Source organism: Flavonifractor sp. An92 (assembly GCF_002159175.1).
Lineage (GTDB): Bacteria > Bacillota > Clostridia > Oscillospirales > Oscillospiraceae > Pseudoflavonifractor_A.
Genome location: NZ_NFGZ01000001.1, coordinates 1 through 55,759 on the forward strand (window position 1 = coordinate 1; position 55,759 = coordinate 55,759).

The 55,759-nt window shown below is 50.2% G+C and carries 61 protein-coding genes and 5 pseudogenes (1 of these 66 cut by a window edge); 51 read left to right on the forward strand and 15 right to left on the reverse strand.

Annotated features, from left to right (window positions below; all coding sequences use genetic code 11):
• Both B5G43_RS00005 and B5G43_RS00010 read left to right on the forward strand, forming a co-directional pair.
• On the forward strand, positions 1-1,886 hold a 1,886-nt coding region (locus B5G43_RS00005), incomplete at its 5' end, for a hypothetical protein (RefSeq protein ID WP_087257598.1).
• The gene (locus B5G43_RS00010) at positions 1,876-2,748 is read left to right on the forward strand and encodes a hypothetical protein (RefSeq protein WP_087257601.1); all 873 of its coding nucleotides are present in this window, start codon (positions 1,876-1,878) and stop codon (positions 2,746-2,748) included. The genes B5G43_RS00005 and B5G43_RS00010, both read left to right, overlap by 11 nt.
• A gap of 5 nt (positions 2,749-2,753) precedes the next feature.
• Here B5G43_RS00010 and B5G43_RS00015 read toward each other — a convergent pair whose 3' ends face one another.
• From B5G43_RS00015 to B5G43_RS00030, 4 genes are all read right to left on the reverse strand, one after another.
• A complete protein-coding gene (locus tag B5G43_RS00015) occupies positions 2,754-3,044 on the reverse strand; it encodes a DUF6809 family protein (protein WP_006572273.1) in 291 nt (96 codons plus the stop codon).
• A 198-nt stretch (positions 3,045-3,242) separates the two neighbouring features.
• Complete coding sequence (locus B5G43_RS00020) at positions 3,243-5,243, reverse strand: heavy metal translocating P-type ATPase (protein ID WP_087257605.1); 2,001 nt, start codon at positions 5,241-5,243, stop codon at positions 3,243-3,245.
• A gap of 27 nt (positions 5,244-5,270) precedes the next feature.
• Positions 5,271-5,489, reverse strand: coding sequence for a cation transporter (locus B5G43_RS00025; protein WP_087257609.1), 219 nt, complete (start codon positions 5,487-5,489; stop codon positions 5,271-5,273).
• Between the two features lie 226 nt (positions 5,490-5,715).
• Positions 5,716-6,063: a helix-turn-helix domain-containing protein gene (locus tag B5G43_RS00030; RefSeq protein ID WP_006572276.1), complete on the reverse strand. Its 348-nt coding sequence runs from the start codon at positions 6,061-6,063 to the stop codon at positions 5,716-5,718.
• Between the two features lie 143 nt (positions 6,064-6,206).
• Here B5G43_RS00030 and B5G43_RS00035 point away from each other — a divergent pair, with 143 nt between their 5' ends.
• Positions 6,207-6,752 carry a flavodoxin family protein gene (locus B5G43_RS00035; protein ID WP_006572277.1) on the forward strand — a complete coding sequence of 182 codons (546 nt, stop codon included), beginning with the start codon at positions 6,207-6,209 and terminating at the stop codon, positions 6,750-6,752.
• A gap of 14 nt (positions 6,753-6,766) precedes the next feature.
• Positions 6,767-7,315 (forward strand): flavodoxin family protein, encoded by a 549-nt coding sequence (locus tag B5G43_RS00040; protein WP_006572278.1) that lies wholly within the window; start codon positions 6,767-6,769, stop codon positions 7,313-7,315.
• An 86-nt stretch (positions 7,316-7,401) separates the two neighbouring features.
• Here B5G43_RS00040 and B5G43_RS00045 read toward each other — a convergent pair whose 3' ends face one another.
• From B5G43_RS00045 to B5G43_RS00055, 3 genes are read right to left on the reverse strand one after another with little or no spacing between them, the layout of a single operon-like run.
• Complete coding sequence (locus B5G43_RS00045; protein ID WP_040646643.1) at positions 7,402-8,316, reverse strand: radical SAM mobile pair protein B; 915 nt, start codon at positions 8,314-8,316, stop codon at positions 7,402-7,404.
• The gene (locus B5G43_RS00050) at positions 8,304-8,993 is read right to left on the reverse strand and encodes a radical SAM mobile pair protein A (protein WP_006572280.1); all 690 of its coding nucleotides are present in this window, start codon (positions 8,991-8,993) and stop codon (positions 8,304-8,306) included. Before B5G43_RS00050 ends, B5G43_RS00045 begins: the two co-directional genes overlap by 13 nt.
• Before the next feature lie 26 nt (positions 8,994-9,019).
• A complete protein-coding gene (locus B5G43_RS00055; protein ID WP_006572281.1) occupies positions 9,020-9,523 on the reverse strand; it encodes a flavin reductase family protein in 504 nt (167 codons plus the stop codon).
• Between the two features lie 150 nt (positions 9,524-9,673).
• Here B5G43_RS00055 and B5G43_RS00060 point away from each other — a divergent pair, with 150 nt between their 5' ends.
• On the forward strand, positions 9,674-10,039 hold the full coding sequence (locus B5G43_RS00060) for a helix-turn-helix domain-containing protein (protein WP_006572282.1): 366 nt from the start codon (positions 9,674-9,676) through the stop codon (positions 10,037-10,039).
• Between the two features lie 82 nt (positions 10,040-10,121).
• Here the strand turns inward: B5G43_RS00060 and B5G43_RS00065 are convergent, their stop codons facing one another.
• From B5G43_RS00065 to B5G43_RS00075, 3 genes are read right to left on the reverse strand one after another with little or no spacing between them, the layout of a single operon-like run.
• The gene (locus B5G43_RS00065) at positions 10,122-10,715 is read right to left on the reverse strand and encodes a sugar O-acetyltransferase (protein WP_006572284.1); all 594 of its coding nucleotides are present in this window, start codon (positions 10,713-10,715) and stop codon (positions 10,122-10,124) included.
• A gap of 43 nt (positions 10,716-10,758) precedes the next feature.
• Entirely contained in the window at positions 10,759-11,634 is an 876-nt protein-coding gene (locus B5G43_RS00070) for a patatin family protein (RefSeq protein WP_006572285.1), read from the reverse strand.
• Positions 11,635-11,638: 4 nt separating this feature from the next.
• Complete coding sequence (locus tag B5G43_RS00075) at positions 11,639-12,097, reverse strand: Rrf2 family transcriptional regulator (RefSeq protein WP_006572286.1); 459 nt, start codon at positions 12,095-12,097, stop codon at positions 11,639-11,641.
• 108 nt (positions 12,098-12,205) lie between these two features.
• Between B5G43_RS00075 and B5G43_RS00080 the strand changes: the two genes are divergently transcribed.
• The 5 genes from B5G43_RS00080 to B5G43_RS00100 are packed head-to-tail and all read left to right on the forward strand — an operon-like array spanning position 12,206 to position 15,758.
• Positions 12,206-13,117: a hypothetical protein gene (locus B5G43_RS00080; RefSeq protein WP_006572287.1), complete on the forward strand. Its 912-nt coding sequence runs from the start codon at positions 12,206-12,208 to the stop codon at positions 13,115-13,117.
• Complete coding sequence (locus B5G43_RS00085; RefSeq protein ID WP_242960393.1) at positions 13,105-13,941, forward strand: NAD-dependent protein deacetylase, SIR2 family; 837 nt, start codon at positions 13,105-13,107, stop codon at positions 13,939-13,941. Before B5G43_RS00080 ends, B5G43_RS00085 begins: the two co-directional genes overlap by 13 nt.
• Positions 13,942-13,967: 26 nt before the next feature.
• Positions 13,968-14,318, forward strand: a complete 351-nt coding sequence (locus tag B5G43_RS00090; RefSeq protein ID WP_087257612.1) for a CGGC domain-containing protein — start codon at positions 13,968-13,970, stop codon at positions 14,316-14,318.
• Between the two features lie 53 nt (positions 14,319-14,371).
• Complete coding sequence (locus B5G43_RS00095; RefSeq protein WP_040646649.1) at positions 14,372-14,743, forward strand: metalloregulator ArsR/SmtB family transcription factor; 372 nt, start codon at positions 14,372-14,374, stop codon at positions 14,741-14,743.
• 10 nt (positions 14,744-14,753) lie between these two features.
• Positions 14,754-15,758 carry an AraC family transcriptional regulator gene (locus tag B5G43_RS00100; RefSeq protein WP_087257615.1) on the forward strand — a complete coding sequence of 335 codons (1,005 nt, stop codon included), beginning with the start codon at positions 14,754-14,756 and terminating at the stop codon, positions 15,756-15,758.
• Positions 15,759-15,850: 92 nt separating this feature from the next.
• Here B5G43_RS00100 and B5G43_RS00105 read toward each other — a convergent pair whose 3' ends face one another.
• Positions 15,851-16,888 (reverse strand): aldo/keto reductase, encoded by a 1,038-nt coding sequence (locus B5G43_RS00105; RefSeq protein WP_040646651.1) that lies wholly within the window; start codon positions 16,886-16,888, stop codon positions 15,851-15,853.
• A gap of 11 nt (positions 16,889-16,899) precedes the next feature.
• Positions 16,900-17,376 (reverse strand): flavodoxin, encoded by a 477-nt coding sequence (locus B5G43_RS00110; protein WP_006572293.1) that lies wholly within the window; start codon positions 17,374-17,376, stop codon positions 16,900-16,902.
• Positions 17,377-17,521: 145 nt separating this feature from the next.
• On the opposite strand from B5G43_RS00110, the gene B5G43_RS00115 reads away from it, so the two are divergent.
• The 9 genes and pseudogenes from B5G43_RS00115 to B5G43_RS00160 all read left to right on the forward strand — a co-directional run bounded on the left by B5G43_RS00115 (position 17,522) and on the right by B5G43_RS00160 (position 25,637).
• Positions 17,522-18,229 (forward strand): LysR family transcriptional regulator, encoded by a 708-nt coding sequence (locus B5G43_RS00115; RefSeq protein WP_087257618.1) that lies wholly within the window; start codon positions 17,522-17,524, stop codon positions 18,227-18,229.
• Positions 18,230-18,879: 650 nt separating this feature from the next.
• Positions 18,880-19,770, forward strand: coding sequence for a DUF6017 domain-containing protein (locus B5G43_RS00120; RefSeq protein WP_343214364.1), 891 nt, complete (start codon positions 18,880-18,882; stop codon positions 19,768-19,770).
• A gap of 15 nt (positions 19,771-19,785) precedes the next feature.
• Positions 19,786-19,998, forward strand: a complete 213-nt coding sequence (locus tag B5G43_RS00125) for a DUF5348 domain-containing protein (protein ID WP_007047432.1) — start codon at positions 19,786-19,788, stop codon at positions 19,996-19,998.
• A gap of 105 nt (positions 19,999-20,103) precedes the next feature.
• A complete protein-coding gene (locus B5G43_RS00130) occupies positions 20,104-20,580 on the forward strand; it encodes a PcfB family protein (protein ID WP_087257624.1) in 477 nt (158 codons plus the stop codon).
• Positions 20,577-21,317: pseudogene (locus tag B5G43_RS00135) on the forward strand (type IV secretory system conjugative DNA transfer family protein); the annotation flags it as partial. The gene B5G43_RS00130 and the pseudogene B5G43_RS00135, both read left to right, overlap by 4 nt.
• 702 nt (positions 21,318-22,019) lie before the next feature.
• The gene (gene ltrA / locus B5G43_RS00145) at positions 22,020-23,927 is read left to right on the forward strand and encodes a group II intron reverse transcriptase/maturase (protein WP_087257629.1); all 1,908 of its coding nucleotides are present in this window, start codon (positions 22,020-22,022) and stop codon (positions 23,925-23,927) included.
• Positions 23,928-24,041: 114 nt separating this feature from the next.
• Positions 24,042-24,857: pseudogene (locus B5G43_RS00150) on the forward strand (type IV secretory system conjugative DNA transfer family protein); the annotation flags it as partial.
• A 101-nt stretch (positions 24,858-24,958) separates the two neighbouring features.
• Positions 24,959-25,351, forward strand: coding sequence for a TnpV protein (locus B5G43_RS00155; protein ID WP_087257632.1), 393 nt, complete (start codon positions 24,959-24,961; stop codon positions 25,349-25,351).
• A 1-nt stretch (position 25,352) separates the two neighbouring features.
• A complete protein-coding gene (locus tag B5G43_RS00160; RefSeq protein ID WP_087232577.1) occupies positions 25,353-25,637 on the forward strand; it encodes a DUF6809 family protein in 285 nt (94 codons plus the stop codon).
• A 258-nt stretch (positions 25,638-25,895) separates the two neighbouring features.
• On the opposite strand, the gene B5G43_RS00165 is transcribed toward B5G43_RS00160, so the two are convergent.
• Positions 25,896-26,948 carry a HindVP family restriction endonuclease gene (locus B5G43_RS00165; protein ID WP_087257635.1) on the reverse strand — a complete coding sequence of 351 codons (1,053 nt, stop codon included), beginning with the start codon at positions 26,946-26,948 and terminating at the stop codon, positions 25,896-25,898.
• Between the two features lie 143 nt (positions 26,949-27,091).
• On the opposite strand from B5G43_RS00165, the gene B5G43_RS00170 reads away from it, so the two are divergent.
• Genes B5G43_RS00170 through B5G43_RS00180 form a run of 4 tightly spaced genes read left to right on the forward strand, consistent with a single transcriptional unit; the run spans position 27,092 to position 31,113 of the window.
• Complete coding sequence (locus B5G43_RS00170) at positions 27,092-27,994, forward strand: DNA cytosine methyltransferase (protein WP_242956976.1); 903 nt, start codon at positions 27,092-27,094, stop codon at positions 27,992-27,994.
• Positions 27,987-28,235 carry a hypothetical protein gene (locus B5G43_RS17585; protein WP_242956977.1) on the forward strand — a complete coding sequence of 83 codons (249 nt, stop codon included), beginning with the start codon at positions 27,987-27,989 and terminating at the stop codon, positions 28,233-28,235. Before B5G43_RS00170 ends, B5G43_RS17585 begins: the two co-directional genes overlap by 8 nt.
• A gap of 55 nt (positions 28,236-28,290) precedes the next feature.
• Positions 28,291-30,447: an ATP-binding domain-containing protein gene (locus tag B5G43_RS00175; RefSeq protein WP_087257638.1), complete on the forward strand. Its 2,157-nt coding sequence runs from the start codon at positions 28,291-28,293 to the stop codon at positions 30,445-30,447.
• Between the two features lie 3 nt (positions 30,448-30,450).
• Positions 30,451-31,113 (forward strand): DUF2290 domain-containing protein, encoded by a 663-nt coding sequence (locus B5G43_RS00180; protein WP_164488722.1) that lies wholly within the window; start codon positions 30,451-30,453, stop codon positions 31,111-31,113.
• 95 nt (positions 31,114-31,208) lie between these two features.
• Here the strand turns inward: B5G43_RS00180 and B5G43_RS00185 are convergent, their stop codons facing one another.
• Positions 31,209-32,057 (reverse strand): helix-turn-helix transcriptional regulator, encoded by an 849-nt coding sequence (locus B5G43_RS00185; RefSeq protein ID WP_087257641.1) that lies wholly within the window; start codon positions 32,055-32,057, stop codon positions 31,209-31,211.
• A gap of 331 nt (positions 32,058-32,388) precedes the next feature.
• Here B5G43_RS00185 and B5G43_RS00190 point away from each other — a divergent pair, with 331 nt between their 5' ends.
• From B5G43_RS00190 to B5G43_RS00255, 16 genes and pseudogenes are all read left to right on the forward strand, one after another.
• Complete coding sequence (locus B5G43_RS00190; protein WP_087257644.1) at positions 32,389-32,682, forward strand: hypothetical protein; 294 nt, start codon at positions 32,389-32,391, stop codon at positions 32,680-32,682.
• The gene (locus B5G43_RS00195) at positions 32,666-32,971 is read left to right on the forward strand and encodes a molecular chaperone (protein ID WP_087257647.1); all 306 of its coding nucleotides are present in this window, start codon (positions 32,666-32,668) and stop codon (positions 32,969-32,971) included. The genes B5G43_RS00190 and B5G43_RS00195 overlap by 17 nt, the downstream gene beginning before the upstream one ends.
• Before the next feature lie 426 nt (positions 32,972-33,397).
• Positions 33,398-34,624 (forward strand): serine/arginine repetitive matrix protein 2, encoded by a 1,227-nt coding sequence (locus tag B5G43_RS00200; RefSeq protein WP_087257650.1) that lies wholly within the window; start codon positions 33,398-33,400, stop codon positions 34,622-34,624.
• A 106-nt stretch (positions 34,625-34,730) separates the two neighbouring features.
• The gene (locus B5G43_RS00205) at positions 34,731-36,065 is read left to right on the forward strand and encodes a virulence-associated E family protein (RefSeq protein ID WP_087258346.1); all 1,335 of its coding nucleotides are present in this window, start codon (positions 34,731-34,733) and stop codon (positions 36,063-36,065) included.
• 267 nt (positions 36,066-36,332) lie between these two features.
• Complete coding sequence (locus B5G43_RS17470; RefSeq protein WP_164488723.1) at positions 36,333-36,497, forward strand: hypothetical protein; 165 nt, start codon at positions 36,333-36,335, stop codon at positions 36,495-36,497.
• A gap of 75 nt (positions 36,498-36,572) precedes the next feature.
• Positions 36,573-38,216, forward strand: a complete 1,644-nt coding sequence (locus B5G43_RS00210) for a recombinase family protein (RefSeq protein WP_087257652.1) — start codon at positions 36,573-36,575, stop codon at positions 38,214-38,216.
• Positions 38,217-38,264: 48 nt separating this feature from the next.
• Complete coding sequence (locus tag B5G43_RS16885) at positions 38,265-39,116, forward strand: hypothetical protein (protein ID WP_143287912.1); 852 nt, start codon at positions 38,265-38,267, stop codon at positions 39,114-39,116.
• 158 nt (positions 39,117-39,274) lie between these two features.
• A pseudogene (locus B5G43_RS00215) lies at positions 39,275-39,556 on the forward strand (type IV secretory system conjugative DNA transfer family protein); the annotation flags it as partial.
• A 27-nt stretch (positions 39,557-39,583) separates the two neighbouring features.
• The gene (locus B5G43_RS00220) at positions 39,584-39,811 is read left to right on the forward strand and encodes a hypothetical protein (RefSeq protein WP_007047429.1); all 228 of its coding nucleotides are present in this window, start codon (positions 39,584-39,586) and stop codon (positions 39,809-39,811) included.
• Positions 39,812-39,904: 93 nt separating this feature from the next.
• A pseudogene (locus B5G43_RS00225) lies at positions 39,905-40,033 on the forward strand (Maff2 family protein); the annotation flags it as partial.
• Between the two features lie 199 nt (positions 40,034-40,232).
• Entirely contained in the window at positions 40,233-40,904 is a 672-nt protein-coding gene (locus B5G43_RS00230) for a response regulator transcription factor (protein WP_072853762.1), read from the forward strand.
• Positions 40,888-42,306: an ATP-binding protein gene (locus B5G43_RS00235; RefSeq protein ID WP_072853764.1), complete on the forward strand. Its 1,419-nt coding sequence runs from the start codon at positions 40,888-40,890 to the stop codon at positions 42,304-42,306. Before B5G43_RS00230 ends, B5G43_RS00235 begins: the two co-directional genes overlap by 17 nt.
• A 128-nt stretch (positions 42,307-42,434) precedes the next feature.
• Positions 42,435-43,247, forward strand: coding sequence for a hypothetical protein (locus tag B5G43_RS00240; protein WP_072853766.1), 813 nt, complete (start codon positions 42,435-42,437; stop codon positions 43,245-43,247).
• 160 nt (positions 43,248-43,407) lie between these two features.
• On the forward strand, positions 43,408-43,830 hold the full coding sequence (locus B5G43_RS00245) for a sigma-70 family RNA polymerase sigma factor (protein WP_079697805.1): 423 nt from the start codon (positions 43,408-43,410) through the stop codon (positions 43,828-43,830).
• On the forward strand, positions 43,823-44,020 hold the full coding sequence (locus B5G43_RS00250) for a helix-turn-helix domain-containing protein (protein ID WP_079697806.1): 198 nt from the start codon (positions 43,823-43,825) through the stop codon (positions 44,018-44,020). The genes B5G43_RS00245 and B5G43_RS00250 overlap by 8 nt, the downstream gene beginning before the upstream one ends.
• Positions 44,021-44,149: 129 nt before the next feature.
• Positions 44,150-44,563 carry a DUF3788 domain-containing protein gene (locus B5G43_RS00255; protein WP_079697807.1) on the forward strand — a complete coding sequence of 138 codons (414 nt, stop codon included), beginning with the start codon at positions 44,150-44,152 and terminating at the stop codon, positions 44,561-44,563.
• A 37-nt stretch (positions 44,564-44,600) separates the two neighbouring features.
• Here B5G43_RS00255 and B5G43_RS17205 read toward each other — a convergent pair whose 3' ends face one another.
• Positions 44,601-45,227 carry a hypothetical protein gene (locus tag B5G43_RS17205; RefSeq protein ID WP_158097313.1) on the reverse strand — a complete coding sequence of 209 codons (627 nt, stop codon included), beginning with the start codon at positions 45,225-45,227 and terminating at the stop codon, positions 44,601-44,603.
• Between B5G43_RS17205 and mobC the strand changes: the two genes are divergently transcribed.
• The 12 genes and pseudogenes from mobC to B5G43_RS00315 form a co-directional block, all read left to right on the forward strand.
• Positions 45,211-45,609, forward strand: coding sequence for a plasmid mobilization relaxosome protein MobC (gene mobC, locus B5G43_RS00260; protein WP_087257661.1), 399 nt, complete (start codon positions 45,211-45,213; stop codon positions 45,607-45,609). The genes B5G43_RS17205 and mobC overlap by 17 nt on opposite strands.
• On the forward strand, positions 45,581-47,206 hold the full coding sequence (locus B5G43_RS00265; RefSeq protein ID WP_087257665.1) for a relaxase/mobilization nuclease domain-containing protein: 1,626 nt from the start codon (positions 45,581-45,583) through the stop codon (positions 47,204-47,206). The genes mobC and B5G43_RS00265 overlap by 29 nt, the downstream gene beginning before the upstream one ends.
• On the forward strand, positions 47,196-47,582 hold the full coding sequence (locus tag B5G43_RS00270) for a cysteine-rich VLP domain-containing protein (RefSeq protein ID WP_087257668.1): 387 nt from the start codon (positions 47,196-47,198) through the stop codon (positions 47,580-47,582). The genes B5G43_RS00265 and B5G43_RS00270 overlap by 11 nt, the downstream gene beginning before the upstream one ends.
• A gap of 135 nt (positions 47,583-47,717) precedes the next feature.
• Positions 47,718-48,449: a replication initiator protein A gene (locus B5G43_RS00275; RefSeq protein ID WP_242960395.1), complete on the forward strand. Its 732-nt coding sequence runs from the start codon at positions 47,718-47,720 to the stop codon at positions 48,447-48,449.
• On the forward strand, positions 48,446-49,288 hold the full coding sequence (locus tag B5G43_RS00280) for an ATP-binding protein (protein WP_087257671.1): 843 nt from the start codon (positions 48,446-48,448) through the stop codon (positions 49,286-49,288). Before B5G43_RS00275 ends, B5G43_RS00280 begins: the two co-directional genes overlap by 4 nt.
• Before the next feature lie 14 nt (positions 49,289-49,302).
• Positions 49,303-49,491, forward strand: coding sequence for a transposon-encoded TnpW family protein (locus tag B5G43_RS00285; protein WP_087257674.1), 189 nt, complete (start codon positions 49,303-49,305; stop codon positions 49,489-49,491).
• 111 nt (positions 49,492-49,602) lie between these two features.
• Positions 49,603-51,222 (forward strand): recombinase family protein, encoded by a 1,620-nt coding sequence (locus B5G43_RS00290; RefSeq protein WP_087257677.1) that lies wholly within the window; start codon positions 49,603-49,605, stop codon positions 51,220-51,222.
• An 86-nt stretch (positions 51,223-51,308) separates the two neighbouring features.
• Positions 51,309-51,404 (forward strand): annotated as a pseudogene (locus B5G43_RS17590) (Maff2 family protein); the annotation flags it as partial.
• 118 nt (positions 51,405-51,522) lie between these two features.
• A complete protein-coding gene (locus tag B5G43_RS00300) occupies positions 51,523-52,386 on the forward strand; it encodes a CD0415/CD1112 family protein (RefSeq protein ID WP_087171101.1) in 864 nt (287 codons plus the stop codon).
• Positions 52,387-52,455: 69 nt separating this feature from the next.
• Positions 52,456-53,319 (forward strand): radical SAM protein, encoded by an 864-nt coding sequence (locus B5G43_RS00305; RefSeq protein ID WP_087258352.1) that lies wholly within the window; start codon positions 52,456-52,458, stop codon positions 53,317-53,319.
• A 5-nt stretch (positions 53,320-53,324) separates the two neighbouring features.
• Entirely contained in the window at positions 53,325-53,762 is a 438-nt protein-coding gene (locus B5G43_RS00310) for a PrgI family protein (RefSeq protein ID WP_087171146.1), read from the forward strand.
• A protein-coding gene (locus B5G43_RS00315; RefSeq protein ID WP_206404992.1) for a PrgI family protein crosses the window boundary here: on the forward strand, positions 53,671-55,759 show its 5' portion. 311 nt of this gene lie beyond the right edge of the window; the window shows 2,089 of its 2,400 coding nt (coding positions 1-2,089); it begins with the start codon at positions 53,671-53,673; its stop codon lies off the right edge, out of view. The genes B5G43_RS00310 and B5G43_RS00315 overlap by 92 nt, the downstream gene beginning before the upstream one ends.

The window sequence follows — 55,759 nt, forward strand, 5'->3', positions numbered from 1 at the left end:
CGGAGGACGATCCCCGGCAGTGGCTGACCAAGGCCACCGAGACGGCCTACTATAACTTCCGTGCCGATGAAACATACCAGCAGGAATACTTTCGCCGGGGCCTGAGCCAGCCAAAAGGAAGCCGGGCGAACATCATGGCCCGGGTGCTGGAGAAGAACCCGAGGTTTATCCACGAGCCTATCTACACGGAGCAATTGGATGGGCAGGCCCGGAATATCCTAAAGGGATATGCTGTTGGGCGTCTGCTGGTGCCAGGGGACAACCGTTTTCTCTCCGGTGATCTGCTGGAGCTGCTGCGGCAGTTAATTGCGCCTCGTGTGTTCCAGTTGCCCGGTGAGCGGGACTTCTGCAACCAAGTGCTGGGAGACCTCTTCGCGGAGGACTGTTTCTTTGCTCCCGGCGCAGCCTATGACCATGAGGACAGCTGTACTCTGCTCCGTAATCCCCACATTGCCCGGAACGAGGAATTGCAGCTGTCGGTGTATCCAGAGGGCGACAAACTGCGCCAGCACTACCTGGGCCACCTCACCGATGTGGTCATGGTGTCTGCTGACAGTTTGGCGGCGGAGCGGCTGGGCGGCGCCGACTACGACGGCGACCTCATCAAGACCATTGCCGATCCCATCCTGAACCGCTGTGTGAAACGGAACTATGATTACGATGTCCATCAGCAGCTCTCCAACAATGCCAACCTGCCCCTGCTGAAAATTCCATCCTTATCCGCACCCAAGTCTGACGCCAACGACTGGCAGGCTCGTTTTCAGACGGTGGAGAACACCTTTGCTGCCCGTATTGGACAGATCTGCAACGCCGCCCTGGACCGCAGCGTCATCGCCTACAACGACCACGCCGACCCGGAGGAGCGCAAGCGGTGCCGCCGGGACTTGGAGGCTCTGGCCATCTACAGCGGACTGGAGATCGACGCGGCCAAGACCGGTGTGCGCCCCAATCTGGATGAATTTCTGGGCGTGAGGAAGGTAAAACGCACTCCATTCCTCCAGTACAAATATCTGGTGGAGCGGGCGGAGGAACGCCGCCGTGCCTGGTACGAGCCCACCCACCGGGAGCGGCTGGAGACCTTCTTTGCCGGGATCGACTGGGACACGGTGGACTCCCCGGTGGAGCGATTGCCCTGGCTGGCCCGCCAGCTGGAGCGCAACACGCCCAAGATTCAGGAGAAACCAGCGAAGGACAGCGAACTATTCACCTTCGCCCAGGAACGAAGTTGGAAGAAACAGCTGGACCAAAACATTCTTTCTTCTGTCTCTGCCTTGCTGTGGGACTACGAGCACTGCCTCTCCCGCATCCGGGCCTGCCGCGCCCCTGCCAAGGGACAGCAGCGGAAAACGGATATCGACCGCATTCTCTACGCCAGGGGACAGGAAGAAGTCTACGACAGCGACGAACTGTATGCCTTCTTCCAGCAGTTCTCCCCGGAGCGTATCGCCGCTCTGCGAAAGGAGATTGTGGAACAGCAGTGGCACCTGATGGCAGAAGGACAGAGAGAACCATTTCTGCGGGAGCATCTGCCGGAGGCGGTAGACTACTATGATCTTCTGACCGATTTCCGCCACGGTGGGTTCCGTCTGCTGGGGGATCTGGTCTGTGATATGGACGATCTGGAGGCGGCCCGGGAGCGGAAACAGCTCCGACGCCCAACAGATTCTCCAGCTTTCCAGAAGATGATGGAGGCCTATCTGTCTGCCCCCTTCAGCGGCAACGAGCGGGCCGTGGTGTCTAAGGTCTGCCGCAAGCTGTTGAATAAGATTATCCGTCCCAGCCTGGCGGTACCCTATGTGGTAGCCCTGGGTAAGCGGAACCTGCTGTGGGACCTGCTGCCGGATCACATCGAGGAACATGTTCTGGAGGTGGACCATGCTGAATGAGTGGAAGGAATTTCAGGACTACACCGGTGCGGTAAACTATACCGCCCGGAACAAGCAGGACACCACCTATCTGGGCCGCTTTACCTTCGACACCATTTTGGATTTCGAGGGACTCAACCGGGTGCTGACCATCCTGGCAAGAGGGTTTGCGTTTCATAATGAGGATGGCAGCCCCGCCGAAGCACCCCGGGAACGCATCGACTATGCCAAGCGGGGCCTGTGTGCCTGGTGCAGTGTGCCGGACAGCAAAAAAGCCACGCCCCGGGAGGCGTGGCAGTTCGGCAGTGATTTTAGGAACCTTCATTCGGAATTCCATGGTCTTGTAGATGAAAACGGCAGCGGATGGTTTCACCGCCATGTGCATCGGGTGGTGGCTTTTGTGCGGGAGAATCCAGGGAAGGTATCCAGCAGCGCCCAGAAGAAGTGTGCCGCCATTGAGAAGGGCTTTGACCGGGCCTGGCGGGACAAGGTGATCCAGATGCAGATCCCCTTGTTCGCCCCCACCACCAAGGGGCAGTGGGGATTGCGGTTTGACAGCTTTCTGGCCCAGGCTTTGGAGTTGGGACCGCTCTGGAATGAGGAACCAGAGCTGCCGCCCACGCTGGTGGAGCAGCTTCGCAGCCTCACACCCAAGGGTGTTCCTGTGGAGATGGTTGAGACACTGGTGGCCTACTACCTTCTCAACGAGCCGGAAGATTCCGACTGGGTAGTGCTGCCGGTGACCAACTTTGACGCATACTTCGGCACCACCAGCTTTGGGCGGAAGTATCTGAAACAAATCCCGGAGACTATTTTAGAGCGCTCCGAAACTGGCTTTGGACTGTGCCGGTATCGGCTGGGGGAAGCTATTGTGATTGAGTAGAAAAATCAGGCATCCATCTCCACTTCTTTCGCTGGAGATGGATGCCTGTTCGTTTCGAAATGATTCAGTTCGTATGCCACTTCCCAAGCCAACTGGAACCCGCAAAGGAAACTGTCCACGGAGCGTTGCTCTGCAATTAGATTCTGGGCATCGATAATCCGTAAAACTAACTTCCTTTCTGGTTTTTCCAATCGCTCGATGAGCTGCCGGTGACAGTCATCAATTTCCTGCTCGGTTTCCTCCATAGGCAACGGAGTGTAAAATCTGTCATACAGTAGTTTCAGCGTGTCATTCATGTGCCTCGCCTCCTTATAGCAAGACACAATAGCACAGGTTCGAGGAAATATCCACTATTATATTTTTCAATAATTTAGTTGTCTTAGTCTTCCAAAGGTTCCGATTGATATAATCAGGCTTAATACTCTCTTGTTTTCAAAACCGTCAGCCCCTTGCCATAACCAGAAGTTACATGCCCGGAATTGCGTGTATTGTACTTATAGGTTTTTTACAAAAAGAGCCCGGATCGCATTGAGAACCGCCAGAATCATGACACCTACATCAGCAAAAACCGCCAGCCACATATTTGCAAATCCCAAAGCGACCAACACCAGGCAGAGCAGCTTGATCCCGATGGCCACCACGATGTTCTGATACACTATGCCCAAGCACTTGCGTGAAATTTTGATCGCCTTGGCAATCTGCATGGGATCGTCATCCATCAGAACCACATCTGCAGCCTCGATAGCGGCGTCAGAACCCATGGCACCCATGGCAATACCGATATCGGCGCGGCCCAGCACGGGGGCGTCGTTGATACCGTCCCCCACAAAGGCCAGCTTTTCCTTGCCTCGCTTTCTGGCAAGTAGCTCCTCTACCTTTTCCACTTTGTCAGCTGGGAGCAACTGGCTGTACATCTGATCCACCCCCAGCTCCTCCGCTACCTGATCGGCCACTTGCTTGGCATCCCCGGTGAGCATCACCGTTTTGTATACACCAGCGGACTTCAATGCCTGGATAGCCTGCCTGGAGGTGGGCTTTATCAAGTCGGAGATGACAATGTGCCCGGCATATTGTCCGTCAATCGCCATGTGGATGATGGTTCCCACGCTGTGGCAACTGATGTAAGGAATACCCAGACGATCCATCAGCTTATCATTGCCGGCCGCCACGGTGTGGTCGTCCACCACGGCGGTGACTCCGTTGCCGCTGATTTCCTGGATTTGGGATACCCTGCTGCGGTCGATTTCCTTGCCATAGGCACGCTGCAGGCTCTTGCTGATGGGATGGCTGGAGGCTGACTCCGCCAGCGCAGCATATTCCACCAGTTTGGCGTTTTCAATTTCATTGTGGTGAATTCCGTTGACCTCAAAGACCCCTTGGGTCAGAGTGCCGGTTTTATCAAACACCACAATGCGAGTTTGTGACATAGATTCCAGATAGTTGGAGCCCTTTACCAATACACCGGCCTTGCTGGCTCCGCCGATGCCGGCAAAGAAGCTCAGGGGAATACTGATGACCAGGGCGCAGGGACAGCTGGCTACCAGAAACGTGAGCGCCCGGTAGATCCAGGTCTCCCAGGCGGGAGATTGTCCCAATCCCAGCATGAGCACCAACGGCGGGAGAATGGCCAGCGCCAGGGCGGCATAGCACACAGCAGGGGTATAGATCCGAGCGAAGCGGGAGATAAAGTCCTCCGACTTGGACTTACGGGAAGAGGCATTTTCCACCAAATCTAGGATTTTAGACACGGTGGACTCCCCAAACGCCTTGGTCGTCTGGATCTTTAACAGCCCGGTCATGTTGATGCATCCACTGATGATGGCATCTCCCGTCTGCACCTCCCGGGGCAGAGATTCTCCGGTCAGGGCGGCGGTATTCAAAGTAGAGGCTCCTTCCACCACCGTGCCGTCGATGGGTACCTTCTCCCCAGGCTGCACCACGATGATGGAGCCGATGTCCACCTCATCCGGATCCACCTGTTCCAGTTTGCCGTCCCGCTCTACATTGGCGTAATCGGGCCGGATGTCCATGAGGTCGCTGATGTTCCGGCGGCTCTTTCCCACAGCGTAGCTTTGGAACCACTCACCCACCTGATAAAACAGCATCACCGCGATGGATTCCAGATAGTCCCCGTTTTCATAGACCGCCAGGGCCAAGGCCCCCAGTGTGGCCACTGCCATCAGAAAGTTTTCATCAAACACCTGACCATTACGGATGCCCTTATAGGCCTTCCGCAGGATATCATAGCCAATGACCAGGTAGTCCACTAAATAGAGAGCCAGCCGCAGCCAACGGCCTGAACTGCCCAGCGAATCAAAGACAGATGTCCCCAAAGACTGGAGGCCCAACAGCAAGACCGTTGCTGCCAGAATGCGCCAGAGCATGACCTTTTGTTTTTTTGTCATACCGCTGCTGGACTTCTGGCCAATGAGCTGCAGCACCGCCGCCAGAAGGGCTACTGCAGCCAGCAGGATATTCACGATCAGTTCCTGCATCGTCTATACTCCTTTCTACCGGTCTCCTCACAGAAAGATCTCGCAGTCAGGCTCTACCTTTTTGCAGGCCTTGACCACGTCCTGCATGACGCCGGCAGGCTCATGACCCTCTTCAAACTCCACGATCATCTTCTGAGTCATAAAGTTTACGGTGGCAATCTGAACGCCAGGAGTCTTGCGGGCAGCCTCCTCCATCAGGTTGGCACAGTTGGCGCAGTCCACTTCGATCTTGTAAGTCTTTTTCATCTTGAAAACTCCTCTCTGAATTCCTTGCTTTCGCTATTACGATTAAGCAAGTATTTAATTGTAGTGTCATCATAGCCGGTGAACCTCCCGCCGTCAATGTTTCAGGACGATATCCTTCCGTTTGGGCAAACGGTTCTTCTGTTTGGGCAAATAGTGAGTGTTTTCTTAACATATAAAAGGACTGGAGTCATCCATGACAACTCCAGTCCTTTTCTTCAATCTATGGTTACAGTCTGTTTCGCTCTCCCCAGTCGCACATCTGGTCCAGAATGGGAATCAGAGACTTTCCACGCTCAGTGAGACTATACTCCACCTTCGGGGGAATCTGCGGATACTCCTCCCGGTGGACCAGCTGATCTGCCTCCAGTTCCTTCAGTGTGGAACTCAGCGTCTTGTAGGAGATCCCCCCAATATACTTTTTCATCTCGTTGAAGCGAACCACCCCAAAACACATGAGGGTATAGAGAATAGTCATTTTATATTTGCCGCTGATCAGAGATAAAGTATAGCTGAACCCGGTATCGGCCAGATTGGCAGATGAAATGCAGGTTTTATATTCCTTTAACTCGCTCATAAACACTTTCCTTTTCGTAAGTATTAAACCTCTACGCAAGTATCGCACTTTGATGTGCGTACTTGTTCTTTTTCCCATTCTTGCTATGATTGTACTATCAGCAGGTGAGAAAGTCAATTTCTCAAGGACAAGGAGGAAATTTTATGAGTAAGAACATCGTAGTCATTACAGGTAGTCCCCGAAAAAATGGCAACAGCTTTGCCATGACGGATAGTTTCATCCAGGCAGCGGAGGCAAAGGGACACACCGTCACCCGCTTTGACGCAGCCATGATGAAGATCGGCGGCTGCCATGCCTGCGAGACCTGTTTCAAAACTGGGAAGGCCTGCTCCTTTGACGATGACTTCAATATCATCGCACCGGCTATCCTGAAGGCTGATGCCATTGTCTTTACCATGCCCGTCTATTGGTACTCCATTCCCGCCCAGATCAAAGGCGTTATCGACCGGATCTATTCCCTGGTGGTGGGTGGCAAGGACATTGCCGGGAAAGAGTGCGCCCTCATCGCCTGCTGCGAGGAGGAGGATCTGTCTGTACTGGACGGTGTGCGCATCCCCATGGAGCGAACAGCTGCCCTCAACAAGTGGAAGATGGTGGGCGAAGTGCTGATTCCCGGCGTCTTGAACGCAGGCGACATCAACAAGACGGACGGCTGCCGGCAGGCCGCAGAGCTGGTGGATAAGATCTGAAAGGAAGAAAAGGAATGGGCAAGCAGATCGTAATTCTCAATGGCAGTCCCCGGCGAAAAGGAAACACTTCAGCCCTGGTACGCGCCTTTACAGAGGGTGCGGAAAAGGCCGGGCATATCGTCCGGGAATTCTTTTTGAGCGATATGAATATCCACGGCTGTAAGGGCTGCTTCAGTGGACACAGTACAAAAGAATGTCCCTGTATCCAGAGAGACGACATGGATCAGATCTATCCGGCGGTGCGGGAGAGCGATGTGGTCGTATTGGCATCGCCGCTGTATTACTGGAACCTGAGCGGCCAGCTTCGAACAGCCATGGACCGTCTTTTTGCGCTGGAGGAGAACGATGGAAATCTGCTCCGGGGACATGACCGCTTTGGCGTGCTACTGATGGCTGCGGAAGGCCACGATTTTGAAGATGTACAGGCATACTACAGCCACCTAATGAAGCATCTTCGATGGACAGAACTTGGTCATGTTTTGGCCGGCGGAAACGCAGATGTGGGGGATATTGACGGAAAACCTGAGCTTCAGCAGGCTTATGCACTGGGACAATCCATTTGAGATTCCTGCTCTCACGAAACGGCCAAACAAAATATCAAAAGGAAGGCCGGAGCGGTGTTGCTCCGGCCTTCCTTTTGCCTGCGACATCAGGTTCTTTTTCGTTTCCCCGTATTCTCCGACCCCCTGACCTCCTCGTGGTAGAAATAGTCCACAATCACCGGGTGGCCCGGCTCCGCCAGGCCATAGGGCAGTTCGTTATCCACAAAGGGACAGCCATTTTCGATCGCCAGCTGCTCTGCTTGCTGCTCAAGGTCACGGAAATAGCTCCGATCACCCTTTTGATAGATGGCCTGATACAAGTTGATCAAGTGTGGATACTTTTCATGGATGTAGTCTAAAATCTCCTGCTTGAATCCGCCCCGCAGGTTCAGGTTCTCCAGCCAGACCAGGTCGCACTGATTCTTCACTCGATGGAAAATGGCCTTAAAATCCGTGATACCGGGAAATACCGGCGCGATAAAGCAGACCGTACGGATACCCGCGTCGTAGACCTGCTTCATGGCACAAAGCCGTCGCTCAATGCTCACTGCCTTGTCCATATCCCTACGAAAATCCTCATCCAGTGTATTGATGGACCAGGAGACGGTCACCTTTCCCATCTCCCGGAGCAAGTCAATATCCCGCACCACCAGGTCGGACTTGGTACAGATGAGGATCTCCGCCCCGCTGCCTTTCAGCTGCTCTAACAGCTTGCGAGTGTTTTGAAACTGCTCCTCTTGGGGGAGATAGCCGTCGGTCACCGAGCCGATGACCACCCGCTGTCCCCGGTATTTTTGAGAATTTTTGATCTCCCGCCAGTGCTTTACATCCAGAAAGGTCCCCCAGGGCTCGGTGTGCCCGGTAAAGCGCTTCATAAAGGAGGCGTAGCAGTACTTACAGCCGTGAGTGCAGCCCACATAGGGGTTTACGGAGTAGCCTCCTACGGGCAGATTGGATTTGGTCATGATGTTTTTTGTCTCCACATCCCGGATCAGGATATCGTTTTCCATCATTTCTGCCATTTGGCTTGTTCCTCCAGTACCTTATGAAATGCGGTGGGTAATTCCTGCATCATCTGTTCCTCTCCCATAATGGGAAGCAGGTCTTCCTTCATAAAGACCGGGATACCCAGGGTATGGGCTTGGTCGGTCAGGTTCCACACCCACTCCGGCTTGGATACAGATTTTCCTTTTCGGCGTCCAGTTTCAGTTCCGATGACCACCCACTCGATCCCTGTGAAATCCACTGGCCCGATGTCGTCAAACATGGGCTCAAAGGTGGCGTGATAATGTCCGCCGCGGATATGCTCCCGCAGTGCCGGGATCCGGTTCTTTTCCTTACAAGAGGTAACGGTCACGCCGAACCAGGCGTTATCCAGATGGGTAGAGAAATCGATTTCCTCCGGCCGCTTGGTCAGGAACAGATACTGGTGCTGGGGATTGCGCTCCATTTTGGCAAATACCTCATCCCGCCACTCTGCTCTCCAGCCGGAAAAGTCACTCATTCCAGTAAGCAGAAAAATCTGGGGGCGAGTTTTCTCCATAAGCCGCAATTTTCCGGGGAAGTACTCCGGCTTCTCAAAATCATCAATCATATGGAACCGTCGTACATTATTTCTGGCATAACAGTAGCTGCAGCCGATGGTACAGCCAATGACCAGATTCATGTTCTGAATCTGGGATTTGATGCACACCGCCATTGGAATCTCCCCCAGTCATTTCTGCCTTAGCCTTCCACTGCCGGGGCGACTTTTCCAAAGCCATTCCAGGCATAGAGACCCTGTTTGCTCTCGTCACCCAGGAACTTGTCCACCTGGCAGATATGCATGATATGGTCGCCCACCTCTACAGTCTGCTGTAAAGTAGCTACCATGGCAAGGCGGGTATCCGCAGGAATCTGAATGTCGCTGCCCTCTACGGAGGTCATCTCAATGTGGTTTTCCTCCACCTTGTGGCTGGTGGCACCGGTGGAACTGCCGCAGGCCACCACGGCCTGAGTCAGACTCTCCCCCGGAACTGTCACGATCACCTTGCCGGTTTCCCGCACCCGCTTGCCGGTATGGGACTGCTTGCCAGCGGCAAAGCCGACCATGGGCGGGTTGAAGGACAGGTAGGACACAAAGCAGATGGGGGCCAGGTTCGTGGTGCCGTCTTCATTCTGGGAACAAATCAGGGTCAGGGGATTAGGGGAGGTCAGGACAGTGGCCTCCATGATGTTCAGTTCTTTCATAAATCAATACCTCACTCTCAATTCGTTCTGTCATTGACATCCCATTTTGATGTCGATATAATTATTATACTTAGAAGAAATAACGGTGCAAGTACGCAGATTATTTGTACTTGGTACGAAAAACCATACCGATGGAGAGAGTGCTGCGTTATGAATCAATCCATGACCTATGAGGAATTTCAAGCCCGAGTGGGCAGTGTTATCCTGACCGAAAACGGAAACTGCCCGGTGACCCCGGTGGTTCAGATGCTCCAGGGGAAATGGAAGCTCCAGATCATCTACGAGCTCTGTATCCAGTCTCCCATGCGGTTTGGGGAACTGAAAAAGATGCTCAAACCTATCACAAACACCATGCTCACCAACGCATTGAAAGAGCTGGAGGGGGATGGTCTGGTACACCGGGAGCAGTATAATGAGATCCCGCCCCGAGTAGAGTATTCCCTGACAGAAAAGGGAACGGATTTGCTGCCCATTTTCTACGCCATCTCCCAGTGGGGCATGAAATATATCCCTTGAGCAAGTGGCTTTCCAAGAGTTCTCCAAAACAACAAGAGACGCCGGAATGGTTTGACAATCGGTCAAATCATTCCGGCGTTTTTTAAAAGGAAACGGTACGCAAGTCGAGCTTGTCTGCCTCTGTAACCGGTCTTAAGGGACGGCAGGGCGTTCCTGCGGCAACAACGCCCGCGGGGATGTCCCGGGTCACCACGCTTCCAGCCCCAATGATGGAACCCTTCCCGATGGTGACTCCTCCGCATATCACAGCATTGGCACCAATCCACACATCCTCCTCCAAGGTAATAGGGGCCGATGTGGTAATCGTCTCTGCCCGCTGTTGGGCATCCATGGCGTGGCCCACACAACTGATACATACGCCGGGGGCAATAAAGGCGTTGGCCCCGATATGCACCGGGGAAGTATCCAGAATCACACAGTTATAATTGATAAACGCCAGTCCGTGAGTATGGATATTGAACCCATAATCGCAACGAAACCCAGGCATGACAAAGGTTTTCGGATCACATGTACCAAACAGCTTTTTCAAAATCTCTCTGCGCCGCTCCTCCTGCCCGGGCGGCAGCTGATTATACTCCCAGCACAGCTGCTCGGCATTTTTCTTCAGACTTTGAGGAAGATGAAAGTTATAGACGCTGTACGGAGTGCTGCTTGTCAAAAGTTCCATTGGTTCCATCGTTTGTTTCACATACCTTTCCTCTGCTAATGCTCATTTATGGTCAAATACTCAGAAATTCCAACAAATCGTTTTTCCATGCGGCAAAATCCCGCAACCCCAAATCATATAGGTTTCGTTCCGCATCCTCTTTCATGGAGTAAGTCCCCACGCGGATGGGCTCACTGGCAGCAAAGACAAAGGCAGTCCCATCCCGTTCCAGGGAAAACACATCCTTCCAATTTTCGTTGTACACTACATGGCGACGATCAATAGCATCCACAATGTTGGGGTAACTGCGGCAGGCCCGCCGATACAGCCTGCGCATACCCTGAGGCTTTCGTACATAGTCCCGGTCCTTGGAGAGAATGACCACCAGCTTATCACACCCCTGCTCCAGGGCGCGGCGAACCGGGATGGCATCGGTAAGGCCTCCGTCAAAGTAGGGCACTCCGTTGAGTTCCACCGGATGGCAAGCAACCGGGATGGCACTGGAGGCCATGATCAGGCGGTAATCGTCCTGCGCCATCATCTCCCGCCCATAGTACTCCGGCAATCCTGTCAGCGCGTTTGTGACCACAATCTCGTACTCCGCCGGGTTGTTCATCAGAGCGGGAAAATCCAGAGGATCTTCTCCTTCTTTGCGGGTCAATTCACCATAGATGTACTTCAATCCAAACAGATCTCCGGTTTTCAGCAGGCTTCTCAAACCGAAGTAATTCTGCGAATGAATATGCTCCGTAAAAAAACGAAGATTCCGGCCTCTTTGCCCCGCCAGATAGGAAGCCAGATTGCCAGATCCACCGGATACGCCAATGCAATAATCAAACGTAATCCCTTCGTCCAGAAAGGCATCCAGAATCCCAGCGTTATAGGCGCACTTCATCCCGCCGCCTTCCACCACCAATCCGATCTTTTTCTGCGTGTTCGTTGTCAACATCTCCTCATGGGGTAAAGTCCCGCTCTGCCTTCTGCTCCAGCTCGTCCAGCTTTTTACCGTACCGGTCTATGATGTCTTGCAGGGTGATGGTCTGCATTTTTTGTTCGGCAGCCTTCTGGATCTCCTGGTAAAAGTCCGCAATGCTCAGCTGCACATAGATCCCCACGCCACATTCCGGATTGGTATCAATATCCCAGTGAAGTAGGGGCTTATTGCCCTCAATTGCCCGGTAGACATCCAACACCGTGATCTCATCCGGGCGCCTGGTCAATTCCGCATTGGCCTGTCCCTGTGAGCTGGTAATCATGCCGGCACTCTTCAGCTTGGCCATTAGCTGCCGGATATAGGCCGGGTTCGTTTTTACACTTTCTGCGATCTTAGCACTTGTGATCCGCTGACCGGCTCCCATACTGAGAAAGGCCAATATATGAAGTGCGTCACTCAACTTGGTAGAGTATTTCATGGGCTCACCTCAAAAATTTTTAATTGCCTACTTGTAATTTATAAAATAACATGCTATGCTTGCAACATGTAATTATTATAATAACAGGTTGGAGGAATCATGTCAACTATGCTACTGAACCACAAAATATTCATTGATTCCGCCGTCCACCGCCAAAATGTGCAGGTCTTGGTAGACAAAATTAGTGGGGCCGATGCAATTTTGGTGGGCGCTGCGGCGGGTATGTCAGCTTCCTGCGGCTTCAACTTCTTCTATCAAAACGATGCGATATTTGAGCAATACTTGGGAGACTTCCACCGAAAATATGGATTTACCGGTGCCTTCAATGGATTTTACTACCGTTATCCGTCCCCGGAGGCCCACTGGGCCTTCCTTGCCCGAATGGGTTACATGGAGTATGAATGTCCCACAGGTCAGCCCTATTATGACCTGATGAAGCTGCTTCAGGATAGGAATTACCACATTATGACTACAAACCAAGACTTTCAGTTTACCCGCGTGGTATCAGAAGATAAGCTGAGCGCCATCCAAGGGGACTCCCGTTATTATCAGTGCAGCCGCCGCTGCCACGACGAGATCTACTGGAACAAAGAGATGGTTTATGAAATGAACGATGCAATTGATGAAAATCTCTGTATCCCGGCAGAATTGATCCCTCGGTGTCCCAAATGCGGTGCGGAAATGGAACCTTGGGTGCGAGGCTATACCTTTTTGGAGGGTAAGAAGTACAAGGAAGAATACAGAAAGATCAATGAGTTCCTGACTGCTAATCAGAATAAAAAAATCCTCTTCCTGGAGTTGGGGGTGGGGCGCATGACCCCCATGTTTATTCAGGAACCCTTTTGGAATCTGACCTATTCTCTCCCGCAGGCATATTACATCACCATCAACCCAAAAGACGCGCTCCTGCCCCAAGCGTTATCTCAAAAGGGTTGGGCCATCAAAGAGGATATTGCCGCTGTCTTGCAGGATGCGGCAGCACATATGTCCGGAAAGGAAGACTCATCATGTATGATCTAAGACCAGTCGCAGAGAAAATTCAAAAAGCGGATGCCATCTTGATTGGAGCCAGCAATGGCCTGTCCATGACTGAAGGACTGCACCTCTTTGCAGATAACCAGGCATTTGAGAATTTGTTCGGCGACTTTAAGGACAAGTACGGCCTTCGGTGCCTGCTGCATGGGATGGGAACCCGCTGGCCTTCAGAAGAAGTAAAATGGGCCTTCTGGAGCAGGCTCATCCACCACTACTGCGGACAGTATCAACCCACACAGGTCATGCAGGGCTTGAAAGCCATTGTGGGCAACAGGGACTATTTCGTCCTTACCTCCAACGGAGAATGTCACTTTGAACGCAGCGGATTTGCACCGGAGAAGATTTATGAAATCGAGGGGACCTGGCTGGCCATGCAATGCGCCCGCCCCTGCCATGATACCCTCTATCCCATTTTGGAGTTGGCAGAGCAGATGGCAGCTGCGGAACAGGATGGCAGAATCCCCTCTGATTTGGTGCCCCGGTGTCCCCGATGCGGCGGCCCCATGGAGGTTCATATGGCAGCAGGGCCGAATATGGTTCCGGACCACGGCGCCACGCAGAGATTCCAGAGTTTTCTGAACCAATATCACGAAAAAAAGCTGGTCGTGTTGGAGTTGGGGATCGGATGGCGCAATCAACTCATCAAAGCGCCTCTGATGCGTTTGGTGGATCAGGAGCCCAACGCCACCTATGTTACCATCAATCTGGGCGAGGTCTACATTGCAGACAGTATCAAACGCAAGTCATTTGGTCTGGACGGCTCGCTGGGCGAGATTTTATCCGCCCTTCGGGAGGCGGATAAACGATGAACATATCAGGAAAGGAGACACTAAATATGAAATTGGGAATTATTCGTTGTACGCAGACAGAGGACTATTGCCCCGGAAGTGGGGATCTTCAAACCATCCGTGAGCGGAAAGGCGCTTTTGCAGGTGTGGAGGATATTGAGCTGGTGGGTTTTATCAACTGCGGAGGCTGTCCCGGAAAGAAAGTAGTGCTGCGGGCGAACTCTCTGGTTAGCCAGGGGGCGGACACCATTGCGTTTGCCTCCTGTATCCAAAAGGGCACGCCCATCGGCTATCCCTGCCCCTTTGCCAAGCGGATGAAGGATCTGGTACAGAATGCCGTTGGCGACAAGGTTCAAATCCTGGACTATACCCACGACGCAGGACCGAAACAGGAATAAGTTTGCACCCGCACCTACCTGTGGTATGATAAATCAAACAGGAGGGTGATCCGATGCAAACCACTTCTTTGCCTCACGACCATGGACAGCCCATGGAGCAAGAACTGCAGAATATGCCCAGCGTGGAGAATTTTCAGACGCTGTCAGATATTTTTAAGCAGCTGGGGGACGGCAGTCGCCTGCGTATTTTCTGGCTGCTGTGCCACTGCGAGGAATGTGTGGTCAATCTCTCCGCCATGGTAGGGATGAGCAGTCCGGCGGTATCCCATCACCTCAAACTACTGAGAGCCGCCGGTTTGATTGTCAACCGCAGGGCGGGAAAAGAAGTATATTATACCGCGGCAAACACACAGCAGGCTCAGCTGCTCCATCACATGATTGAAGACTTAGTAGTAATTGCCTGCCCATCAAAGCAAAATTTGTGAGGAAGTTCGCATGAAACAACAGGAACCCACACATGTCACACAGCAATTACAGGATGTTCCGGCCGGAGGCCTGACAATCGTTCGCAATTCTCCATCCGGTCAGGAGTATGTCCTTCTAACCGGGCAATTTTCTGCAAAAACAGTTGGAAAAGGGAAAATAGAAGCCTACCATGTATTCCCCGGCGTCGACGCTTCCTACAACCTGCTGTCAGCTGCGGAAATCACCGTACACCACGCTGCTTCCTCCTCTGTTCTGGAGCTGTTCTACTGCCGTAACGGCCGTGTAGGCTGGAATATGCGGGGTGGCACAGCGGTCTATTTGGGTGCCGGAGATCTCACCGCTCACAGCTCCGCTTGCTGTGCGGACTCGGCCATAATGTTTCCGTTGGGCTATGCGGAGGGCATTTCTCTTTCCATCGATTTGCCGGTCCTGGACGCAAATTGCCCGGAAATTCTAAAAGAGTCCGGCTTGGATCTTCCAACCATACAAAGCACCTTTTGCGGTGAAAAACCGGTAGCTATCCCGGCCTGCCCGGAACTGGAAGGGATCTTTGCGCCCCTGTATTCAGCCCCCTCTTTCCGGCGCAGGGCTTACTTACAGCTCAAAATCCAGGAGTTGCTGCTCTATCTCTCGGATGTGGAGCCCGAAAAGCATGCACTGACGCAATACGGTTCTCAACAGACGGAACTGATCAAGGAAATCCACCGTCAGCTGACAGAACATTTGGATCAGCGGTTTACCATTGAGGCACTCTCCAAGCAATACCTCATCAACACCTCCACGCTGAAGGAAGTCTTTAAGACCGTATATGGCCTGCCCATTGCCACTTACATGAAAGAATACCGCATGGCACAGGCCATGAAACTGCTGAGAGAAACCAGGATTCCGATCTCCGAAATCGCAGATCGGGTGGGCTACGAAACCCAAGGGAAATTTTCAAAAGCATTCAAAGATGTGACACAGATACTCCCAACCGAGTATCGTCGTACCCAGGATTCCAATTGGAACGATTAAAACAGGCAAAAGATTTTAGCCACAACCGCTTGAAGGGCACCCCTTTTGCAAGGAGTGCCCTTCAAGCGGTTTTTTGTAATCTCGTTGATTGTTCAGATAATCTGATTGCCGGTAGACCAGACATGGTCCTTTTTCGCTGCAGCAATCGTGTTCTGGGCCATGACACCCACCAGCGGATGGGGGGTGTAAAGCTCCTCCAGGTAGGCACACTCCTCCACCGTCAGGGCGAGATCCACCGCCTTGGCGGCCCCTTCGATGTGATGGAGTTTTGTAGCTCCAACCACCGGAGCGGTAACACGGGTCAGCAGCCAGGCCAGGGAGATTTCTGTCATGGAAACGCCCCGGCGGTCCGCCAGCTCCGCCACCCGGGTCAAAATGGGAGCGTCCTGATCGTGAGCCGCGCCGTATTTGAGTTGGGCGTAGCTGTCCTCCTGAAGCCGCTTGGAGGTCTCACCGGAGCGCTTGGAAAGCCGCCCGCCGGCCAGAGCGCTGTAAGGGGTCATGGCAATGTTCTCCTCCCGGCAGTAGGGTGCCATCTCCCGTTCCTCTTCCCGGAAGATCAAGTTGTAGTGCCCCTGAACGGAGACAAATTTGGTAAAGCCCTCTTTCTCCGCCAAGGCGTTGGCCTTGGCGAGCTGCCAGGCAAAGCAGTTGGAAATGCCGATATACCGAGCCTTGCCCGCCTTTACAGCGTTGTTCAGTCCCTCCATGATGTCATAAAGGGGCGTCTGGTGATCCCACATGTGATAGATATAGAGATCTACATGGTCCATCCCCAGGTTCTGAAGGCTCTTGTCCAGCATCCGCCGAATGTGCTCCTGGCCGCTGATGCCGGCCTCAATTTCCTCATTGGTGCGGGGCAGGAACTTAGTAGCTACCACCACCTCGTCCCGCTTGGCAAAGTCCCGCAGGGCCCGGCCCACATACTGCTCGCTGGTGCCACTCTGGTAGCCAATGGCGGTGTCAAAAAAATTAACCCCAAGCTCCAGTCCTCGCTTGATGATCTCCCGGGAATGCGCCTCGTCAATGGTCCAGGAGTGCTGACCGTTTTGGGCGTCTCCGAAGCCCATGCACCCCATGCAGATACGGGAGACATTCAAATCAGATTTGCCCAGTTTTGTATATCTCATATCGATTCACCTCAGAGTTTCAACCCGGACACCCATGTTTTCAGTTCGTCCGCGTTCAGCCGTCCGTTGAGTAATCGTCCATCCACGATCCTGGCACCGGGCACACTGGCGCGTAGGCTAACAGCCGATTTGCCCAGCCCGCTGCCGCCGGAGGTGGCAAAAAGGATAATGGTCTTGCCGGTAAAGTCGTAACTCTCCAGGAAGGTGTTGACAATAGTGGGAGCAACATACCACCAGATAGGAAAGCCCAGGAAAATGACATCGTGCCCAGCAATGGGGGCATCCGTATCGGCCAGGGCCGGACGGGAGTGCTTGTCGCTCATCTCCACACTGCTGCGGGAGCCCTTGTCCATCCAGTTCAGGTCCGCTCTTGTGTAGGGAATTGCGGGTTTGATTTCATAAAGGTCAGCATCTGCGGCCTTTGCCAGGACCTTTGCCGCCTTAGCGGTGGTACCGCTGGCGGAGAAATAAGCAACCAATGCGTTCATAGATGAAACCTCCTTTGACCTCATTGTAAATCCAGCACCTAAAAATGTAAAATACTCATTTCCTATTTAGAAATATTCTTGTAAGGCATTTTTATATTGCCGGATGGGAGTGGATATGATACGATGGACTCAAGGAGGCAGAACCATGGAACTTCGTGTCTTGAAATATTTTCTGGCGGTGGCCAGGGAGGAAAACATTACTAAGGCAGCAGCTCTGCTTCACCTGACCCAGCCTACTCTCTCCCGGCAGCTGATGCAGCTGGAGGAGCTGGGGGTGCAGCTCTTTCACCGCAGTCGGTATCACATCGTTTTGACCGACGAAGGGATGCTGCTTCGGCGCCGTGCCCAGGAGCTGGTGGATCTGGCGGAGAAAACGGCTCAGGAATTTCGGAAGGACCCGGAACTGCGGGGAGAGATCTCCATTGGCAGCGGTGACCTGGAAGGAATGTATGTGCTGGCGGAGCTGCTGGCCTCGTTTCAGAAGCTGCACCCCCAGGTGACCTATCAGATCTACAGCGGGAACGCCGACCACACCAAGGAGCGCATTGAAGGCGGGACCCTGGATCTGGGCCTTTTGCTGGAGCCCGTGGATATCAGCAAATATGATTTTATTCGGATGCCGGTGAAGGAACACTGGGGGGTTTTGGTCCATGAGGACTCCCCTCTGGCCCAGCAGGAGGCGGTAACGCCGAAGGATCTGGCTGGAATCCCCCTGATCCTTACCCGGCGTGGGCTGATCCAGCAGGAGATGGAGCGCTGGTTCGGCCCCTATGCCCAACAGCTCCAGGTGAACGCCACAGGGAACCTGCCCTACAACATGGCCCTGCTGGCCGGCGCCCACATTGGTGCCTAACACCGCCATTCAGTTCCTTATCGGAACACTGAAAGCGGTATTTTTTATAGCCCCTCGTCTATCATTTTCATCAAACCATACACCGCAGTCCATGGGCAGAAAACTTACCACCTTGCGAGAGCGCTGCGTTCGCATCGCAGAGGTCGAGGGTTCGATCCCCTTCGAGTCCACCAAATTGAGAAAAATCACCGCCGAAAAAGAGCGTTGCCATAAGAAAACATGAAAAAACCCAGTAAAATCAATGTTTTTTAGGGCAGCGGAAAACGGGGCAGGTCAAAACAACTGAATAATCAGGCAGAAACAGGGTGTTGTCAAGCATGACAGCGCCCTTTTCTGTTTCCCCGGCCAAGCCGCAGATTTTGAAAAAAGTCTGCGGCTTTTCTTTTTGCCCAAACGCAGAAAGGAGGCGACGGCCTATGTACTTCACTTCCGGCAGCGACCGGGCCTTTGAACAGCTCATGCAGGGCAAGCCCGGTTTCGACCACTACGACAGCGGCGAGGCGGTCACGCCGGAGGACTGCGGCACCTGCCGCTTTTATCGCCCGCACTGGAAATATCAATTCTGCGTCTATGCGGAATGTCCCTACCAGCCGGGCAAGCTGACCGCCTACGACGCGGTGACATTTCGAGTGAAAGGAGTTGACGACGAGATGGCAGTTTTTCGTGTGGAGAAAAACCGGGGCTACACGGTGATGTCCAACCACCACCTGCGGAATAAAGACCTGTCCCTGAAAGCCAAGGGCCTGTTATCGCAAATGCTCTCCCTGCCGGAAAATTGGGACTATACGCTCAAAGGCTTATCCCTTATCAACCGGGAGCAAATCGACGCGATCCGGGCCGCAATCCGGGAGCTGGAACAGGCCGGGTACATCGTCCGATCCCGTGAGCGCGACAGCCAAGGGCGCTTGCGTGGCGCGGACTATGTGATCTACGAACAGCCCCAGCCGGTGCCGGATTCACCTACGTTGGAAAATCCAATGTTGGATAATCCAACGCAGGAAAAGCCTACGTTGGGAAAACCAACGCAATTAAATAAAGATATATCAAGTAAAGAAAAATCAATTACTGATGTATCAATTACCGATTCCATTCCTATCCTTTCCCGACCCTCTCCTTTGGAGGACGAGGCGGCACAGCCGCCGGAACGGAAAGGAACGGGAGCGAAATCACAGAGCGCCATAGAGATTTATCGTGAGATCATCATGGACAACATCGAGTACGAACACCTTTGCCAGCACGCCAAGGGCATTGACCGGGAAACGCTGGACGAGATCGTGGACTTGCTGGTGGAAACCGTGTGCAGCGCCCGCAAGACCATCCGTATTGCCGGAGACGATTACCCGGCAGAGCTGGTGAAATCCAAGTTTATGAAGCTGGACAGCAGCCACATTGAATTTGTGTTCCAGTGTTTGAGCAAGAACACTTCGGAAATCCGCAACATCAAGAAATACCTATTGGCTATGCTGTTCAACGCCCCCAGCACCATGAACGGTTACTATACCGCACTGGTGGCCCATGACATGAACACCGGCAAAATCTGAAAGGAGGACGGCCCTATGAAACAGGGTGCATTGATCTTCGACGAGCGCAGCGACCGTTACGACATTCGCTTTGATCTGGCGGACTACTACGGCGGCCTGCACTGTGGGGAAACCTTTGACGTGATGGTGGGCGGCAGGTGGAAGCCCACCCGCATTGAGTACGGGGACGACTGGTATCTGGTTGGCATCCGCGCCGACGACCTTTCCGGCCTGCGGGTGAGGATTTAATCGGGGACAACCGGCGCAAGCGGCTGTCCCTTTTCTGTTTCCTGCGGCGGCTGACGGTGCCACCTTAACCGTGCCGCCGCACTTCTGCGAAAGGAGGGATAGCGATTGCAGGAGGAAGTAACCCAAAAGACAATGGCCTTTTCCATCAAATCGGCCAAGCTGACGGCCCAAGTGCTGCAAGCGGCGGCCCGCAAGTTTCTGGAAGCCAGAAACAAGGGCAAGACCAAGCTGCACCACGGCCAGCAGAGCCTAAAGCAGCTCAAAAAGCACGGGGCGGCCCTGTCCAACATTGAGATCACCGACGCCAATATCGGCCTTTTCCGGCCCTGCGCCAAGAAATACGGCGTGGACTTCACGCTGCGGAAAGACGCCACCACCCATCCCCCGCACTACATTGTGATTTTCAAAGCCAAGGACGCCGACAACATGGAACAGGCGTTCAAGGAGTTCACAGCCAAGAAATTGCAGCGGGAGGAACGACCCTCAATCCGCAAGGATATTGCCGCAAGCAAGGAAAAGGCGGCGGCCCGCAACGCTGACCGGGCCAAGGAGAAATTCAAGGAAAGGGGGCTGTCACGATGAAGCCGGAAGTGAAAAAGCTGATAATCGCCAACCTGCCCTATCTGCTGTTTGTCTATCTGTTCGGCAAGTTGGGGCAGGCGTACCGGCTGGCGGAGGGCATCGACCTTTCCCAAAAGCTCCTGCACTTTGCGGACGGCTGCGCGGCGGCCTTTGAAAGTGCCGCCCCCAGCTTCAACCCCTTTGACCTGCTGATCGGCGTCGCCGGTGCTGCGGCGCTGCGGCTCATGGTGTACTGCAAGGGCAAGAACGCCAAGAAATACCGCAAAGGCGTGGAGTACGGCAGCGCCCGATGGGGCGGCCCCAAGGATATAGCCCCCTATATCGACCCCAATTTTGACAACAACATTCTGCTGACACAGACGGAACGGCTGACAATGAACAACAGGCCGAAAGACCCCAAGACCGCCCGCAATAAAAATGTTCTGGTGATCGGAGGCAGCGGCAGCGGCAAGACCCGGTTCTTCGTGAAGCCGAACCTGATGCAATGTGTGTCCAAGGACTATCCGACCTCTTTCGTGATAACCGATCCCAAGGGCAGCTTGATCGGTGAAGTGGGCCAGCTCCTTATCCGCAGCGGCTACCGCGTGAAAGTGCTGAACACCATCAACTTTTCCAAGAGCATGAAATACAATCCGTTTCGGTATCTGCACTCGGAAAAAGACGTGTTGAAGCTGGTAAACACCCTCATCTGCAACACCAAGGGCGAGGGTGAAAAAAGCGCGGAAGATTTTTGGGTGAGTGCGACTCGTTCGCAGGCGGTAAAAAGTCTGCGCACGGGCAACGGTTTTCCGTTGTTCGGAGAACTGATAGTTTGATAGGTGGAATGACGGGGTAACGCCCTGAAACGCCTACCCTTGATGGGCGTGCATTAGCTGTAATGGCTTTTGTACGAAGCCCCATGACAAAGGCTGAGAGTAACCGTAACCACTGCCAAAAGTGGTCGAAAGCGGTCTGGCGGCAGACTGTGTTACCTATAGGCCGAGGGTCTATAAGATACCTATGGTTAGAATGTTCGCTTTGGCGGGCGGACTGACGAACCTGCGAATGTACAGGTCTAAAAGAAGACCACGCAGAAATGCGTGGGTGCGTTAAAGCGCAGTCGGTGTGGTTCAGTAGAAATTTGCCCTACGAACGACCATGCTGTGTTACAGGCACAGGCAAGCCGACAGGTCTATAGCAGGAACCTAAGGGTATGTATGTACAGATAGAACTATCGGAACGAGGAAAGGCAGCAGATTCCGCAAGGAATAGTTTGACGAAGAACAATAAGCAGACGAACTGCTGCTGAAAAGCAGTGGTCGAACCTATGATGTGCTTGCGTTATGTGAGCTACGGAGGAATGGCCACAAGTCGGTTGAGATAAACAGGCATTATTCAATCCAACATAAGGATTCGAGTAAGACCAAAAGGGTCACTTTCGTAAAAGGAGGTGATGCCTTATGCCAAAGAAAAGCAAAAATCTATGTGTAGATGATTTACGTCACGCCGAGTATTACGGTATGCAGCCAGTTTTTGACGAACTCTACCGTCGAAGTCTGGATGGAGACAACTTTACCGACCTCATGGATATAATCCTAAGCCGGGATAACATTCTTTTGGCATATCGGAACATCAAAGCAAACGGAGGAAGCTACACAGCAGGAACAGACAACAAAAACATTAGTGACATCGGGTGTTTACCGCCCGAAACAGTTGTGGAGAAAGTGAGGTTTATTGTCACAGGAAGTCATCACGGATACCGACCAAAACCGGTCAGGCGTAAAGACATTCCGAAGCCAAACGGCAAGACCCGCCCGTTGGGTATTCCTTGTATCTGGGACAGGCTGGTACAGCAATGTATCAAGCAGGTCATGGAGCCTATCTGCGAAGCGAAATTCAGCGACAATAGCTACGGCTTTCGCCCGAACCGCTCCGTAGAACACGCCATGCAGAGAACCTATACCATGCTCCAGCGAATGAATCTGCATTATGTGATTGAGTTTGATATAAAGGGCTTTTTCGATAATGTAAATCACAGTAAGCTGGTGCGGCAGATATGGGCTTTGGGAATACACGACAAACAGTTGATTTTTATTATCAAGCGGATTCTGAAAGCACCGATTAGAATGCCAGACGGCACTACCCTCATTCCAGACAAAGGCACACCGCAAGGTGGTATCATTTCACCGCTACTTGCGAATATCGTGCTGAATGAACTGGATAACTGGGTAGAGAGCCAATGGCAGAACCACCCTCTTGTAAAGGAATACGGGTATGAGAGGAAAATCAGAAACTCGATTACTTTTGACCGGAGCAAGGCATTTCTCAAAATGAGGAAAACGGGACTGAAAGAAATGTACATCGTGAGATATGCAGATGATTTCAGAATCTTCTGTCGGAATAAAGAGGACGCCTTGAGAACAAAAGAAGCTGTAACAGCGTGGATAACTGAGAGGCTAAGGCTTGAAGTATCGCCGGAGAAAACAAGGATAGTCAATGTCAGAAAACGCTATTCAGAGTTTCTCGGATTCAAGATACGGGTCAGACCAAAAAGCGGTAGGTACGCTGTGCAATCTCATATCTGTGACAAAAAGTTGGAACTGGAAAAGCAAAAGCTGGTGGAACAAGCGAAGCGGATTGCCAGACCGTCCAAAGGAAAAAGACCTTTAGACGAGATAAGGCTGTTCAATTCAATGGTTCTGGGAATACAGAATTATTTTCAGCTTGCTACCTGTATCAGTATTGATTGCAGAAAAATCCACAGGCAGGTCATGACAGTTTTAACAAATCGGCTCAATACAGAAACCGGGTGCAAACTTGTTCGAGAAGGCGGTGCAATGACCGAGAGCGAAAAGGAGCGGTTCGGTAAGTCGGCAATGGTGCGGTATGTATCAGGAATCGACCAACCTATCTACCCTATCGCATATATCAAGAACAAGATACCGATGGCAAAGAAAACAGCGGTATGCAGTTACACGGCCGACGGACGGACATTGATACACACAAACCTAAGCCTGAACTCATTTGTTCTGGCGGGTTTGAGAAATCAACCGTCTATGGGTCGAAGCACAGAACTCACAGACAGCAGGATTTCATTATTCTCTGCTCAACGTGGAAAATGTGCGCTAAGTGGAGAACTCTTTGAAAATGCGGCTGACATCGTATGCTGGCTGAAAACTCCGGCAGAATTTGGCGGCAGGGAACGCTATCAAAACATGATTTTGTTCCACAGGAGATTCCTTCCGCTTCTGCAAAGACGCCCGATGAATGAGCTGAAAGCGATAGCTGATGCTCTCAAAACAACAAAGGAACTGATGTTAAAAGTGAACAGTCTGCGTGAGCGGGCTGGTTTGTCCGCAATAGAATAATAGTATTTCATTTGGAGATTGATTAAATGCTTGTGAAAACAATCGATGGAACGCCGGATGCGGTGAAAGTCGCACGTCCGGTGTGAAGTGGGGGAAAATCCGGCGATAACTTCAAAGGATTACCTATCACTATAATCGGAACGGCTGTTCTACACGGCCCTGATCGGCTATATCTGGCAGGAAGCGCCGGAGGAAGAAATGAACTTCACGACGCTGCTTGAAATGATAAATGCCAGCGAAGCCCGCGAGGACGACCCGGAATTTCAATCGCCGGTGGATATGATGTTTGAGCGATTGGAGGAACGCGACCCCGACCATTTTGCCGTCCGTCAGTACAAAAAATTCCTGCTTTCGGCGGGCAAGACACGTTCCTCTATCCTTATCAGCGCGGGCGCGAGAATGGCCCCGTTTGACATTCGGGAAGTCCGGGAGCTGATGGAGGACGACGAACTGGAACTTGACACCATCGGGGACGAGAAAACGGCGCTGTTCCTGATTATGTCGGACACGGACACCACCTTTAATTTCATTCTGGCAATGGTACAGAGCCAGCTTATCAACCTGCTTTGTGACCGGGCCGATGATAAATACGGCGGGCGGCTGCCGGTTCACGTCCGCATGATACTGGACGAGTTTGCGAACATCGGCCAGATACCCAACTTTGACAAGTTGATCGCCACCATCCGAAGCCGTGAAATCTCGGCTTCTATTATTTTGCAAAGCCAGTCACAGTTAAAGGCCATCTACAAGGACGCTGCGGAAATCATTTCCGACAACTGCGACTGTACGCTTTTCCTTAGTGGGCGGGGCAAGAACGCCAAGGAAATCTCTGACGTGCTGGGCAAAGAAACTATCGACAGCTACAACCAGAGCGAAAACCGGGGCGCACAGACCTCTCACGGATTGAATTATCAGAAGTTAGGAAAGGATATGCCATACTTGTTAATGAAGAGTTCAGCTGCCTTGAATTTGACATGAACAGGGACACGATCAGCTGGATTCGGAGAAAAATCGAATACAGGAGGTCGCTTATGGAACACTTACCGAAGAAAACCAGTGAAAACAGCATCGGCTATACGCTGGTCGGTGATTATTACATCCCAGACTTACAGCTGCCGGAAGAAAGCCGCCCCATTGGGATTTGGGGCCGTATGCACAAAGCCTATCTGGAGCAATGCCATCCAGTCCAGTATAATGATCTGCTCTTGACCGGCAAACTCTGGACATACTTGGCTGATCTGAACGAGCAGGCACAAAATCGGCTGAATTGTATCATTGCCCAGATGAAAAAAACCGAGGGGATTACGGAGGAATTGAAAGCCCGTGACCAGCTGGCGTGGGTTGGAGCTATGAACAGCATCCGAAACCGTGCGGAGGAAATTGTCCGTCACGAACTAATCTACGATGCAAAGGAGGTGCTGTGAGATGGTGTTAGATGATTTATATTGTGGTAATATCTACCCCGCAGAACAGGTAGTTCCCCACAAAAAAGAATACCGCGAGCTACATAGACACACCGGAGAGCTGCTTACCGAGTTAGAGGAAAAACTTTCTAAAGAGCAGATGGAGCTGGTCAACCAGTTTCACACTCATGTGGTTGATGTTCACTGTATGGAGTTAGAAGCACACTTTCAGTATGGGTTCTCTTTGGGAATGATGCTTATGAAAGAAGTACATACACTGTTGGATGAGTATCCCCGAAAAAATTAGACTTTAGAAAATGGAGGCGTTTAATGTATCTTGTTAGATTTGTCAGAAACGATGAGTCGATCGATGAATTGTACTATTATTTACAGGAAGAAGACGCTTTATATCACATAAGATTATTCAATAATGATGATTCTGGGCTTTATAAAAGAGTGGAGGTTGTTGAATGTATTGGATCATATGAACGATTAGTTCACAGAATTTCACTATAAAAGAAAAAGGAAAAGTAACAATATAGTTGTTCCTTTTCCTTTTCTTAAATTAATTTAGGACAGTAAAATATAAAGTTTGGTCAAATCTTCTTTCGGGGCTAAGACGCTGTATGTAGCCTGGTTCAATAATTTCATTAACAACATTTTTAGGCAAAATTGGACGAACAATTCTATCCGATGTTACGTACTGGCGCCATTTTGAACCGCCAATTGCAAACTCTTTATCCGTTTGATTTCCAAAAGCCATTTGACGATAAATATCTACTACACGGATTTTTCCAGATTTACTGAGTTCCCAAATGCATCTTGCCAAACGTGCAGTGGCACGCATTGGTCGACTCATCGTAGTTGCTTCAGCCCCAGAACCATCAATGAACAAGCGTGAAAAAGCATAGTCACTCCATACAACAATATCAAACGCTTGATCGGCTAAGAGCGGAGACTTTCCTTGTGTTTTCCAGATGGTTTGCATAAGTAGTGGTTTTTGATGATGATAATACTCTTTTTGAAACGCATCGATACTACGACACAGCATTGGCATTTTGTGAGTCATTTCATAATCATTATCCCACATTTGTATTGAGGAGCAGGATTCTTCGAAAATTTCCCTTATGTGGTAGGCATGCTCTTTAACAGAGTCAAACATACCTAATGCACAATAAGATGTGGTGGCAGAACGAATGACAAGTTCACATCCCCACTTTTCTTCTGGTTGACGGCTGGTTTGATCTGTTGGTAAGACGGTAAGTTTTACTTCTAAGGGAGATAAATAATTTCCGTTAGTGTCCTTCACAACCAAATCAATCCCATCAATAGCATCAAAGGAGTATTGCTGGTAAGGCTCGAAAACAGATTCAAAATTGAAGTGCAAATCGCCAGGGTTCTTGTTGCCACAGTTAAATACTTGCTGAATAGGTATTTCATCCGCAACAACACATAATCTTCCGTTAATATAATCTAATCGAATATAAATAGCCGGAATGTTATTGGCCAGCATATAACAAGCTGTTGCGGTTGGGTAGCTTGAATTAAAACAGTTTTTCCCCCAGTGATCGTCAACAGTACGATTTGAATGTTCAATTCCAAATAGTCCAGATGCCATATTTTCCCTCCTGACTTTTTGTAAAAAGACGTCAAATACTTGACGTCAAGATGTAATTTAATTATAATAAAAGAATAGTCGACATCTCGGTATTATTAATTTTTAATTATACCATAATTCGGCTGTAAACGAAAGGGGTCACCATGAGAACAGTAGATTTATTTTCCGGATGTGGTGGATTGTCGCTCGGGTTTCAAAAGCAAGGATTTGATATTTTAGCTGCTTTTGAATGGTGGGATGCAGCAGTAAAATGCTATGAGGCAAATTTTTCACACCCAGTTTTCCAAATTGACTTATCTGATGTATCAAAAGCCGTTGAAGCAATAAAACCTTTTGCCCCAGACATAATTATTGGCGGGCCGCCATGTCAGGATTTTTCTCATGCAGGAAAAAGAATTGAAGCAGGTAGGGCAAGTTTAACAGATAGCTTCGCTGAAATAGTGTCTGTGATTAGGCCTAAATGCTTTGTTATGGAAAATGTAGATCGTGCAAGAAATAGCAATGCCTATTCTAGTGCTCGAAATATTTTTAAAAATGCAGGTTATGGCCTTACAGAAATTGTGCTTGATGCAAGTCGGTGTGGTACTCCTCAAAAGCGGAAACGATTCATCTGTTTTGGTATGCAAAACCAGCCTGATGGATTTGCACAAACCCTTTTTGACAAGAGGATTTCACAAAAGCCGATGACGTTGCGGGATTATTTCGGCAATACTTTGGGATTTGAATTTTATTATAGGCATCCACGAAATTATAATAGGCGAGCAGTTTTTTCAATTGATGAACCCGCACCAACAATGCGAGGAGTAAACCGACCTGTTCCTAAAGGTTATCCAGGACATCCGAATGATGCTTGTCCTGTAAATGAATCGCTTCATGTGCTTTCTACACAAGAGAGGGCGTGGATTCAGACCTTCCCCAAAGATTATATTTGGATTGGCAGCAAAACTGATGTTGAACAAATGATCGGAAATGCTGTGCCTGTTAATTTGGCAAGTTTTGTTGCTGAAACAGTAAAGTTGGCTGTGGAGGAAGACAGTCGTGATTGAAATAGATCAATTCAAATGTTGGTTGAAAGAAAATACCAGCTATTCAAATGCTGTTATTAGTGACACAGTATCACGAATTAAGCGTGCAGATGGAATTCTTGCTTGGCAGGATGATGATATATATTTGTTCTATTTGGAGAGAAAAGCTGAGTACAAGGCCTTATCTGTGTCGGTGCGTTCCCAAATTAAAAGGGCGGTAAAATTATATAGTGATTATCGAACACAAACCTATAATTTCTGAAAACTTGAAACTCCTAGTTTCCTAAGGAATCATATCGTAAAGAGGAGGACAGCTTATGGTAACAATCATTACCGGCACAACAAAAAAGCCAATAGCTAGTGAGTCATTGAAATCCTTTTTTCAAGTTCATACAGAACTTGAAGGCTATCTTTATATAGGATATCCGATTATCGGCACAGTAGATGGAGCTTATCCAATTGATGGGTTATGGATTTCTCCTAATAAAGGTCTCGTAGTCTTCAATTTAATCGAAGGCAAAGATGTTGAAAATTACCAAGATGAGCAGGATGACTGTGCTAATAAAATCGAAGCCAAACTTAAAGGCTATAGGCAATTAATGCAAAAAAGAACATTGTGTGTTGTTCCCAATGTTGTTACCTATGCTCCTGCCTTGAGGAAAAACGACACAGAAGATGAATTCTATCCGCTATGTATAAACGATAAAGAGCTTGAAGAATATATTGACACCCTAACATGGGAAAATGATAGCTATTACGAAAAATTGGTTTCTGTTCTGCAAGCAATCTCTAGTATACGAAAAGGAAAAAAACGCAGAGAAACTACAAATCCAGAGTCCAGAGGTGCAAAGTTAAGAAATTTAGAAGACTCGATAGCAAATCTGGACAATCGGCAAAGTCGAGCCGTTATTGAAACTGTAGATGGCGTACAACGAATTCGTGGTTTAGCCGGATCTGGAAAGACAATTGTATTGGCTCTAAAAGCAGCATATCTACATGCTCAACATCCAGATTGGAAAATTGCCGTTACATTTAATACTCGTTCTTTAAAGGGACAGTTGCGGCAGTTAATAAACACATTTTATATTGAGCAAACAAGTGAGGAACCTGATTGGGAAAATATTAATATAATACATGCTTGGGGCGCACCTGGTGGCGGTGAAAGAAATGGTATGTATTATATGTTTTGTGGGATAAACAATGTTGAATACTATGATTTTATGGCCGCAAGAAACAAGTTTGGCTCAAGCGATCCTTTTGGAGAGGCTTGTAATAAAGCGTTATCTGATGCACAAAAGTTTTTGCCACAATACGATGCTATTCTTGTAGATGAAGCTCAGGATTTTTCACCTTCTTTTTTAAGGCTTTGTTACGAGATGCTTCAGCCACCTAAGCGATTAGTGTATGCTTATGATGAACTTCAAAATCTCCGGTCTCAATCGTTGCCGTCGCCTGAAGAAATTTTTGGTTTGGCCGAAGACGGAACGCCCAAAGTAAGATTCAAACCATTTGAAGAAGGACAGCCTCAGCAAGATATCATTTTAGAGAAATGTTATAGAAATTCTCGACCGGCGTTGGTCACAGCACATGCTTTAGGATTTGGTATATATCGTAACCCACCTGCGCCAAAAGAATCCGGGATAGTACAAATGTTTGATCAAAGCAGTTTGTGGCATGATATAGGATATGAGGTAGCTGACGGAGCTCTTGAGGATGGAGAAAGAGTCGTTTTAAGGAGAACGAACCAAAGTAGCCCAGCTTTTTTGGAAAATCATTCTGACATTGATGATTTGATTGTGTTCAAAAGTTTTAAAACACAAGAAGAACAAGATGCTTGGGTTGCTATGGAGATTAAGAAAAACATCAACGAAGACGAGTTGCGGCCCGATGATATTATTGTAATAAATCCAGATCCGTTAACAACTAAACGAGTGGTTGCACCTATTCGCTCACTTTTGTTTCAGCAAGGAATACAATCACATACTGCTGGAGTAGATACTGCCCCCGATGTTTTCTTTTCTGAAAATAATGATTCAGTAGCATTTACAGGCATATATAGAGCCAAAGGCAATGAGGCTGCTATGGTTTATATTGTAAATGCGCAATCGTGCTTTGATTCATATTTCGATTTAGCAAAACTGCGTAATCAGCTTTTTACAGCTATTACTCGAAGCAAAGCATGGGTCAGAGTATTAGGTGTTGGACCTCAGATGGATGGACTTATTGCTGAGTATCAACAAGTAAAACAGCATAATTTCACCTTGGACTTTATTTATCCGACTAAACCACAGCGGGATCATATGAATATTGTTAACCGCGATATGAGTGATGCCGAAAAAGTTAAAATTAAAAAGAGCAAAGGGAATATTGCCAGTCTAATTGAAGAACTGGAAAGTGGCAGTGTTTTTCTTGAGGATTTGGGCGAAGATAAAGTTGAGCGTCTTCTTGCCCTCCTTAAAGGCAAGGAGGAATAGTGGGTGCTAAACGCAAAGGATGTTCTCAAGCAAATTCAGCAGCTAACTATTGACATGATTGAGTCTGGACTTTGTGATGCACAAAATTTTCCTTCCTCAACGCAGAGTACAGGCGGAATTACTGAAATTGGAATTAGCTCGGCCGAAAATTCTATATTTTTAAAAAATATTTCGTATGCTGAAATGTACGCAGAGCTTTTAAGTAGGAAACACTACAATCTGAAAATGATAGATGGTGCATTAATTACATTGCTATACCGCTTTCAAAATGAAAATTTGATTGCACACCGTTTATCATTTTTCCCTGCCCCCAATCTGGAAGTGTTTCAGAATGAACCTGAGCTTTATATGCAAGATGAGCTATATCTTGAATTTCTGGACAAAAGAATAGTTACAGTGCCATTAAGGTTTGATTTTGACTCTGGTGATGCATTTGTACCGGTAGAGCATCCCATGTCACATTTGACTCTTGGTCAATACGAAAACTGCCGGATACCCGTTTCATCAGCTATATCCCCATATCAATTTATTTCGTTTGTCATGAAAAATTTTTATCGCACGGCACAAACTGTAAGTTCTTGCGAACTAACATCGTTTCCAGATAAATTTCCATTGACGATTCTGCCTGAAGAGAAAACTCTTGTTCATGTTTGCACGCCCGTGTGATTGGAAAACTAATAAGCATATTCGATATGCTGCCATCTTTTACAACAAAACCGACTGCTATCTTTATGGCAGTCGGTTTTGTTGTAAAAACGAAGTTATCTTCTCTTTTTGCTTTTTATTCGATGGGGTGATTGTAGTCGGGCTTTTCCCCTCATATTGTTGGGATTTTTCAGCAGTTTAGACAGGCTAAGTATCCGCATAAACGCCGAGAAATCCTCTGATGCAATTTTGTCGAAGGGAATCTGCATTTGGTCGCAGAATTCGTGGATTACCCGTTCCTCATTGCTACCCAGCTGCATGGCACGGTCAAATTTTTCTTTGACCTCTGTGAAAGATGGCTGCGGATCAGCGGTGGTGCGGTCGGTAATATGGGCCTGACGAATATCCTGGACGATACTGTCCAGATCATCATGGATCGTGTGGCTGAAAAAATCGCTCTCCTTCACCTGTCCCAGCTCCAGCGTGCGGACATAAAGGTCATTTTCTCCCGGCGCATGACTGCGGATCACTTCCTGCCGGGTAGCTTCCAGCACCAGATTCATTTGGGCAATCCGCATATCGGCGATCCGGTCAACGAAAATCTCAATATCCGTCATCAGCCGCTGGAAGTTTCCGTGTGTGGCAATCTCACACAGCAGCCGGTTGTTGATTTTTCCGCTGCTCAATAATGTAACCATATCATCACTCAAATGCAGGGCCTGAAGCTCTGTGTTTGGGTGATTTTTATTTTCCGATAACCCCATCAGGTAATCGGTGGACACCCCGTAAAATTCCGCCAGCGTAGCGATGGCAAAGGGACTGATGTCCTTATAGTCGTCGCTCTCATATTTACTGAGAGCAGATTTGGAAAGCCCTGTCTGCTCGGCCAGCTGCTCCAGGGTCAGGTGCTTATCCACCACCCGCAAATCCTTTAATCGTTCCGGGATAGACAGCTTTGTGTGCATCTACAATCCCCCTCTCGTCAGGAAAATCCTGCCGTTTTCAACCATTATACCATGATTCCATAAGCGTGGAAATATGCTGATTTCAAGCCGTTTTCCATCGTTTTGGACATACGGGAGAGGGCCTGTTTTTTCGGTAAAATGAGTTTTGTCAGGAGACATAGAACCTTGAAAACTGAATGACCGGCTGCAAGGGGTATGACCTTTGGGGAAGTGACGCCAAGACAGGAGCGCACCAAGAAGGACAATACGCCGGGGGAAATCCGGGCAGGAGCGATTGCAGGCAAACCGGCAACTAACACATGGAAAATAAACTTTTAGGAGGTTGATTTTTATGAAGTTGAGTATCCGAGAAAAGAAAGTGCTGTATGCCTTTGCCTGTCCTAATCACCACAACACGGTGACACGGCTGAAATGGCTGACTGCCCTGACTGTTGACCCGCAGGCCAAGCACCGGATGCTGGAGTTGGCCCGGAAGATGGAAACGGAGATGGCAGAAAGCTGGTACACCGGCTTTTATCATCAGCTCCGTGCGGAGATGGACGAGTATTACCATGCCAAGCGCCGCCTGCGTTTGGTAAAGGAAAACACCGAGTATGAGGAGGATCTGTATGACGAAGCTGTCTAAGTATGAGAAAGAAACCATCATCAACTGGAACGAGGCGGAGAACACCGCCAGTATCTACACCTTCAACGCCGATCTGAAGCGCAGGCTGGCCGAGTTCAGCCGCAAGTATCCCCAGCTGTGCCGGTTGGAGCGTAGCACCACTGAGGGCAGCGTGACCTATGTGCTGGACAAGTCCCGCCTGTCCATCCGTCTGGTACCGCCGTACAGTGAGGAACGGCTGGCGGCTGCCAGAGAATACGCCAAACAGCACGGATTTCAGGTCTTGCGGACGGACAAGAAGAGCGCCTGAACCCGGGTCAATTCACAGGAAAACAACGGGTCTGCACCCGGTATTTTTGCGGTGAATTGGTATCGTGATACCCCTGTATCCCCCCCTGCCGGGAAATGCAACAAAAGGAGCATTCAGAGCCGGAGGAGCTGATAGAAACCGCACAAGTGGTGAAAGTCAGCTTCTCCGGGCAGGAGTACAGAGGGATGCAATCCCTTTGTGCTGGGTACAGGGGTGCAGCGCCCTGTTGGGGTCAAGGGGCAAGGCCCATTGGCGGGTTGAGGGCAGCCGCCCCATCGGGTCAAGGGTGAAACGCCTTGCCCAGGGAGAGTTGATGCCTTGCGTCAATTCGTACTGGGTATTACCTGACGCAGAAATCCGCAGGTTTGGCGGCTTCGCCGCTGCTTCCCCCTTCGGGAAAATTAGCAGAGATTGGAGGGATGGAATTTGAAACTGACACGGCACAACGGACGCTCCGGCAAGCATGGCACCTATAATCCCCGGCACAATGACCGCCGGTTTGATGTGGAAAACAGCGAACACATTGATGCCCAGCGAGCTAAGAAAAATGTGTACTGGGACTGCTACCGTGGTTTCACTACCCCAGAACTTCGGGAGAACCCGGAACAGCCGGATTTCAGCTTTGAAGAAATTGAGCGGATGTATTACTACGAGCATTACTCCGACCATGTAGATGCCCAGAATGCCCGAAACGAGAAAACCCGGCACACTGAGCGCAACCGCACGGTGGAAGATCTTTTGAAAAATAACAAGACCTGCCCAGAGGAAAGTATCTACCAGATTGGCACCATGGAAGAATCCGTTCCACCGAGTACTCTGGCACTCATTGTCAGCGAATTTTACGAGGAGTTTGAACGGCGCTTTGGTTCTCATATTCACATTTTGGACTGGGCGCTGCATCTGGATGAGGGCACACCCCATATCCACGAGCGTCATGTGTTTGACTGCAAAAACCGGTATGGGGAGCTGTGCCCCCAGCAGGAAAAGGCGCTGGAAGAACTGGGGTTTGAATTGCCTGATCCGAGTAAACCCAAGGGCAAACATAACAACCGCAAGCAAACCTTTGATGCAGCTTGTCGGACGATGCTCTTTGACATCAGCCGCAAACATGGGGTGCATCTGGAGCAGGAGCCGTCCTATGGTGGGCGGGCGTATCTGGAGAAGCAGGACTACATTCTGATGAAGCAAAAGGAGCAGTTGGCCGTCCAGGAACAGAAGCTGGAGGAGCTGACCCTGAAAATTGAGGATGTAGAAACGCTGGTGGAGGAAGTTTCGGATATTGCCTATGATAAGGCGGTGGAAGTTGTCACCGATACTGTCCGGCTGGAAACCCATAAGGAGGATCTCCGACTGGTGGAGGAAACAAAAAACTGGGTACTCTCGCCGGAACGGAAAGCGCCGCAAAAAGAGCGCGAGTATGCCGCCGCCCGATTGGATGGGGTGATTTCAAAAATCAAAAACGCCATGCAGTCAGCCCTGTCAAAAATCCAGAAGAAGCTGATGCAGCCGGAGGTCAAGCAGGCTGGTAAACAGCAGATTCAGGAAAAGGCCAAGGAATCCATTCTTGCTTTCCTGAAAAAAGCCAAGCAGGATAGCACACAGAGAGAATCCAACCGGAAAAAGCAGCAGGAAAAACAGGATATGGAGCTTTAAGGCATCTGATTTTGCAAAGAAATCAGATGCTTTTCTCTTGAGGAGGTGGGAAGCATTGAACAGCGAATCGCAGAGTTTAGTGCCTGTAACCCGGCAGACCGAAAGCGTGGAATTGACCGTTGAGCAGGTGCGGGAAAATCTCTCCGTCACCGAGAAAGGACAACCGGCCAACACCATTGGAAATTGCCGCACGGTGTTCTGCCAAGATCCGCTTTTGCGGGGTGCTATCCGGCTAAATCTGCTGACCGACCGTGTGGACATTGTGCGGGATCTGGGTTGGCGCAGAAGCACCAGCGCCTTGACCGATACCGATGTCAAATATCTGCTCCTTTACTTTGAGCAGAACTACGGTTTGACCAGTGAAAAGAAGCTAATGGCGGCGCTCTCTATCGTAGCAAACGAAAATTGCTATCACCCCATTCAGGATGTGTTGAATGGCTTGGTTTGGGACGGCATACCCCGGATACGCTCTTGCCTGCATCACTTTCTGGGGGCGGATGAGGGCAACTATGTGGAAGAAATGCTCAAACACTTTCTGTTGGGAGCCATCCGCCGGGTGTTCCATCCTGGTTCCAAGTATGAGGAACTGCTCTGTCTGGTGGGCGGCCAGGGAGCCGGAAAGTCTACTTTCTTTCGCTTCCTGGCTATACAGGATGAGTGGTTCTCTGATGACCTGAAAAAGCTGGATGATGACAAGGTGTTTGCCAAGTTGCAAGGCCACTGGATCATCGAGATGTCTGAGATGCTGGCCACCAGCAACGCCAAGAGCATTGAGGAGATCCGCTCCTTTATCAGTCGCCAAAAGGAAACCTACCGTACCCCTTATGAGACCCAGCCCAAAGACCGTCTGCGGCAGTGTGTGTTCGGTGGTTCCTCCAACACGCTGGATTTCCTACCCCTTGACCGGGCCGGAAACCGCCGGTTCCTGCCAGTGATGATTGACCCGGAGAAAGCGGAGGTTCACATTCTGGAGGACGAAACCGCTTCCAGAGAATATCTGTTGCAGGTGTGGGCGGAGGCTATGACCATTTACCGCAGCGGCGAGTATTCCATGAAGTTTTCAAAGGAGATTCAGCGGCAGCTGGTGGAGGTTCAGAAAGACTTCATGCCGGAGGATACTGAGGCCGGACAGATTCAGGGTTTTCTGGAACACTACACCGGCAATGTGGTCTGCTCCAAGCAGCTGTTCAAGGAAGCGTTGGGACACGCCTTTGAGGAGCCGAAGCGTTGGCAGCTGCACAACATCAACGAGATCATGAACACAGTGGTGACGGGCTGGAAGCCCTTCTCCAATCCCCGAATGTTTGCGGGCTATGGTCGGCAGCGGGGCTGGGAACGAGAGATTTCCGGCAACGAACTGCCCGACAACGAAGACGGATTTGTGGAGCTGAGCGAGGAAGAAGTCCGTCAGCTGGAGCTGCCAAAGGAGTGGATTGCCTGATTTACAGGGCCTGTTGCCCGGTTGGTTGTCGGCTGGTTGCTGACTTTGTTGCTACAAAAGCGGGAGTATGAGCACGACAAAAGCCCGTAAAGCAAGGCTTTTTGGTGGGTATCTGTTCTCTAACAACGAAAGCAACGAGATTTCACAAGAAAATTTGAAAAGTAAGAAACGATGGCCAGACGATAGGTTGCAGGTTTTTCGGAGTCCGTTGCCGGACTTTGTTGCCGATACCCTTTGTCTGGCTTTTCTGATCTATGGAGGTAGCCTATGGAGAAAAACCAAAAGCAAGAAAACAAGCAGAGCAAAAAAGTAAAGTTTATCGTGGTACGGGAGTTTTCAGGTGATAAAACCATGCAGGAAGCCTTTGAACAGCTCATTGAACGGCAAACCTACGAACACTTTGAAGAATGGCTGGAACGCAAGGCAAGCTGAGGGATTTGGTTGAAGAAAAAACAGGGGCATGGTATAATATGTATATCGTGTCCCTGTTCATAGAAGGAGATTACTATGAGCAGGAAAAAACAAGTCAATCAGAAAATCACAGCCCTCTATTGCCGTATTTCTCTGGAGGATGGCGGCGATAACGAGAGCATGAGTATCAGCAATCAAAAAATCATGCTTCGGGACTTTGCCGAGAAAAACGGGATGTTCCAGTATGAGTATTATGTGGACGACGGTTACACAGGCCGTAATTTCAATCGCCCAGCTTTTCAGCGTATGATTGCCGATATTGAGGCCGGTAAAATCGGTTGTGTCATTACCAAAGACCTGTCCAGACTGGGAAGAAATTATATTGAAGCCGGCAGTTATATTGAAATCTTCTTCCCCAAACACAATGTCCGCTATATCGCCATTACGGATGGCGTGGATAGTTTGACCCATCAGGAAATGGACATCACGCCCTTCAAGAATATCCTGAACGATATGTATAGCCGGGATATTTCCAAGAAAGTGCTGGCGGGGCGTATGACCCGTTCCCGACAGGGAAAGTTTTGTGGTGGACAGCCTCCCCTGGGGCTAATGCGTGACCCGGAGGATCGGGGGCATTTGATCCTTGACCCGGAAACTGCGCCGGTGATTCGCAAAATCTATGACCTGGCACTGGATGGCTGGGGTTGTATGCGGATTGCCAAGCAGCTGATGGAGGACAAGGTTCCCATCACCAGAGTAAAAGGAAATACCGCCTGCGATGTCAACTACTATGCGTGGGGCGGCGCAAGAATCAGCCATATCCTGCGTAATCCCTTTTATAAGGGCGCTCATCTGGTTTGCCGGACACACCAGAAAGGGATTCGCTCCAACACCTATGACATTATTCCCCGTGAGGACTGGGAAATCATTGAGGGCTGTCATGAAGCGATTGTGACACCGGAGGAATGGGAGCAGGTACAGGCAATCGTAGATCGCAGGCCACCTATTATGAAAGGAAATGCTTGCCCCTTCTACAACTTGTTCCACGGCATTATCTACTGCGTCACCTGTGGGAAATCCATGCAGGTACGGTATGAAAAGGTCGGCAGAACTGGCAAAAACCGCTTTACCGGCGAGATGCGGGAACCGATTGACAAGGCGTATTATATCTGCCAGACCTACAACCGGCTGGGTAAAAACGCCTGCACCAGTCACAAGATCGAAGCTAGGGATTTGTATAATCTTGTCCTGAAGGACATTCAGGAACTGGCAGCGATGGCGTTCAAAGATGCAGATGCCTTTTATCAGCGGTTGAGCAGCCGGATGGAGCGCCGGTATATGGCGGATGCTTCCGAGATGCAGAAAGAGCGTGAACGCCTGGAAGCCAGGAACCGGGAAATTGACGATATGTTCCTGAGTCTTTACACGGACAAGGCCAAGGGTGTGCTCTCTGAGCAGCGGTTTATGAAGTTGACCACCGCTATGGAGCAGGAGCAGGAAGAAAATCAGAGCCGGTTGCAGGAACTGATGCGAATGCTTCAGCAGTCTGATGCTCAGGAAAGCGAAGTCCGTACCTTTATCCGGGAAATTCGGCAGTATGCCACCATTCAGGAACTGGATGAAACGGTGCTGAACCGGCTAATCAACCGTATCCTGGTAGGTGAAGTTGAGAAAGTTGATGGGCAGAAGGTGCAGGAAGTCAGGATTGTTTATAATTTTGTGGGGGAAATAACTATCTAACTAATAAGCAATAGTAAATGTGAAAGGTATGTGTCGATGAGATTCTATTTGGACCATAATATTTATATTTACTCGCTAAATGATGAGTCAATAGGCCAAGCGGTTGAAACATTAAAATCTGATTCTGTTCAATTTTTGTATAGCCCAGCGCATATTGAGGAGGTGTATACTGCATTTGTTAAGAATGGAAGTAAATATCAGCAAAATATACAGCGTATCTTTGAACAAATTTCAAAATTCACTGATGATATGGAATGTCTGCCATCTGACACACAAATAATAATAAAAAGGGAAAAGCCATCAGATTGCTATAAACGAGTTGCTGGAATTGATACAACTCAACGAATGGAATCTGATGGTAAATATAAGTATCAAATAGATAAAGGGCATTATCAAGAACTTTGCAAACAAGATAAACATTTTCAATCCATATCTACTCTCACATATGATAAAATTTGGGATCATAAGGAAATTATCAATTGTCTTGAGGAACTTAATAGAAATATGCCTCAAATTATTAACCGTCACAATTTTAACGTTGACACTATTAGTCTTGCAATGTTAGGCATAAATAAGATTCTGCCTGAGGATTTGCAAATACAGCGTGGCATGTATGATGAGCTGAAAAAATCACATAAAGCCTTAGAATTTGTGGTGGAAATACTATTTCGCGTGCTTAATATCAGCGGTTACAATGCTGATAAAGAAGAAGCAACAACTATTTCTGGAATTCACGATGTGACGCATGCTATATATGCGACAAAAGCTGATAAATTATTTAGTTCTGATAAAAAATTTGTAAATAAATGCGCCGCAATTTATTACTTCCTTGGTGTTAAAACACAAGTCGTACTTTGTCCGCAAAAGGAAATTGCTAAAATTTTACTTGAATCAAAATAGATTTATACATGAGAGTAATTCGGTAATCCCGACATTGCTTTTAATGAGATTTTATCATAACTAAGCAGATTATAAATTGTTATTGCAAGAAATAACCTTCCTTTTTACCAAGGAGGGTTATTTTTTTGCCCATTTTTGAATTCATCACTTGACATTGTGGCAAAGAGTTGATGTCACAGGACGAGATTGCAACGATGGACGGAGGCAAGTGTATTTTGCAGGTGCGCGGCGTAAGACCGTTTTTCAGTGAGAAATACGACATTACCCGCCACCCCCGCTATAAATACCTTTCCGACGCCGACAAGAAGAACTATTTTGACGTGGACAGGTACTTGACCGCCTTGCGCCGGAAACGGCAGCGGGTGGTTTCGCAGGAGGAAACCTTTGACCTCTACGACATCGACCTGTCGGATGAAGATATGGCCGCCGTGAACGAATGACCGGCGGACTGAAAGGAGTATCGGCCTATGGAATACTCGGATGAATTGACATTTGCGGATTATTTCAGAGCAGAGCAAGAAATCTACCGGGCTATCATTTCCGCTGCGGTTATGTGCCGGTGGATCGCAGAACACGACACCCCGCCGACGAAACAGGAGGCGGAACAGATGGTGTTGGAAGTAAACCGCCAGATGTGTGAAGCATGGGGCGAAATGTATTCGCTGGCCGTGCTGAAATGGCTGGACGACCGTTAATCTCCGGGCCGTCTGCGGATTGTGACGCCGGTATCTGACCGGCGATTTTTCCATCAAAACAACATCACAATCTGAAATTATGGAGGTAAATTTATGGCATTTTTCAATAGCGCAGTTACTACTTTGCAGACCATCGTTGTGGGCCTCGGCGGTGCCCTGTGTGTTTGGGGCGGCATCAACCTTCTGGAAGGTTACGGGCAGGATAACCCGGCCAGCAATGCTCATGTGCGATAAAGTAACACTAGAATTTGATAGACAGCAGCCCATTATTCCAATATTATACTTCGACGCTGAAAACAGTATAATCCACTCTATAAACTATGTTATAATTGGAGCGGCCAATTTAGCTAACAAATATGTGTGAACTACACTTTAATCACAAATTAGTGTGATATGCTGATTGAAAAAGGAGGACGGCACTATGCAGAAAATTTTAATCGTTGAAGACGACATAGATATTCAAGAACTTTTGAGAAATTTTTTACAGGAAGTAGGATATGAAATTTCTATTGCCAATGATGGTATGGAAGCTATCTCTCTCTTTTCGACGATACATTTTGACCTGATACTCTTAGACATTATGCTCCCTAAAATTGATGGATTTACTGTTTGCGAGTTAATCCGAAAGCAATCTCAAATCCCTATTATCATGCTGACTGCCCTGAGCAGTGAGGATGAACAAATCCGAGGTCTGGATTTGCAAGTTGACGATTATATTACAAAACCATTTTCCATGCCGATATTAGTTCGCAAAATCGGTGCTGTACTCCGTAGAAGTTCAATGATACCGGAACAGGAGCACCAAACGATTGCCTATAAAAATCTCGTTTTGGATATGGACAGCTATACCGCTGTGGTAGACGGTGCTTCTTTCGACCTCACCCAGCGAGAGTTTGAGGTATTAAGGGAGCTCTTACTAAATCAGGGACGCGTACTTACTCGGCAAAATTTGTTGGATAAGCTGTGGAAATATGATTTTTATGGCGATGAAAGAGTTGTAGATACTCACATCAAAAATCTCCGCAAAAAGTTGGGGATTGACTTCATCCAGACAATCAGAGGGGTGGGATATAAAATTGATAAAGAAAATTAAAGGGAGCTTATTTGCAAAAATTTTTGTAATCACCTTTTTGCTGACCAGCATTTGCTGTGTTTTGACCTACACCGTTATTTCATGGCTTGTTCCAAAGACGTATAGTACAACTCTTGATACAAACTTAGAAAATACGGTAACTTCATTTATTACTGAATTAGAAGCTATGTCCCCGCTGGAAAGTGGAAAGCTTTTCGATGAATTTCTTTTGAATAATAATGGAGTTCTACTTCAATTATTCGACACCGCAGGAAATGAACTAGAACTCCCCTCACAAGGGAGCACTGAATTTCCGCGTTTGCTCACAGGAGGAATAGCAACAGAAAACGCCGATCCGGCGGCCTATCGAGCGACACATAGCTACCTGTTTTCGTTTACTGGGTCAGACACGGTTTATACATTGACGGTTGCCGGGAGCGCCCATGAAGTTGATTTGCTCAAGGATACGTTGGCAAGCGTTTTTCTAATCCTCTTTTTTGTTATCCTTGCGATAGCCACTATTGCGTCAGTTGTTTATTCTCGCTATGTTACAAAGCCGGTACTGCGTCTTAGCGAAGTGTCAAAAGAGATGTCTGAGTTAAATTTTAATTGGAAATGTAAAGAAGATCGGACTGATGAACTCGGTGTTCTGGCTCACAGCTTAAATGAAATGTCGATGAAACTCTCTGCGGCACTAGAAAATCTGCAAAACGCAAATGCGAAATTGCAGGCAGATATAGAACATGAGCGAGAATTAGAACAGGCACAGTTAGACTTCTTTTCCGCTGTTTCGCATGAACTAAAAACGCCAATTACAATTATCAAAGGGCAGACAGAGGGAATGATTCTGAATGTAGGGGATTATCAGAATCGCAGTAAATATTTATCGCGCTCCCTTGAAATTATCAATACAATGGAGAATATGGTACAAGAAATTTTGACCGTTTCGCGTATTAAATCCTCTAAAGTAGGCCTGCGAAAAGAAACGATAGACTTTTCTGCTTTGCTAAAGGGAGAATACGCTTTATTTGAAGATTTAATCGTGCAAAAGGAAATCGACTGGAACGAAGATATTTCTCCTTCTTTGCATATTGTTGCTGATAAAATGTTGATACAAAAAGCAATCAACAATATTATTTCTAATGCCATTTTGTACTCCCCGGAAAGTAGTTCAATTTATATGAATGCGTTTTCTGAAAATGGAGCGGTAAATTTCAGATTGGAAAACACAGGTGTTCATATCCCAGATGATGAATTACCGAAACTATTTGATGCGTTTTATAGAATAGAACGGTCACGCAATAAGAAAACAGGAGGAAGTGGGCTAGGCCTTTATATCGTCAAAACTATTTTAGAACAGCACAATATAATATACAGTTTGAAAAACACAGACAGAGGGGTATTGTTTTCAATCCAATTTTGAAAAATACGGGGCGGTCAAATTTGATTGCTCCGTATTTTTAACTACACATAAAAAACATATTCGCCACAATGGTATCCCAAACAGTTCTGCTACTATATATTCAGAAACAGAAAGGAGTGTTTCAGAATATGAAAAAGCAAAAAATTACAACTCTTTTACTCACAATGGCGCTTTGTGCATCGGCTGTTTTAAGTGGATGTGCTGCAAGCGCGGCAAGCCAGACGGAACCCAACCAGTCAACTACCAGCTCAACACCTTTGGAGGAAGCGAAAGATAGCGGCACTCCCATTTCCTCTGACGAGGCTTCCTCGGCGCAAGCCTACGAGAATGATGAAGTCCTTTCCTCTGAGGAACAGGCCAAAGCAGAGCAAGAACGCCGGGCTGAGATTGCTGAAAAGTATTCTATCTATGCTCCGTATGGCATGACATACGACACGGAAAAGGATCGTTTCTTCTATAACGGGCAAGTCGTGCGTTACTTCAAGGATCAAATCAGTTCTAATGAAACGAATGGTTTTTCCTATGATGACGGCGTGATAGACGTTGAACCCATTAGAGATGAATCTGGAACCCTGACAGGTCTAAAGCAATCCTCGGACGCTGACTTTAATGCTCACACCAAAGAGCAGGAGGCATTGAAAACCGAATTGGAAAAGGCCGGAATTACGGCCGAAAGTGGTAGCTTTGAACAAGGTGATCCGAATTATCGTGATGACAGCCTGGACGCCTACGCCGAATTTGGCGTTTCCTATGACAAGACTTCTAACCATTGGATGTACGGCGAAAAGCCTATCTATATCCTTTATGACAAGGAACATTACACTTTTTGCGACAAAGGTGTGAGCGACGGCGTTAGCTTGAATGTTGTTCGTGACAAGGACGGCAACATTGAAAAGTTGGTTTCTGTGGATAAGAAAGAATTGGAGCAGTTTGTCTCATAAAACATAAATAGCAAAGCCAGCCGAGCCAGTCAACGGTCAAGATGAACGGCGCATTGCGCCGCCGTTGACAGCCCCGCCCGCCTTTGCTGGTAGGCAATCAAGGGGCGACAGCAAAGAGAGTGCTGCCGCCCCACACTATTATCAGAGAGGGGGAATTTCCATGACCGAAGATGAAGCCTACAAAGTGCATATCCAGTACACATTCAATGCCTTTTGCAAGATTGTCATTCGACACGCAGCCATAGATATAATCTTAAAGCTGCGTCGGAGGTGGGAACGGGAAGTTTCCCTTGACTATCTGATGAATGAGAAGTTTGTCCAGTTTGCCGAGCCGGAGCAGTTTGAAGAATATTTTTTTACTGCCTGCGGGCAGACCGCCGTTCTATACCATGCGGAACTTGCCGCCGCCCTTGCGCTTTTGCCGGAGCAGGCACAGGAAGAAATTTTCCGTTACTATTTCCTGCGCCAGCCGCAGCGCGTGATCGGCGTACATATCGGCCGGACACGCAGCACAGCGGGGCGGCATATCCAGCTTGCCTTGCAGCGACTACGGCGGCTCATGGAGGGAAAAGAGCATGAGTAAACTTCTGCCCTATGAAACAATCGTCAAAGCCCATGAGGGCGACCCGGAAGCGGTAAACGCCGTTCTTTCCCACTACGCCGGATATATCCGCTACTTTTCCAAAGTACACGTGCAGGTCAACGCCGAGGTTGAGGAATATGTGAAGCAACAGCTAATTGCCGCGCTATTCAAGTTTCGCTTCGACCGATAGATTGAAAAACTGAATACCAACTGTCATTAGCGGTGCCACTCAGCAAGTTTACAATTCATCTATTTCCAAGGAAGAGCAGATATAGTATAATAGACCCAGCGATAAACACACATTTATGGAGGTGATACAATGCTCGAAAATATACCATCTCAATCAACTATGACTGAATTGCTCGGACAATCTTTATTTGAAGTATGGCAAACATTATGTTCAGCTATTGATGAAAAATACGATATGGAACGACTTTGGAATACTGGCGGTAAGAATTGGACTTACGAGTATAAATATCGTAGAGGTGGCAAAACACTTTGTTGCCTATATGCAAAAAGTAATTGCATTGGTTTCATGATTATTTTTGGAAAAGATGAAAGGACAAAATTTGAAGATATTAGGGATAGCCTTTCTAATTCCGTTTGTAAACAATATGATGAAGCAAAAACCTACCACGACGGAAAATGGGTAATGTTTGAACCGACTAATATGGCTGAATTTGATGATTATATGAAATTGTTAGCTATCAAAAGAAAACCGAATCGGAAATAACATTTCCAATTCGTTGGGGAAATCTAAACTTGAACTTTCAAAACTGAATACCAGCCGCCACCGGCGGCCAGCGAAAGCAGTAAGTCTGAAAAAGATTTGCTGCTTTTTTTGTTGTCCATTTGGCAAAATCGCAAATTACCCGTAGTAGGTAGGTGAAGCCAGAAAAAACTGCCTGCTCCGTTTGGCAAATTTCAAAACGCGGTGGTGTGGGGAGTGAAAGGAAAAATTTTCTGCTCGCCGGTTGCCAAAATCCCCTTTCCCGCATTACAGAAGCAAAAGAAATTTTGAGAAAATCCCCGTTTAGCGGGCAGCAAAGCCCCTCTGCGGAGTAATATTGGCGAAAGGAAAAAAGGCCGCCCACAGCGGGCTGAAAGCCCTGTCCTGCCCGTTCTATGTACGAAAAAACCAGACAGGGGCAGTCTGCGGCAGTTACAGAGCAAGTTTCTACCACGGTGCCAAAATCCGCAATTCTGCGGTTTTGCCCCTCGCGGGAAACTTGTTGGGGAGTGCCTTCCCCAAACCCTGCTATGGCGGCTTGCACCGCAAAAATATTTCCGACCGGCGAAAAGTTTTTTCTCACTTTCGCCCCGGAAATAGCTAACAGATAAGAGAATTTTTTGTGATAAGTGAAAGGAGGTTTACAGCCTATGCCGAAGCGATACAACACGCCCCACCGCAGCCGCGTTGTGAAAACCCGGCTGTCCGAAGATGAATACGCCGACTTCACAGCGCGGCTTGCACCCTATGGTATCAGCCAGTCCGAATTTCTCCGGCAGGCGATACGGCGCACCACCATACGCCCCATTATCCATGTGTCAGCGGTCAATGACGAACTGCTTTCCGCTGTCGGGAAACTCACAGCCGAGTACGGCAAAATCGGTGGCAACCTCAACCAGATAGCCCGGTATCTGAACGAGTACGGCGCACCTTACCATGCGCTGTCCGGCGAAGTACGCGCCGCCATAGCCGACCTTGCCGCCCTCAAGTATGAAGTCTTACAGAAAGTAGGTGACGCGGTTGGCAACACTCAAGCATATCAACTCTAAAAACGCCGACTACGGAGCCGCCGAACAATACCTGCTTTTTGAGCATGACGAGTTTACCATGAAGCCCGTCCTTGATGAAACCGGCAGGCTTATCCCCCGCGAGGACTACCGGCTGTCCACGCTGAACTGCGGCGGGGAGGATTTTGCCGTTGCCTGTATGCGGGCAAATCTCCGCTATGAGAAAAAACAGCGGCGGGAAGATGTGAAAAGCCACCACTATATCATCAGCTTTGACCCACGGGACGGGCCGGACAATGGCTTGACCGTAGACCGGGCGCAGGCATTGGGCGAGAAGTTTTGCGCCGAGCATTTCCCCGGCCACCAGGCCCTTGTATGCACCCACCCGGACGGACATAACCACAGCGGCAATATCCATGTGCATATCGTTATCAATTCGCTGCGGATAGAGGAAGTCCCGTTCCTGCCCTACATGGACAGGCCAGCCGACACGAAAGCCGGTTGCAAGCACCGCTGTACTGACGCGGCCTTGCGCTACTTCAAGTCCGAAGTCATGGAGATGTGCCACCGGGAGGGGCTTTACCAAATCGACCTCCTGAACGGCAGTAAGAACCGCGTGACCGACCGGGAGTATTGGGCGCAGAAAAAAGGACAGGCCGCGCTGGACAGGCAGAACGCCCCCATGATTGCAGGCGGTATCACGCCCCGGCAGACCAAGTTTGAAACGAACAAGGAAAAACTGCGGCAGACCATACGGAAAGCCCTTGCCACCGCCACCGGCTTTGACGAGTTTTCCTCTCTGCTGCTGCGGGAGGGCGTGGCCGTCAAGGAGAGCCGTGGTCGGCTGTCCTACCTCACGCCGGACAGGACAAAGCCCATTACCGCCCGGAAACTGGGCGACGATTTTGACCGCGCCGCTGTCCTTGCCGTTTTGGAGCGGAACGCCGCCAGAGCCACAGAAAAGGCCGCAGCCATACCCGAATATCCCCGGCATGGGAAAACCGGCATACAGCCCACAAAAGCCCCACAAACCGCCCCGAAACAGGACGGTGTGCAGCGGCTTGTGGACATTGAGCAGAAAAAGGCCGAGGGCAAGGGCAAAGGCTACGAGCATTGGGCGAAGATACACAACATCAAGCAGATGGCCAAGACGCTGAATGTGTACCAGCAGTACGGCTTCACTTCCCCGGAGCAGTTGGAAGCTGCTTTTGATACCGCCTATGAGGAAATGCGCCAGACCAGCGGCGAACTGAAAACGCTGGAAACGAAGCTGCAAGGGAAAAAGGAGTTGCAGCGACAGGTACTTGCCTACGCCAAGACCAAGCCCGCCCGCGACGGCCTGAAAGCGCAGAAATCCCCCAAAGCCCGCGAAGCATACCGGCAGGCGCATGAGAGCGACTTTATCATAGCCGATGCAGCCGCCCGGTATTTCAAGGCACATGGCATTACCAGGCTGCCCGCCCGGAAAGCGTTGCAGGACGAGATCGAGCAGCTTGTTTCCAAGAAATCCGGCCTGTATAACACCTACCACGAACAGAAACAGCGGTACACGGAGTTGCAGACCGTCAAGCGGAATATCGATCAGATTTTGCGCCGGGAGGAACCCCACCGCAGAAAGGAGCAGAGCCATGAACGATAACCCGCCCCGCATGGACTACCGCCAGCACCGGCGGGCGCGGCGTCTGGTACATGAGTGCTGTAACTATGACGGGGGGAACTGCCTGCTGTTAGACGACGGGGAGCCTTGCGTATGCGTCCAGAGCATTTCCTTTTCCCTCATGTGCCGCTGGTTCCGTGTGGCTGTCCTGCCCCTTGACGGGGAACTGGCCGCAGCCCTCTTGTACCGGGGGAGCCGGAAACGGTGTGCCGTCTGCGGGGCGGCATTTGTCCCCAAATCCAACCGGGGAAAATACTGCCCCGACTGCGCCGGGCGCATGAAGAAACTCAAAGCCGCCGAACGAAAGCGGAAACAAAGGCATAAATGTCACGCTTTAGAGCCTTTCAAACCCGCATAAATCAAGGCTTTTTTCGTGGGTGTCAAAGGGTACGCGATACATTTATCCTTTTTCCCCGGAAACAGCGTTCTAAATGCGTACAAACCGCCAAAATCAACCCGAACACAGGGAGGTGATCCTATCGCTGATTATATCATGGCAGACACGAAGCTGCCCGCCTATCTGCCTTACCCCCGTTTCCTGCTGAAAATGGAGATTTCCCAGACCGCCAAGCTGCTGTATGCGCTGCTGTTAGACCGTTCCACCCTCTCCCAGAAGAACAAGTGGCAGGACGACGAGGGCAGGATTTATATTATCTATCCCATCGCAGAGATAGCCGAAATACTGGATAAAGGCAGCACCACCATAAAGGGGGCGCTGAATGAACTGGACATAGCGGGGCTGCTGGAACGGGAACGGGGCGGCTTCTCCGCACCGAACCGACTGTATGTGAAAGTGCCGCGTGTGCCACAGGTACAGTTTTCCGACCAACTGATGGCCGGAAAACCGACCCTCATAGAGCCGGAAAACCGACCTACTGATGGTCAGAAAACCGACCTTATGATGGTCGGAAAACCGTCCCCTAACCAAACTACTATAAACAACCTTACAGAGAGCCAAACAATGGGAGTGAGTGGGGAGCCGCCCGCAGCCTATGGCCGATACCAGAATGTTTTTCTGTCACAGACCGAATACGACGAGTTGCAGGCAGAGTACCCCGACAGGCTGGAACGGTTCATTGAGGAAATGAGCCGCTACCTTGCCGCCAGCGGGAAAAGCTACCAGAACTATGCCGCCGCCCTGCGGATATGGGCGGGGAATGACAAAAAGGGCGCCCCGAAAAAGGGCATACCAGACTACTCATGCAAGGAGGGCGAGAGTTTATGAAGAACGAAATCAACGCTGTTTTGGAGAATATGACGGCTGCCACCCCGGAGCCGGAGGACTACACCGGCGAGGACGGTTTACTGTACTGCGGCAAGTGCCGCAAGCCGAAAGAAGCCTATTTTGCGCCGGACAAGGCCGCTATCTTTGGCCGTGACCGCCACCCGGCAGAATGCGACTGCCAGAGAGCCGCCCGCGAGGAACGGGAGGCCGCCGAAAAGCGGCGCAGGCACCTTGACGCCGTGGAAGAACTGAAACGCCGGGGCTTTACCGACCCCACCATGCGGGACTGGACTTTTGAGAACGACAACGGCAGGAACCCGCAGACCGGGATTGCCCGCCGGTATGTGGAACACTGGGAGGATATGCGAACCGACAATATCGGCTGCCTGTTCTGGGGCGGCGTGGGAACCGGGAAAAGCTACCTTGCGGGCTGTATCGCAAACGCCCTCATGGAGAAAGAAATCCCCGTCCACATGACGAACTTTGCCCTTATCCTCAACGACCTTGCCGCCAGCTTTGAGGGGCGCAACGAGTACATTTCCCGCCTTTGCCGCTATCCGCTGCTTATCCTTGACGACTTCGGCATGGAACGCGGCACCGAGTACGGGCTGGAACAGGTTTTCAATGTGATTGACAGCCGTTACCGCAGCGGCAAGCCGCTGATCGTCACGACCAACCTCACGCTGGACGACCTGCACAACCCGGAGGACACCGCCCATTCCCGGATTTATGACCGGCTGCTTTCCATGTGCGTCCCGGTGCGCTTCACCGGCGAGAATTTCCGTCAGGAAACCGCACAGCGGAAAATGGAAAGCATGAAGAAACTGATTACCGACTGAAAGGAGTATTGCCTATGGCAGATAACAAGCAGCACGACACCCGCACCGCCCGCCGCCCCGACTGCGTGACGGAAATCCGCATGGGCAATTCCGTCCTTGTCGTGTCCGGCTATTTCAAAAAGGACACCACGACCACCGCCGCCGACAAAATGGCGCGGGTACTGGAAGCGGAAGCCGCTGCTACACAAAAATCGGCAATTTGACAAATCATAAAGAAGCAGATTTTACACTTTTGCCGCTATACAGCCCGCCCTATTCCGTGGTACAATGAAACCACGGAATAGTGGGGCTGGCTGTCGGAAACGGAGGATTTTATGTTAAGACAAGCCACCCAAAACCTCATTACCGCCCTTTATCCGAGATTGTCCCATGAGGACGAATTGCAAGGCGAGAGTAATTCCATATCGAACCAAAAACGGATACTCGAAACCTTTGCAAAACAGAATGGCTTTACCAACCTGCGCTGGTACACCGACGACGGCTATTCCGGCGCGAACTTTCAAAGGCCCGGTTTTCAAGCCATGCTTGCAGACATTGAAGCCGGGAAAGTGGGTACGGTCATCGTCAAGGACATGAGCCGGTTAGGGCGAAACTACTTGCAGGTGGGATTTTACACGGAAATGCTGTTCCCTCAAAAGGGAGTGCGTTTTATCGCTGTCAACGACAATGTGGACAGTGCAAACGGCGGCATGGACAACGATTTTACCCCTCTGCGAAATCTGTTCAACGAATGGCTGGTGAGAGATACGAGCAAGAAAATCAAAGCAGTAAAACGAGCAAAAGGCATGAGTGGAAAGCCCGTTACCAGCAAGCCGGTCTATGGCTACCTCATGGACGAGGACGAGAACTATCTCGTTGACGAGGAAACCGCGCCGGTTGTCCAGCAGATATACCAGCTTTGCCTTGCCGGGAATGGCCCGACCAAGATTGCCCGTATGCTGTCGGAGCAGCAAATCCCCACGCCGGGGACGCTGGAATACCGCAGGACGGGCAGCACCCGCCGCTACCACCCCGGCTATGAGTGCAAATGGGCGACGAACACCGTTGTTCATATCCTCGAAAACCGGGAGTACACCGGCTGTCTGGTAAACTTCAAGACGGAGAAGCCCTCTTACAAGGTCAAGCACAGTGTAGAGAACCCCGTGGAGAAACAGGCCATTTTCCCAAACCACCATGAACCGATTATCGACACGGAAACATGGGAGCGCGTGCAGGAGTTACGCAAGCAGCGCAAACGCCCGAACCGCTATGACGAGGTGGGGCTGTTCTCCGGTATGCTGTTCTGCGCCGACTGCGGCCATGTGATGTACCAGCAGCGGTATCAGAACAAGAACCGCAAGCAGGACTGTTACATCTGCGGCAGCTACAAGAAGCGCACCCGCGACTGTACGGCGCACTTTATCCGCACCGACCTGTTGACCGCCGGTGTCCTCTCCAATCTCCGGCAGGTGACGGAATACGCCGCCAAGCATGAGAGCCGCTTTGTGAAGCTGCTTATCCAGCAGAACGAGATCGGCGGCAAGAGAAAGACCGCCGCAGCCACCAAGCAGCTTGAACAGGCGCAGGAGCGCATTTCCGAAGTGAGCCGCATTATCAAGCGGCTGTATGAGGACAATGTGAACGGCAAAATCAGCGACGAGCGTTTCATGGAACTGTCGGCAGACTATGAGCAGGAGCAGCGGGAACTGAAAGACCGCGCCGCCGCTTTGCAGGAAGAACTGGACAAGTCGCAGGCCGCCACCGTCAACGCGGAAAAGTTTATGGGGATTGTCCGAAAGCACCTTGCCTTTGAGGAATTGACCCCCACCCTCTTGCGGGAGATGATTGAGAAAATCGTCGTGCATGAGTGCAGCTATGACGAGAACGGCACCCGCAGGCAGGACATTGAGATTTATTACAGCTTTGTCGGCAAGATTGACTTGCCCGAAGCCTAACGCCCGACCTATCCGACACAATGGCCAAGTGCCGGATAGGAACGGCAAAATTTTTTGCACTTCTATTACTTCTTTATCACACATAAGCAAAGTCGCAGGGCATCAAGCAGCTTGTCGCGGGCGGCGGTGTCGCCCTGATCGGCGTCACTCTGGTTCCCATGCTGTCCGGTCTGCTGGGCTAATCCCCCGGCTGTCCGCCATCCACCACCTACTACCGCAAACTGTAATCGTTAAATCCTAACACACCACCGCGCCCTCTCGGTTCCATGCGGGAGGGCGCGGGAAAGGAGGTGTACCCGCATGATAGGCGAACTCATAGGGGATTGGATCAAAGGCATTTTAATCGACGGTATCATGGGCAACCTGTCCGGGCTGTTCAGCACGGTCAATACCAAAGTTGGAGAAATCGCCTCGGATGTGGGAGCGACACCGCAGGCGTGGAACAGCGGCATATTCAATATGCTGCAATCTCTATCGGACACGGTGATCGTCCCCATTGCAGCGGCGATCCTTGCCATTATCATGTGCTATGAGCTGATAGACATGATCGTGGAAAAGAACAATATGCACGACTTTGACACGTCCATGTTCTTCCGCTGGATTTTCAAAAGTGCTTTCGCCGTCCTCATTGTGACGAACACATGGAACATCGTCATGGGCGTTTTCGACGCCACCCAAGCCGTCGTCAACCAGAGTGCCGGGGTGATTATCGGGGAAACCAGCATTGACTTTGACACCCTCATTCCCGACCTTGAAACACAACTGGAAGCTATGGACATCGGGCCGCTGCTGGGCTTGTGGTTCCAGACCCTTGTTGTGGGGCTGACGATGAACATTCTTTCCATCTGTATTTTCCTTGTGACATACGGCAGAATGATCGAGATTTATGCCGTGACCGCGCTGGGGCCGATCCCCCTTGCCACGCTGGGCAATGCGGAGTGGCGCGGCGTCGGCCAGAATTACTTGAAATCCCTGTTGGCGCTGGGCTTTCAAGCCTTTTTGATTATGGTGGTTGTCGGCATCTATGCGGTGCTGATCCAGCAAATCGGACAGGCAGCGGATATATCCGGGGCCATTTGGGGCTGTATGGGCTACACGGTTCTGCTTTGCTTCTGTCTGTTCAAGACCGGCAGCATATCGAAAGCCGTCTTTACTGCTCACTGATTGGAGGTGCAACCGATACGAATAGGACTGATTGATGTGGATTCCCACAATTTTCCCAACCTCTGCCTGATGAAGCTGTCTGCCTACCACAAGGCGCAGGGCCATCAAGTGATGTGGTGGAACCCGCTGTTTTACTTTGATGTGGTCTACAAAAGCCGGGTGTTTACGGACACCTATTCCAAAGACAAGATCACCGTCACCAACGCCGGAACCGTCATCAAGGGCGGCACGGGGTACGGCCCCGGCCCTGACCTGCCGGATGAAATCGAACATACCTACCCGGACTATTCACTCTATCCGCAGTATTCCGAAACCGCCTACGGCTTTTTAAGCCGGGGCTGTCCAAGGGGCTGCGGATTTTGCATTGTCGGAGGCAAGGAGGGCCGCCGGAGCCGGAAAGTGGCCGACCTGTCCGAGTTTTGGCGGGGCCAGCGGGAAATCAAGCTGATGGACGCAAACCTGCTGGCCTGTCCCGACCATGAAAGCCTGCTTTTGCAGCTTGCCGACAGCCGGGCGCTGGTAGACTTCTCCCAAGGGCTTGACATCCGCCTGATAACGCCCGACAATGTGGCGCTTCTCAACCGTGTGCGGACGAAAGCCGTACATTTCGCATGGGATAACCCCAACGAGGACTTGACGGGCTATTTCCAGCGGTTCGTGGAAATGACGGCAATCAAGAATTTCCGTAATCGCCGGGTATATGTGCTGACGAACTACGGCAGCACCCATGAACAGGACTTGTACCGCGTGGAAACCCTGCGGCGCATGGGCTTTGATCCGTTTGTGATGATCTATGAAAAGCCCACGGCCCCGCCCATTACCCGCTGTTTGCAGCAATGGGTGAACAACAAACGGGTGTTCCATGTCGTCGAAAACTTTTACGACTTTGAGCCGGTAAAAAAGCTGCGGAACAGCAGCATGGAAACGAGGTGATCTGATTGGCTTATGTGACCGTCCCAAAGGACTTGACCCGCGTAAAATCCAAGATTGTGTTTGGCCTTACCAAACGGCAACTGATCTGCTTCGGCGGTGCGCTTCTCGTAGGCGTCCCGCTTTATTTTTTGCTCCGGGGCCGGGTGACCGGCAGCGCGGCGGCCCTGATTATGGTGTTTGCCATGCTGCCGGGCTTGCTGCTGGCTCTGTATGAGCGCCACGGCCAGCCCCTTGAAGTGGTGGTATGGCAGATCGTCCAGTGCTGCTTTATCCAACCCAAAGAGAGGCCCTACCAAACCGACAACGCCTATACTGCCCTCATGCGGCAGCACCAAATGGAAAAGGAGGTAAATGCGATTGTCCGAAAAGCAAAGAAACGAGCCGCCTGTAAAGCTCACCCGCGCCGAAAAGCGGGAAATACAGGCCATCATCCGCAAGTATAAGGGCGACGGCAAGGCCCATTCCGCACAGGCCAGCATCCCGTATCAGGCCATGTACCCGGACGGAATTTGCAGGGTGACGGCCAACACGTTCAGCAAGTGTATCGAGTTTTCCGACATCAGCTATCAGCTTGCACAGGCCGACACCAAGACGGCCATCTTTGAAAACCTGTGCGATCTCTACAACTATCTGGACGCCTCTATCCACGTCCAGCTTTCCTTTGTCAACCGCAAGATCGACCCCAAGCAGTACGCCAAGAGCTTTGAGATCAAGGCGCAGGGGGACGACTTCGACGACATCCGGGCGGAGTATTCCGGCATCCTGCAAGACCAGCTTATGCGGGGCAACAACGGCCTCACCAAGCGCAAGTTCCTCACATTCACCATTGAGGCCGACAACCTGAAAATGGCCCGCGCCCGTCTGACCCGCATTGAAACCGACCTGCTGGGCTATTTCAAGACGATGGGGGCCGTGGCTCATGTGCTGGACGCCAAGGAACGTCTGGAAGTGCTGCATGGGGTACTCCACCCCGACGCCGAGCCGTTTCAGTTTGAATGGAAATGGCTGGCCCCGTCCGGCCTCTCCACCAAAGATTTTATCGCCCCGTCCTCGTTCCGCTTCGGCAATTCCCGGATGTTTGGACTGGGCGGCAAGTATGGGGCCGTGAGCTTCTTAAACATTCTGTCCCCGGAGCTGTCGGACGAAATGCTGGCTGACTTCCTCAATACGGAAAACGGCATTGTCGTCAATCTCCATGTGCAGGCCATCGACCAGAGCGAGGCCATTAAGACGGTGAAGCGCAAGATCACCGACCTTGACGCCATGAAGATACAGGAACAGAAACGGGCTGTCCGCAGCGGCTACGACATGGACATCCTGCCCAGTGACCTTGCCACCTACGGACAGGACGCCAAGGAGCTTTTGAAAACCCTGCAAAGCCGGAATGAGAGGATGTTTCAGATCACTTTTCTGGTGATGAACACCGCCGACACCCGGCAGAAGTTGGAGAACGATGTGTTTTGGGCCGCAGGTGTGGCGCAGAAATACAACTGTTCCCTTGTCCGTTTGGACTACCAGCAGGAACAGGGCCTTATGAGCAGCCTGCCGCTGGGGGCCAACCATATCAAGATCGAGCGTTCCCTGACGACTTCCAGCGTGGCCGTGTTTGTACCGTTCGTGACACAGGAGCTTTTCATGGGCGGCGACGCCATGTATTACGGCGTCAATGCCAAGACCGGCAACATGATTATGCTGGACAGAAAACGGGCGCGGTGTCCCAACGGTTTGAAGCTGGGTACTCCCGGTTCCGGCAAGTCCATGAGCTGCAAATCCGAGATCGTCAGCGTGTTCCTCTGTACCCCGGACGACGTGTATATCTGCGACCCGGAAGCCGAGTATTACCCCCTTGTGAAGCGGCTCCACGGCCAAGTGGTGAAGCTGTCGCCCACCAGCAAATCCTATGTGAACCCGCTGGACATCAACCTGAATTACAGTGAGGACGAAAACCCGCTGGCTCTGAAATCCGACTTTGTGCTGTCGTTCTGTGAGCTTGTCATGGGCGGCAAGAACGGGCTGGAAGCCATCGAAAAGACGGTCATTGACCGGGCTGTGCAGGTGATCTACCGGCCCTATCTGGCAGACCCCCGCCCGGAGAATATGCCGATCCTGTCCGACCTGCATCAAGCCCTGTTAGACCAGCATATCCCGGAGGCTGACCGTGTGGCGCAGGCCCTTGACCTGTATGTAAACGGCAGCCTGAACGTCTTTAACCACCGCACCAATGTCAACATCGAGAACCGCATTGTGGCTTTCGACATCAAGGAGCTGGGCAAGCAGCTTAAAAAGCTGGGGATGCTCATTGTCCAAGACCAGATTTGGGGCCGCGTGACCCAAAACCGAAGCCAAGGCAAGGCGACGTGGTACTTCTGCGACGAGTTCCATTTGCTTCTGCGAGAGGAACAGACGGCAGCTTTCTCCTGCGAGATTTGGAAGCGTTTCA

What these genes read in the sequence shown, in the direction of transcription:
- B5G43_RS00125 (WP_007047432.1), top strand. Translation starts at nt 19,786, where the DNA reads ATGAAACAGGGTGCATTGATCTTCGACGAGCGCAGCGACCGTTACGAC.
- B5G43_RS00280 (WP_087257671.1), top strand. Translation starts at nt 48,446, where the DNA reads ATGAAGAACGAAATCAACGCTGTTTTGGAGAATATGACGGCTGCCACC.
- B5G43_RS00185 (WP_087257641.1), bottom strand. Translation starts at nt 32,057, where the DNA reads ATGCACACAAAGCTGTCTATCCCGGAACGATTAAAGGATTTGCGGGTG.
- B5G43_RS00195 (WP_087257647.1), top strand. Translation starts at nt 32,666, where the DNA reads ATGACGAAGCTGTCTAAGTATGAGAAAGAAACCATCATCAACTGGAAC.
- B5G43_RS00170 (WP_242956976.1), top strand. Translation starts at nt 27,092, where the DNA reads ATGAGAACAGTAGATTTATTTTCCGGATGTGGTGGATTGTCGCTCGGG.
- B5G43_RS00290 (WP_087257677.1), top strand. Translation starts at nt 49,603, where the DNA reads ATGTTAAGACAAGCCACCCAAAACCTCATTACCGCCCTTTATCCGAGA.
- B5G43_RS00275 (WP_242960395.1), top strand. Translation starts at nt 47,718, where the DNA reads ATGGCAGACACGAAGCTGCCCGCCTATCTGCCTTACCCCCGTTTCCTG.
- B5G43_RS00250 (WP_079697806.1), top strand. Translation starts at nt 43,823, where the DNA reads ATGAGTAAACTTCTGCCCTATGAAACAATCGTCAAAGCCCATGAGGGC.
- B5G43_RS00045 (WP_040646643.1), bottom strand. Translation starts at nt 8,316, where the DNA reads ATGGCAGAAATGATGGAAAACGATATCCTGATCCGGGATGTGGAGACA.
- B5G43_RS00210 (WP_087257652.1), top strand. Translation starts at nt 36,573, where the DNA reads ATGAGCAGGAAAAAACAAGTCAATCAGAAAATCACAGCCCTCTATTGC.
- B5G43_RS00270 (WP_087257668.1), top strand. Translation starts at nt 47,196, where the DNA reads ATGAACGATAACCCGCCCCGCATGGACTACCGCCAGCACCGGCGGGCG.
- mobC (WP_087257661.1), top strand. Translation starts at nt 45,211, where the DNA reads ATGCCGAAGCGATACAACACGCCCCACCGCAGCCGCGTTGTGAAAACC.
- B5G43_RS00100 (WP_087257615.1), top strand. Translation starts at nt 14,754, where the DNA reads ATGAAACAACAGGAACCCACACATGTCACACAGCAATTACAGGATGTT.
- B5G43_RS00110 (WP_006572293.1), bottom strand. Translation starts at nt 17,376, where the DNA reads ATGAACGCATTGGTTGCTTATTTCTCCGCCAGCGGTACCACCGCTAAG.
- B5G43_RS00050 (WP_006572280.1), bottom strand. Translation starts at nt 8,993, where the DNA reads ATGGCGGTGTGCATCAAATCCCAGATTCAGAACATGAATCTGGTCATT.
- B5G43_RS00095 (WP_040646649.1), top strand. Translation starts at nt 14,372, where the DNA reads ATGCAAACCACTTCTTTGCCTCACGACCATGGACAGCCCATGGAGCAA.
- B5G43_RS00040 (WP_006572278.1), top strand. Translation starts at nt 6,767, where the DNA reads ATGGGCAAGCAGATCGTAATTCTCAATGGCAGTCCCCGGCGAAAAGGA.
- B5G43_RS00240 (WP_072853766.1), top strand. Translation starts at nt 42,435, where the DNA reads ATGAAAAAGCAAAAAATTACAACTCTTTTACTCACAATGGCGCTTTGT.
- B5G43_RS00015 (WP_006572273.1), bottom strand. Translation starts at nt 3,044, where the DNA reads ATGAATGACACGCTGAAACTACTGTATGACAGATTTTACACTCCGTTG.
- B5G43_RS00070 (WP_006572285.1), bottom strand. Translation starts at nt 11,634, where the DNA reads ATGTTGACAACGAACACGCAGAAAAAGATCGGATTGGTGGTGGAAGGC.
- B5G43_RS00245 (WP_079697805.1), top strand. Translation starts at nt 43,408, where the DNA reads ATGACCGAAGATGAAGCCTACAAAGTGCATATCCAGTACACATTCAAT.
- B5G43_RS00165 (WP_087257635.1), bottom strand. Translation starts at nt 26,948, where the DNA reads ATGGCATCTGGACTATTTGGAATTGAACATTCAAATCGTACTGTTGAC.
- B5G43_RS00020 (WP_087257605.1), bottom strand. Translation starts at nt 5,243, where the DNA reads ATGCAGGAACTGATCGTGAATATCCTGCTGGCTGCAGTAGCCCTTCTG.
- B5G43_RS00010 (WP_087257601.1), top strand. Translation starts at nt 1,876, where the DNA reads ATGCTGAATGAGTGGAAGGAATTTCAGGACTACACCGGTGCGGTAAAC.
- B5G43_RS00025 (WP_087257609.1), bottom strand. Translation starts at nt 5,489, where the DNA reads ATGAAAAAGACTTACAAGATCGAAGTGGACTGCGCCAACTGTGCCAAC.
- B5G43_RS00115 (WP_087257618.1), top strand. Translation starts at nt 17,522, where the DNA reads ATGGAACTTCGTGTCTTGAAATATTTTCTGGCGGTGGCCAGGGAGGAA.
- B5G43_RS00285 (WP_087257674.1), top strand. Translation starts at nt 49,303, where the DNA reads ATGGCAGATAACAAGCAGCACGACACCCGCACCGCCCGCCGCCCCGAC.
- B5G43_RS00255 (WP_079697807.1), top strand. Translation starts at nt 44,150, where the DNA reads ATGCTCGAAAATATACCATCTCAATCAACTATGACTGAATTGCTCGGA.
- B5G43_RS00155 (WP_087257632.1), top strand. Translation starts at nt 24,959, where the DNA reads ATGGAACACTTACCGAAGAAAACCAGTGAAAACAGCATCGGCTATACG.
- B5G43_RS00220 (WP_007047429.1), top strand. Translation starts at nt 39,584, where the DNA reads ATGGAATACTCGGATGAATTGACATTTGCGGATTATTTCAGAGCAGAG.
- B5G43_RS17470 (WP_164488723.1), top strand. Translation starts at nt 36,333, where the DNA reads ATGGAGAAAAACCAAAAGCAAGAAAACAAGCAGAGCAAAAAAGTAAAG.
- B5G43_RS00055 (WP_006572281.1), bottom strand. Translation starts at nt 9,523, where the DNA reads ATGAAAGAACTGAACATCATGGAGGCCACTGTCCTGACCTCCCCTAAT.
- B5G43_RS00080 (WP_006572287.1), top strand. Translation starts at nt 12,206, where the DNA reads ATGCTACTGAACCACAAAATATTCATTGATTCCGCCGTCCACCGCCAA.
- B5G43_RS00065 (WP_006572284.1), bottom strand. Translation starts at nt 10,715, where the DNA reads ATGGAACCAATGGAACTTTTGACAAGCAGCACTCCGTACAGCGTCTAT.
- B5G43_RS00300 (WP_087171101.1), top strand. Translation starts at nt 51,523, where the DNA reads ATGATAGGCGAACTCATAGGGGATTGGATCAAAGGCATTTTAATCGAC.
- B5G43_RS00120 (WP_343214364.1), top strand. Translation starts at nt 18,880, where the DNA reads ATGGCAGTTTTTCGTGTGGAGAAAAACCGGGGCTACACGGTGATGTCC.
- B5G43_RS00035 (WP_006572277.1), top strand. Translation starts at nt 6,207, where the DNA reads ATGAGTAAGAACATCGTAGTCATTACAGGTAGTCCCCGAAAAAATGGC.
- B5G43_RS00175 (WP_087257638.1), top strand. Translation starts at nt 28,291, where the DNA reads ATGGTAACAATCATTACCGGCACAACAAAAAAGCCAATAGCTAGTGAG.
- B5G43_RS00160 (WP_087232577.1), top strand. Translation starts at nt 25,353, where the DNA reads ATGGTGTTAGATGATTTATATTGTGGTAATATCTACCCCGCAGAACAG.
- B5G43_RS00105 (WP_040646651.1), bottom strand. Translation starts at nt 16,888, where the DNA reads ATGAGATATACAAAACTGGGCAAATCTGATTTGAATGTCTCCCGTATC.
- B5G43_RS00190 (WP_087257644.1), top strand. Translation starts at nt 32,389, where the DNA reads ATGAAGTTGAGTATCCGAGAAAAGAAAGTGCTGTATGCCTTTGCCTGT.
- B5G43_RS00075 (WP_006572286.1), bottom strand. Translation starts at nt 12,097, where the DNA reads ATGAAATACTCTACCAAGTTGAGTGACGCACTTCATATATTGGCCTTT.
- B5G43_RS00060 (WP_006572282.1), top strand. Translation starts at nt 9,674, where the DNA reads ATGAATCAATCCATGACCTATGAGGAATTTCAAGCCCGAGTGGGCAGT.
- B5G43_RS00085 (WP_242960393.1), top strand. Translation starts at nt 13,105, where the DNA reads ATGTATGATCTAAGACCAGTCGCAGAGAAAATTCAAAAAGCGGATGCC.
- B5G43_RS00305 (WP_087258352.1), top strand. Translation starts at nt 52,456, where the DNA reads ATGAAGCTGTCTGCCTACCACAAGGCGCAGGGCCATCAAGTGATGTGG.
- B5G43_RS00090 (WP_087257612.1), top strand. Translation starts at nt 13,968, where the DNA reads ATGAAATTGGGAATTATTCGTTGTACGCAGACAGAGGACTATTGCCCC.
- B5G43_RS00030 (WP_006572276.1), bottom strand. Translation starts at nt 6,063, where the DNA reads ATGAGCGAGTTAAAGGAATATAAAACCTGCATTTCATCTGCCAATCTG.
- B5G43_RS00230 (WP_072853762.1), top strand. Translation starts at nt 40,233, where the DNA reads ATGCAGAAAATTTTAATCGTTGAAGACGACATAGATATTCAAGAACTT.
- ltrA (WP_087257629.1), top strand. Translation starts at nt 22,020, where the DNA reads ATGCCAAAGAAAAGCAAAAATCTATGTGTAGATGATTTACGTCACGCC.